Below are 57,486 nucleotides of genomic sequence, written 5' to 3' on the forward strand. Positions count from 1 at the left end.
CTTCCTATATCTACGCATTTCACCGCTACACAGGAAATTCCACCACCCTCTACCATACTCTAGCTCGACAGTTTTGAATGCAGTTCCCAGGTTGAGCCCGGGGATTTCACATCCAACTTAACGAACCACCTACGCGCGCTTTACGCCCAGTAATTCCGATTAACGCTTGCACCCTCTGTATTACCGCGGCTGCTGGCACAGAGTTAGCCGGTGCTTATTCTGTCGGTAACGTCAAAACACTAACGTATTAGGTTAATGCCCTTCCTCCCAACTTAAAGTGCTTTACAATCCGAAGACCTTCTTCACACACGCGGCATGGCTGGATCAGGCTTTCGCCCATTGTCCAATATTCCCCACTGCTGCCTCCCGTAGGAGTCTGGACCGTGTCTCAGTTCCAGTGTGACTGATCATCCTCTCAGACCAGTTACGGATCGTCGCCTTGGTGAGCCGTTACCTCACCAACTAGCTAATCCGACCTAGGCTCATCTGATAGCGCAAGGCCCGAAGGTCCCCTGCTTTCTCCCGTAGGACGTATGCGGTATTAGCGTCCGTTTCCGAGCGTTATCCCCCACTACCAGGCAGATTCCTAGGCATTACTCACCCGTCCGCCGCTCGCCACCAGGTACAAGTACCCGTGCTGCCGCTCGACTTGCATGTGTTAGGCCTGCCGCCAGCGTTCAATCTGAGCCATGATCAAACTCTTCAGTTCAAACATCTTTGGGTTTTTAAGAAACCCTAAACTTGGCTCAGCAATCGTTGGTTACATCTTTGATTTCTCGCGGAGTAACTTGTGATGCTGATAATCTTGTTGACTATCAGTCTGACTCCACAAGCACCCACACGAATTGCTTGATTCAGTTGTTAAAGAGCGGGTGGCTAAGATCTTTCGTCTCAACCGAGGCGCGCATTCTACAGCAGCCCCTGTTACTGTCAAGCGGTTATTTTAAGAAGTTTCAAAGTTTCTTCTGCAACTTCAACCACTTGCGCTTTCGATCTCTCGTTAGCGGGAGGCGAATTCTACAGCGTTACTCGCTGCTGTCAACACCTCTTTTTCTCCGCTTTCGATCGAGAAGATCGAATCGTTTATAAGGCTAAAACACACTGCCTTATCAACTCCTTCTGGGCTTCGATGATCTGAAGCAGCTCGCTGTCGAAACCTACATAACTCTTTGTTTACCAAGGAGTTTTCCGTTTCGACTGCGCCGGAAGTGGGGCGAATTATAGACTTCCAGAATCTGCCGTCAACACCTAATTACGCTTTTCTTGTAGAAGGTGCCTTTTTAGCCATTAAACGCGGAATACGGCGGGTTACCGGCGGTACGCGTAACACTAATAGCAGCGCACCTATAGAAGCATAAATAGCCCACTCCTTAAGGTCGGCGCGAACGATCCATAGCATATGCAGCAACCCAAGCCCAAGAATCACGTAAGCCATTCGATGCAACTTCTTCCAGCGCCCGCCCAAACGTCTCTGACTGTAGCGATTGGAGGTCACGGCCAACGCCAGCAAACAAAGAAAGCCCAACGTACCGACAATAATGTACGGCCTCTTACGTAGCTCAACCCCCAACTGCGACCAATCAAAACCGAGGATGAATGCCGCATAGCCACTCAGGTGCAGGACCACGTAAGCAAAACACCACAACCCCAGTTGCCGCCTGACAGCAATCCATCCCGGCCAACCCGTCATTTTTTGCAAAGGCGTCATGCTTAAAGTGATGAGCAACAGAATAAGCGTCCCTAGCCCCAACCTATCAACCAGAACCTTACCCGGATCAGGACCCAGCACATCCGCCCATGCCTGATACAACCACAGCAGCGGCCATGCCGCCGCCGCGACGAAGACACCCACACGCCAGAACGGATATCGCATCAATAGTTCTTCCGCAGATCGAGCCCTACATATAAAGAAGCAACCTCATCCGAGTAGCCATTGAACATTTGCGTGTCACGCACATTGGGCTTGAACAAACCACTGGGTAAGCGACGCTCGCGCGCCTGAGTCCAACGCGGGTGATCAACCGAAGGATTCACATTCGCAAAAAAACCATACTCGTCCGCCGCAATACTCTGCCAGGTGGTTTTAGGCTGCTCACTGACCAAACTAATCCGCACGATAGATTTGACGCTCTTAAAGCCATACTTCCAAGGCACAACCAGACGCAACGGCGCGCCGTTCTGGTTGGGCAGCTCACGCCCATACATACCTACGGCAAGAATCGCCAAAGGACTCATCGCCTCATCCAGCCTTAGCCCTTCGACATAAGGCCAGTTGATCAAAGCAAAATCAGAACGCTGCCCTGGCATGGTCTTAGGGTCTTGCAAGGTTTCAAAGCGAATATATTTAGCCTTGGACGTAGGCTCTACTTGCTTGAGCAAGGCGGAGATAGGAAAACCTATCCAGGGAATGACCATCGACCAGGCTTCCACACAGCGCAGGCGATAAATTCGCTCCTCCAACTGATAAGGCTTCATGAAGTCTTCCAGCGCATATCGCCCCGGCTTACCCACCTCCCCATCGACAACCACACTCCAAGGCTCAGTCTTTAGTGCGCCGGCATTGGCAGCCGGATCGCCCTTATCGGTGCCGAACTCATAGAAGTTGTTGTAGTGGGTCGCATCTTTGAAGGGGGTAATCGCCTCATCCTTGACGTTGATCGCTCCCCACTTAGTAGAAGGAAGCTTTTCAGAAAACCAGGCCGGCGCCTTGCCTGCTTCGACATCTGCATAGCGCCCAGCCTCTTCGGCATTCGCCCAGCGCGGTAGACCGCTCACGGCCAAACCAGCCAAAGCAGCACCAAGCACACTACGACGAGAGAGATAAAGGGATTCAGACGTGACATCCGACTCATGACAGTCAGACGCTTTGGGGACTTTGATCAGCATGGCAACTCCGCAGCATTGGAGGACAGATGCACCAATAGACTGCGGAGTATGGGGGAAATTACATTACTCGGTGTTTTTGTGCCGGCGAAGATGCAACAAATATTGCACCGGGCCAGAAGCCGCGTAGGCGAGGAAAACCAGCAGTAGTATGCGCGGCGGATCACTGAACACCACGGCAAACACCAGCACCACGGCGAGGATCGCAACAAAGGGAACGCGCCCCTTCAAGTCCAGCTCCTTGAAGCTGTTGTACTTGATGTTACTGACCATCAGCATACCGGCAGCCGCTACCATCAAGGCAACCAGGAAGGACATCTTCGAGCCCTGAATACCGTAATCACTGAACGCCCAGACAATACCCGCCACCACACCCGCGGCAGCAGGACTGGCCAGACCAATAAAGTAGCGTTTGTCCGCAGTGCCAACTTGAGTGTTGAACCGCGCCAAACGCAACGCAGCGCCGGCAACATAAATGAAGGCGACCATCCAGCCAACCTTGCCCATATCACCCAGCGCCCAACCGAACGCCAGCAGCGCCGGTGCGACGCCAAACGCGACCATGTCCGACAGAGAGTCGTACTCGGCACCAAATGCGCTCTGGGTATTGGTCATACGAGCAACCCGACCATCCAGGCCATCAAGCACCATGGCGACGAAAATCGCGATCGCCGCGAACGCAAAATACTTACTCGCACTGGCTGAGTCACCGGCGCTCAAGGCCGCCTGAGCACTCATCGAGTTGATGATGGAATAGAAACCTGCGAAGAGGTTCGCAGTGGTAAACAGATTCGGCAGAAGGTAGATACCACGATGCCGGACTTTACGACCTTCAGCGTCATGCCCTTCTTCGATGTGTTCATCGATAGGCAGCAGACTTTCGGCGTCAGGAGCCTGGTTTGGCTCTTCGGGACGTTCGCTCATGGACATTACCTTGCAACAGGGTGGAAAGTTTCGACAGGTGTCTGGGACGACGGTTCGGCCGCAAACGATGCAGCTTTATACCAGAACCAGCCTCCCAAACAAAAAAACGCGGCCTAGGCCGCGTTTTCCGTACAAGTGAGCGACTTAGTTTTTAGCTTTGTCGACGATCTTGTTGGCACCGATCCACGGCATCATGGAGCGCAGTTGCTCGCCGATGATCTCGATACCGTGAGCGGCGTTATTACGACGCTTGGCGGTCATCGAAGGGTAGCCGGTCGCGCCTTCGCTGATGAACATTTTGGCGTATTCGCCGTCCTGGATACGTTTCAGGGCATTGCGCATGGCCTGACGGGATTCGGCGTTGATCACTTCCGGGCCGGTCACGTACTCGCCGTACTCAGCGTTGTTGGAGATCGAGTAGTTCATGTTGGCGATGCCGCCTTCGTACATGAGGTCAACGATCAGCTTCAGCTCGTGCAGGCATTCGAAGTAGGCCATTTCCGGCGCGTAGCCAGCTTCAACCAGAGTTTCGAACCCGGCTTTAACCAGCTCAACGGTGCCGCCACACAGTACGGCTTGCTCGCCGAACAGGTCGGTTTCGGTCTCGTCCTTGAAGGTGGTTTCGATGATGCCGGTACGACCGCCACCCACGCCAGCAGCGTAGGACAGTGCAACGTTTTTGGCGTTGCCGGAAGCATCTTGATAGATAGCGATCAGGTCAGGGATACCGCCGCCCTTCACGAACTCGGAACGCACGGTGTGGCCAGGTGCTTTCGGCGCGATCATGATCACGTCGAGGTCAGCACGCGGAACGACCTGGTTGTAGTGGATCGCGAAACCGTGGGAAAAGGCTAGGGTGGCGCCTTTCTTGATGTTCGGCTCGATTTCGTTTTTGTACAGGGCAGACTGGAACTCATCCGGCGTCAGGATCATGACCACGTCGGCGGCAGCGACAGCGGACGCAACGTCAGTCACTTTCAGGCCATGAGCTTCGGCTTTGGCAACAGTCGCCGAGCCTTTACGCAGACCAACGGTAACGTCAACGCCGGAATCTTTCAGGTTGCACGCTTGAGCGTGACCCTGCGAACCGTAACCGATGATGGCAACTTTCTTACCCTGGATGATCGACAGGTCGCAGTCTTTTTCGTAATAAACTTTCATGAAATTCCCCTATATATCCAGGCCGTTAAGGCCATTCGCTAATTTGGTTTAAATGCTGAGAACTTTGTCGCCGCGCGCAATCCCGGTGACGCCACTGCGCACGGTCTCCAGAATCGAAGCGGTGCCGATCGATTGAATAAAGCTGTCGAGCTTGTCGCTGGTACCCGTCAATTGAACGGTATACACGCTGGCACTCACATCCACGATCTGCCCACGGTAAATATCGGTGGTGCGCTTGATCTCGGCGCGCTGGGCACCGGTAGCCTTGACCTTGACCAGCATCAGTTCGCGCTCGATATGAGCGCTCTCCGACAGGTCAACCAGTTTGACTACCTCGATCAACTTGTTCAGGTTCTTGGTGATCTGCTCGATGACTTCATCGTGGCCAACAGTAGTCAGCGTCAGACGCGACAGGGTCGGGTCTTCGGTAGGTGCCACCGTCAGGCTTTCGATGTTGTAGTTGCGCTGCGAAAACAGCCCTACCACACGAGAGAGCGCGCCCGGTTCGTTTTCCAGAAGCAAGGAAATAATGTGCCGCATGATTAAGTACGCTCCGTCTTGCTCAGCCACATATCGCGCATGGAGCCGTCTTTGATCTGCATCGGGTAGACGTGCTCGCTGGTGTCGACCGAAATATCGAGCACCACCAGGCGATCTGTCATGGCAAACGCCTCTTCCATCTTCGACTTCAAATCTTTCGATTCAGTGATGCGCATGCCGACGTGACCATATGCCTCTGCCAGCTTGACGAAATCAGGCAACGACTCCATGTACGAGTGCGAGTGACGGCTGCCATAACTCATGTCTTGCCACTGACGAACCATACCCAGAACACCGTTGTTCAGGATGACGATTTTCACAGGCAGACCATATTGCAGACAGGTGGACAGCTCCTGAATGTTCATCTGGATACTGCCCTCACCCGTCACACAGGCGACGTCGGCATCAGGGAAGCTCAATTTGACGCCCATGGCTGCCGGAAAACCGAAGCCCATGGTGCCCAAGCCACCGGAGTTGATCCAGCGATTGGGCTTATTGAAACGGTAATATTGCGCGGCAAACATCTGGTGCTGCCCCACATCCGACGTCACATAGGCATCGCCTTTGGTGACTTCGCACAGGGTTTCAATCACGGTCTGCGGCTTGATGATGCTGCCGTCACCCTTGTCATAAGGGAACAGGCCACGGTCACCGCGCCACTCATCGACTTGCTTCCACCAACTGGCAACGGACTCCTTGTTCGGGGTCTCGCCAATTTCCTTGAGGATCGCGACCATTTCGGTCAGGACACTCTCGACCGGACCAACGATAGGCACGTCGGCCTTGATGGTTTTGGAAATAGAAGCCGGATCGATGTCGATGTGAATGATCTTGGCATTCGGGCAAAACTTCGCCGGCCCATTGATCACACGATCATCGAACCGTGCGCCAACCGCCAGGATCACGTCAGCGTGGTGCATCGCCAAGTTAGCCGTGTAGCTGCCATGCATACCGAGCATGCCGATGAACTGACGATCGGTGCCAGGGTAGGCACCCAGTCCCATAAGGGTGTTAGTCACAGGCAGGTTGAGCATCTTCGCCAATTCGGTCAGCGGCGCGGAGCCACCACCGAGAATCACGCCGCCGCCGGCGTACATCACTGGACGCTTGGCCGCCAGAAGCATTTCAGCTGCCTTGCGGATTTGCCCCGAGTGACCGCGAACAGCCGGGCTGTAGGAACGCAGCTTGGCTTTTTTCGGGAAAACGTATTCAAACTTCTCGGCCGGGTTGGTCATGTCTTTCGGGATATCGACAACGACAGGGCCCGGACGACCGGATTGCGCCAGGTAGAACGCTTTTTTCATGACTTCCGGGATTTCCGAAGCGTGCTTGATCATGAAGCTGTGCTTCACGATCGGCCGGGAGATACCGATCATGTCGGTTTCCTGGAACGCGTCGGTGCCGACGAGGGTGCTGGGCACTTGGCCGGAAATGATCACCATCGGAATGGAGTCCATGTAGGCCGTGGCAATACCCGTGATAGCGTTGGTTGCGCCCGGACCGGACGTCACCAGCACTACGCCGGCTTTACCGGTGGCGCGAGCATAGCCATCAGCCATATGGGTAGCAGCCTGCTCATGGCGAACCAGAATATGGGTCACTTCCGGTTCTTTGAACAGGGCATCGTAGACATGAAGAAGAGCACCGCCAGGGTACCCGTAGATGTATTTGACGCCTTCGTCACGCAAAAAGCGGACGAGCATCTCACCGCCAGATAAAAGCTCCACGTTGTTCACCTCTAAAACGCCAGAATACCGTCCACTCCAAAGCGAACGGGTCTTAATAGGTTTACTTCTCGGCAGAGCATGAGCGACGGTGGTCGCCGACTACGTCAGCACTGACTGAGCAAGTATTGGGATCGTCCCAAGTGTTGCGGGGCTTTCCCACCCAGCGCGAGGTAACGCGTTGCGGGTGTAACAGGTCGGCGCGGGTATGCGCCTCATGATCTACCGAGTGGGCCTGCTTCTGGCAGTCCCTCTACAGCGGACTTTGGATTCTTCTGTTTCGTCCCCTGCAAGTCAAGTCGTCAATGTGCTTTATTCTAGTAAGCGCATGAGAACGCAAGAAAAAACCTGTAAAACGCAAGTGTGTTAGCTTCAATTGCGCAACCCATGACAAGGAAACGGCATGCGAACGTTCATCTTCACCGCCAGTCTGCTGATAGCCCTGAGCCCTGCGTGCATGGCGGCTCAGATCTATAAGTGGGTCGACGCCCAAGGCGTGACCCATTTCGATGCACAACCACCCCAAGGCCAGCAATCGACAGCACTGGCCACGCCCCCTCCTCCTGCCGTCAAACCGGCCACCCCCTTGCGCAGTAGCACGACAGGCGCTCAAGAGGCCGTCGACAAAACGGTCAAAAAGCAGGTTGCCGAGCAGCAAGCGCAGCTCAATGCATTCTGTGAGCAGGCTCGAACGAACCTGGCTCAGCTTAAGAACAATCCGCGACTACGTGAAGAGGTCGAAGGCGAAAAGCGCCGCCTGACAGACCAGCAACGTCAGGAGCGCATCACCGAAACGCAAAAACAAATTGCAGATAACTGCCAGTAAACACTGGCAGCTTTTGCCTCAGCGGGAGGCTGTGATCAGCAGGTCGAACTCTTTGAGCAGAACCTGAAGCTGCCGATCCTTGCCTCGAACCTGGCGAGCAGCAAAGACCATTTCCGCCATGTCCTGAATCCCCGAGGCATTGGGCAAGGGTAGATCCTGCTCCAGAATCGCCTTCATCCGCGGCAGGAAGATCCATTGCAGCCATTGCTCAAAGTCCAGGGTATCGACCGAAAACGGCTCGACACTGGACAGCGCCTCAGCACTCGGCGGCAACTCGTCCCACCAACCCTGCACCCGCAGCTCACGCTCGATCAACAGCAACTGCTCGGCGATCCTTGGAAAACGCACATCCATCACAGCGAAACCTTGGCCTTCTGACGGGCCATCGCAGCGCCAGATGCATCACCTTGTTTCTCACGCGCCTGAGCAATCAGTTGCCACAAGCTGGCTTGAAGGTCCGGACGACCATTGGCGAAGGTCAAACCGCGACGAGCGAATTGCTCGGCCTGCGGCGCATCCCCTTGGGCCATGCGCACCTGCGCCAGACGGTAAAGCACTTGCGGCTCACGCGGAGCCACGCGCTGGGCACGCTCCAGGCTAGAAGACGCACCGTTAAGATCGCCACCGGCCTGTTGCTGCTGAGCGGTCGTTAACAGTGCGAGCACCGGACCGTCCAGTTGTTCATCGGCAGACAGGCCACCACCAGCGCTCGCCGAAGGAATACCGCTGGGCGTCGACGGCATGCTGTAGCTGCCCTGATTGATCGGCGCCGACTGGATCGGCGAGGTATCAATCGGCCCAGGGGTAATCGGCCCGGGAGTGATGGGCGAGGTGCTGATCGGAGTCGACGTGACCGCGCCACCTCCTGGCACCATCACCACTACCCCGCTATCCCCCTGCGCAACGGCCTGACTTTGAGCTTGCGGCGCACGTTTCACCGTCGTCTTGCGAAAACCGCCATTCGACGAAATACGCTCGCTATTGGACACCGCGGTACCGGAGTCCTCCACTGGAATTGAACCGCGTTGTACGGTGGAGCAGCCACTGAGCAAAGCCACGGCGGTAATCGCTGGAATCAACCACTTGTTCACTTGAAACCCTCTTTGCTTAATTCATCCAGCCCTTGACCCAATCCATCACCGTTTCACCGGAAGCAGGGCTTTGGCCACCACAAGCAGCGCCGGGAGGCGGTTCGCTGCCGCGAATATACGGCATCTGCACGGCACCTGGGCAGTTGGCATCGGAGCCTTGCCCGGTGCGCGAATCAATCCAGGCCTGAACAATGTTGTCCGGCTTTGGCATGTCCAGGGGCAACGGGTCGGCCTTGCGCATGAAGCTGGTCCAGACCTGCAACGCGCCCGTGGCCCCCGTAAACGGGGTCTTGCCGTTGTCATCACGCCCCAGCCAAACCACCGCCAACAAGTCCTGACTGAAACCGGCGAACCAACTGTCGCGTGAATCGTTACTGGTCCCGGTCTTGCCCGCCAACGTCAGGGTTTTCGGTAACACGTTGTAAACCGAGCTGCCTGTACCCTCACGCATCACACGCTGCATGGCGCTCTGGATCAAATAAATAGAGGCCGGATCGAAGCGTTGCTGGATCTGGAATGGATAACGCTTGAGCGGCTCGCCCTCGGCAGTCAATACGCTGCGAATCCCGCGCATCGGCGTATTGAAACCGCCGTTGGCCAAGGTCTGGTACATGGTCGCGACTTCCATCGGCGTCAAGCCACCCGCCCCCAACAGCATCGACGGGAACGCCGGAAACTCGCGAGTCACCCCAAGACGCGCCAATGTCTTGAGGACATTAGGCACGCCTAGCTCCAGTCCCAGACGCGAGGTCGACAAGTTGTAGGAATGCGCCAGCCCCTGGTACAGGAACACCGTGCCATGCGAACGACGGTCGTAGTTCTGCGGCTTCCAGATCTGTCCGTCCGCACCTTTTACGGTCACTGGGTCGTCCGACAGCCAACTGGTCAAGGTGTACTGGCTGGGTTTCTCAAGCGCTGTCAGATAAACCGCTGGCTTGATCAACGAGCCAATAGGTCGCACCGCATCCAGTGCGCGGTTGAAACCGGCAAAGCTGGCCTGACGGCTACCGATCATGGCCTGAACTTCTCCCGTTTCCGGGTTGGTCACGACCATGGCGGCTTCGACGTCCTCTGAGCCTTTGCGCCCAGCCAGGCGTTTAAAGGTGTCATTGACCGACGCTTCGGCTTTCATCTGCAGAATCGGATCGAAACTGGTGAAAATACGCAGGCCTTCTTCGGTCAAGTCTTCGTCGCGATAGTCTTCACGAAGTTGACGCTTAACCAGATCGATAAAGCCCGGGAAAGAGCTGTCTGCCAGCTTGCCCCGCGTGGTCACACCCAACGGCATTTTCTTCGCAGCAGCAATCTGCTCAGCGCTGGCGACGCCCTGTTGCTCAAGGACATCAAGGACCAGATTGCGCCGCTCCAGCGCCCGCTCAGGGTTACGACGCGGATTGTAATAGGACGGCCCCTTGACCATACCCACCAGCAACGCGACTTGATGCAGTTTCAGTTCAGACAAGGGCTGCGCGAAGAAGAACTGGCTGGCCAAGCCGAAACCATGCACGGCCCGCTGACCATCCTGGCCGACGAACACTTCATTGAGATAAGCCTCAAGAATTTCGCGCTTGTCGTAATGTAACTCAAGCAGCATCGCCATCATGGCTTCGGTAAGTTTGCGAGTCAGGCTGCGTTCGCTGGTCAGGTAGAAGTTCTTGACCAACTGTTGCGTCAGCGTACTGCCTCCCTGGGTCATCTTGCCCCCAGAGGTGTTGACGTAAATGGCTCGGGCAATCGACTTTGGCGACACGCCCCAATGGCTATAAAAATCCCGGTCTTCCACGGCGACCAGGGTTTCCAGCAAATACGGGGGCACCTGATCAATTTTGATCAAAATGCGATCTTCGAGATTTTTCGGGTAAATACCGCCGATCATTAACGGCTCAAGCCGCACCACCGACAACTTCGAACCGTTGGTCGCCGAGAGTTCAGCCACATAGTCGCCGGAGAACCGGACACGCACGGGCTGAGCCTTCTCCATGCCTTCATAGAACTGGAAGCCACGGGTATTCAAGTCGACGGTGTTGCCGTTGACCGCGGCCGCACCCGGGCCGTTGCTCACGCTTTCACGTCGATAGCCCAAGGCATCGAGTTCGGTCAGGAAGTCATCCTTGCTCAGCTTTTGGCCGGTAAACAGCTCAAGCGGGCGGGCATAAACCTTGGCCGGAATGGTCCAGCGCTTGCCGGAGAACTTCTCCTGAACCACGGCATCGAGGTAAACCGCAAACCCGGCCAGCACAACGAGGCCGACCAGACTGAGTTTAAGGGCCCAGCCCAGCCAAGGGCGCAGGCCCCTGGAAGGTGGTTTTTTTTGGGTGCGGGGGGATCGGGTACGAGTCATGGCGGCGGATTATACGCACTTTATTCAGACTCAACAGACGCCTGCCAAGGTTTGCGTCAGGCGGACTTACAGCCATAATGGCGACCAAGAATTTTCCCAGACTCTGAAGGATCGCCCGTGAGCCAGTCCCTGATCGCCGCCCTGCAAAACCCGGCCCTCTACCCGCATCCCGTTGACGGGTTCCACGTTATCGAGACTCACATTTCCTGGGTGCTGCTCACCGGCCCCTACGCTTATAAAGTGAAGAAACCTGTCAACTTCGGCTTCCTCGACTTCACCAGCCTCGACGCTCGCGAGCATTTCTGTGGTGAGGAGCTACGCCTGAACCAACGCCTGACCAATGATCTGTATCTGGAAGTGTTACCGATCACTGGCAGCACCGAGGCACCACAACTGGGCGGCGACGGACCAATCGTCGAGTTCGCTCTGAAAATGCGCCAATTCCCACAAAGCCAACTGCTCAGCACATTACAAGCCAATGGCGAATTGACCACTGCGCACATTGACGAGATGGCCGCACAAATCGCCCAGTTCCACCTCTCCACGCCCAAAGTCCCCGCCGAACACGAGGCTGGCACCCCGGACAGCGTCATGGCGCCAGTACGCCAGAACTTCGAACAGATCCTGCCTTTCCTCAGCGAGAAAGCCGATCTTTTGCAACTCGATGCCTTGCAAGCCTGGGCTGAAAGCAGTTTCGAACGCCTCAAGCCGCTGTTCGCCCAGCGTAAGGCCGCAGGTTTTGTCCGCGAATGCCACGGTGACATCCATCTGGGTAACGCCACCGTGATCGAGGGCAAAGTCGTGATCTTCGATTGCATCGAATTCAACGAGCCGTTCCGCTTCACCGACGTCTACGCCGACACTGGCTTTCTGGCGATGGACCTTGAAGACCGTGGCCTGAAGAGCCTGGCACGGCGTTTTATCAGCCAGTACCTAGAGCTGACCGGCGACTACCAAGGCCTTGAACTGTTGAACTTCTACAAAGCCTACCGCGCATTGGTTCGTGCCAAGGTTGCCCTGTTCAGCATGCCTGCCGAAGCCGATCCGGTGCAACGCGCTACCACCCTGCGCCAGTACCGCAACTACGCCAACCTGGCGGAAAGCTACAGCACCATTCCTTCGCGCTTCATGGCCATCACCCACGGCGTCTCCGCTGTCGGCAAGAGCCACGTGGCGATGCGCCTGGTTGAAGCGCTGGGTGCGGTTCGCCTGCGCTCCGATATCGAACGCAAGCGCCTATTCGGCGAGCAGGCCGTTGCGAACGATCTACAAGCCGGCATCTATAGTGCTGATGCCAGCGCGGCGACCTACGCCCGCCTGCATGAGATTGCCGCCGTGATTCTGCGTGCCGGTTTCCCGGTGGTAATCGATGCCACCTACCTCAAGCGCGATCAACGTGACGCTGCGGCAAAAATTGCCGAGGCCACCGGTGCTCCGTTCCTGATCCTGGACTGCAACGCACCGCAAGCCGTGATTGAAAGCTGGCTGGGCCTGCGCCAGGCCGATAAAAAAGATCCTTCCGACGCAAACCTGGCGGTTATCGCAGCGCAACAAGCAACCCGAGAGGCGCTGACGCCCGCCGAGATCCTTTGCAGCAAACGCGTCCAGACTAATGAAAGTGGAACCCTGGATACCGTTGTGGCGCAGATTCGTCAGCGTCTGCCCGGCCTCTAAGAAACTATTTCAACCGTGAAGCCTTCGCTGGCTTCACGGCTGCCGAATAGTGGCACTATACTGGCGCCATAAAACCAACAGGTGATGCGACATGAGCCAGCCAAAACTTCTCGACACCCCGCTTTATGCCTTATTGCACAAAGACGACATTGCAGGCTTCAACAAACAACGCCCTCACGACGGCCCTATCGACATGACCGGCGGAGATTTCCGTGGGCTTGATCTGCGTGAACTGCACGCCGACGGCGTTGACTTTACCGATGCCTATTTCCGCTCAGCCGACCTGCGCGGCATCGACTTTCGCAATGCGTCCCTGGAAGGCGCAAGCCTCGCTCATGCGCAAATCTCCGGCGCCTACTTCCCGCCAGAGCTGAGTGCTGACGAGATTCTGATGTCAATGAATTTCGGTACGCGCCTGCGTTACCGCACTCGCTAAAAGCAGCAGTCACCGACCAAACCAGCGCTTCCCACTTAGCGCTGGATGCTGCATGCGCCAGCTAAAAATCTCACCCTGAGCCCATCTCCTGCCCCGCGAGCGGGCGTTCATGCGCCTCAATGAGTTTGTCGCTTAGAAGCTTTTGCGTCGAAAACGACCAAACAAACGCGCTTTTCCTACTGATGTCTACACTCCTCAGAAGCTCGCCCACGCACCGTTCGGCCGTCGCAAGGAGGCTTGATGAATGATGAACTGCAGCACCTGAAGAATCTTGGCAAGACGTCGGCGCAGTGGCTACACGCCGTGGGCATCCACAGCGCATCGGACCTCCGTCGCCTGGGGGCGGTGGATGCTTATCGGGCCGTGCGCACCCGCGGGTTCCGGGCCTCCAAGGTGTTGTTGTATGCAATCGAAGGCGCGCTAATGGATGTGCATTGGAACGACATTCCCGCTGAGCGCAAAGACGCCTTGAATAAACAGCTTGAGGCCATCTCTTCACGTCATAAGAATTGAACAGGCACTGCTGTCATGTACCTACTCGGGGAACGGCCGGCTTACGCCGACACACTGATCCATCAACTGCAAAACATTCCAGCCCTGTTGCTCAAGGGCTTATCACCCTGTGGCCCGGCGTTGGCGCTTGAGGCGACCGATGACTTGGCGGCAGCGCTGCCCGAAGATCAACTGTTCTTGCTCGACACTGGCGTGATCCATGGCTGCGTGGACGAGCGAGCACTGTTCTATCTGCACGAAGGGGATCTGGTCGGTCTGCGCCAAGGCATGGAGTTGCCGCGTTGCCGTTTACGCAGTGATAGCCCTCTCTCATTGACACCTTACTGGCGAACCGAATGCTTTCAGCATATCTATGCCGACTCGCAGCGGGCGGAGCTGTTCGTGAAGTACCTGGTGGGCCAGACCGCCCTGCTCTCCGATGCGATAGCCCGCCTGAAACAACCAGAATTTCGCAGCACCAATGGCTTTCAGCGCGTAACCAACGGCGCAGTGCTGATTCAGCAAGGTGATGAGGCAGATCACGTGTTCGTCATTATTGAAGGGCACGCAGAGGCCTTTGTCGACGGGCATAAGGTGGGCGACGTACCAAAGGACGAGATTTTCGGCGCGATGGCGGTGTTCACCGGAGAGAAACGTAACGCAAGTGTGATCGCCAGTGAGCCAAGCACCGTGATGTTGATCCCCAAGGATCAATTCCTGAGCCTGACTCAAAGCAATCCAAGGATTGCCCACAGCCTGATTGAAAGCATGGCTCGACGCATAGACCTACTGAACAAACAGATCATTCAACTGAGTTCCCGCGAAACGAGAGACTGAAGCCCAGGCAACACCGGGCCTTGCGCTAGTTTTTAAAGAAATGAAAAATCAACGGTTGACATGGTAATGAGAATCGCTATGATTACCACCACTGGTCGCGAGACCAGTCGATATTCTGAAAAGCCCTTGGTTCGGACTCTCAGATTATCTCCTCATCAGGCTAATCACGGTTATTTGACCCGGCTCTTGCCGGGTCTTTTTTTGCCGGTAGAAAAGACACAGGGCCTAGTTTCTTAGCGGCTTGCCCATTTGCTCGCGCATCTGCGCACAGTAATCCGGTGTCGGCGTGGAGGGTGTGTACCAGACGTAATCCGCCATGGCCGGCGTGACGGTACTGCCCTGCTGCGCCAGCATCAATACGGTTGGCACTTCGGACTGCCGCAGATCAAGCACATGAATCGGTACGCCGACATCCTTGCGCGCGTGATAAGCACCGGCAAACAACAGTGCCGGTGTTGGCGACGCCAGTAATCGCTCGGCCATTCGCCGATCACGCTGCTGCTGCACGGCCAGCATCGCCGGCACCTGTGATTCAGGCAGCAAGCCGCAATGAGAACGGCTGATTTGCTCACGTAACTCATCCTGGACCGACGCAGCATTGACGCGTGAACCGCTCAAAGTCGGCGGCTGAGCGTAAAAGGCACGCACCTCGGCGTTGTCCAGATTGGCCGCCAGCAGCGGATAAGGCTGAGTCAGGGCGAAACGCACAATCGGCCCGTACAAACGCCAGTCCCAACCCTCTTGCCACGCCAACGCAGCGGGCAGATTGCGCGGTGGCCTGGATGCGTGTCTGACATCGTCGACCCGCCGTTGTTGATCAGGCGTCAGCATCTCCAACAACAGACTGCCTTGAGGCCGTTGTGCGCCCAATGCCTTTAGCAACCACAGTTGCAGTTCATGATGATCGCGGTTGTCGTGCTGTTCACCGACGATCAGCAGTGAAGCCTGGGCCAAACGCACCACCAGCTCCTCGGCGGTCAATGTTTGGCCGCTGCGCAAGTCGCGGATCTGGCTCGTGACCGGCGGCGCTGATCCTAGCTGGCAGGCACTCAGCAACAGCACCGCCAGCAGTAAAATCCCACGCATAGTTCTCACCTCGATGAATGACTCAGCGGGCGATGATTAATGGATGCCCGCGCTCCGGATGCGGCTGTACCAGCACTTCCAGGCCGAACACTGCTTTGAGCGGCCCCGGACGCAGCACTTGCTCCGGCGTATCCAGCGCCACCGGACGCCCTCTTTGCAGCAGTAATATGCGGTCACAGTAACGCGCCGCCAAATTCAGATCATGCAGAATCACCAACACAGAGGCCCCCTGATCGGCAAACTCGCGCACGGCTTGCAGGGTGGTGTGCTGATGCAGCGGATCAAGCATGGACGTTGGCTCATCCAGCAGCAACGTCTGCCCAGCCGCACCGGGCCAAAGTTGCGCCAGTACGCGTGCCAGATGTACCCGTTGACGCTCACCGCCGGACAGGGCCAGATAGCTGCGCCCTTGTAAATGCCCAACATCCGCCGCGAGCATTGCCGCCGCGACTATCTCGTCATCGCGCACTCGGCCACTTTGGTGGGGCAAACGGCCCATGCCCACCACCTCCTCAACGCGAAAAGCGAAGTCCAGGGTCGAAACCTGCGGCAATACCGCCAGACGCCTGGCTCGTTGCGCCCCGGCCCAGTGGATCAGCTCATGGTCATCAAGCCAGACGTGCCCTTCATCGGGCTGTAACTCACCACACAGGGCCGCGAGCAAGGTGCTCTTGCCGGCACCGTTCGGACCCAGCACGCCAAGGACCTGGCCCGGTTCAAGTTGCAGATCAATGTCCGCGAGGACCATCTTGTCGCCCCGACGGATGTTCAAACGTTGCGTTCGCAGCATCAGGTACGCCCTCGCAGCAACAAATACAGGAAGAAAGGCGCACCAATAAACGCAGTGACAATCCCGATGGGCAACTCGGCCGGCGCCAACACCATTCGGGCCACAAGGTCGGCGAACAACAACAGACTCGCGCCCGCCAGCACCGAGCCCGGCAACAACACTCGATGATCGGGGCCGGCCAGCAATCGCACCAGATGCGGTACAACCAACCCCACAAACCCGATCATCCCGGCAGCCGCGACCGCCGCCCCCACCCCCAGCGCCGTGCAGAACACCAATTCACGCTTGAGTTTCTCAACGTCAATGCCCAAGTGACCGGCCTCTGACTCTCCCAGCAGCAGCGCATTCAATGCCTTGGCCCGACGCGGCAGCCACAGCGCGACACTGACGCTGATCAGCAGCAACGGCCAGAGCCGCGAGTAACTGGCACCATTGAGGCTGCCCAGGTTCCAGAACGCCAGCGTGCGGAGCGTCGCGTCATCCGCCAGGTAGGTGAACAAACCTACCGCCGAGCCGGCCAGAGCCGTCAACGCGATGCCCGCCAACAACATGGTCGCGACATTGGTTTGCCCGTTGCGTCGACCCAATCGATACACCAGCGCCGTCACACCAAGCCCGCCGAGAAACGCACACAACGATAAAAGATACGGACCAAAAGCCTCAGGTAACCCGCCAAACGCCGAGCCGCCGACAATCGCAATCGCTGCCCCCAAGGCCGCGCCACTGGAGACACCGACCAATCCAGGGTCGGCAAGGGGATTACGAAACAAACCCTGCATTGCCACGCCGGACAGCGCCAGCACGCCGCCCACCGCCAGGCCGAGCAAAGTGCGTGGAAGGCGAATCTGTCCAACAATAAGTTCGGCCTGCTCCAGCCCCTCGGGAGCAATCGGCATGCCCATCAGCCGCAAGGCTGCGCGCAAGGTATCCAGCAGCGGCAAGCTCACCGGCCCCAGCGCCAACGACAACCAAATCGCTAACAAACACAGCAGGCTCAGGCCAACAAACAAAGTACGGGGTTTAACCAAAGTATTCATTGGCCTGAAATGCCTGGGTAGAAACCGTCAGACAGCTTTTGCAACGCCTCGGGCAAACGTGGCCCAAGTCCACCCACCAACAACGTGGGGTCGAGTTCCATGACGCGGCCTTCCTTGGCGGCGCGGGTCGAAGACAGAATTGGATTCTCCTTGAACAACGCGGCATGTGCCGCATCGCCGGTCAATGCACGGTCGGAAAAAACCAGTACATCTGGATTCAGGCTGGCCAGGGATTCGACAGAAAACGGCTTATAACCGGAGTGAGTTGCCAGATTGTGCCCCCCGGCCTGCTCCAGCAACCAATCGCCAGCGGTGTCCTTCCCGGCGATCAGCGGCTTGCCGCCCGCATTCCCAATGAGCAACAACACCCCTGGCGCTTTGTGTTTGAGCTGCACCAGCGTAACGCTAGCCTTTTGCTGCTCAAGTTGCTGTCGATAGCGCTGGAAGATTTGCGTCGCCTGCCCCTCCACACCCAGCAACAGGCCCAGGCGCTGCAAGTTGCCTTGCAACGTCGCCAAGTCCGGATGGGCCGAGAAAACCTCGACTTGAACACCCGCAGTACGAATCTGCGAAAGCACGGGTGGCGGCCCCATTTCCTCAGTGCCGACCAAAATCTGCGGGCGCAAACTCAAGAGCCCCTCTGCCGATAACTGACGCTGATAGCCGATGCTTGGCAATGCCTTTAACGTGTCGGGATGCTGACTGGTGGTATCAACCCCGACCAGCTTCGACTCGCCACCCAACAGGGTCACCCATTCAGATAAGGCGCCCCCGGCACTCACCCAACGCTGCGGCAACTCGGTCGCAGCCACTGCGTGACCGGCGAAAAATCCGACAAACAGCGCAACTACTCGGGTACTCAGATGGGTACACAGGCGCATAAACAGCTTCCTTAAAGAGGTTTTCCAGGCATCAGGCAGACAGGCCAAGTATCCTCGACATCCGCCAAACACCCGTTGGGCGAAGCAGTATTTGATAATTGTTTGCATTTGAACGTCAAGCTCGGACACATTCAGTCACGAGCATGGCGCCTGAGGATACCCATGAAGTTTCTTTGCCACGGCCTCGAATTGGCCGACGCCAGCAGTCGCGGTTTCGACGTCGACGGCCAAAAGCTCTTCGCCGTGCGCCGAGAGGGTCACGTGTATGTCTACCTCAACCGCTGCCCGCACCGTGGCGTCGCGCTTGAATGGAAGCCCGACCAGTTTCTGGACCCCAGCAAAAGCCTGATCCAATGCGCCACCCACGGAGCCTTGTTTCTGATCGAGGACGGAGAATGCGTCTCCGGCCCTTGTGCCGGGCAATCCCTGACCGTTATCCCCTGCCGTGAAGACGCACAGGGGATCTGGATCGGCGTTTAACCATTGAGCAAAACCTCCAGACGCCGATCAACCACGATCACTTCATGGGTGATGCTCACGCCGTAGGCCAGCACCTCGACCCCGCTGGACACCGCTTCACGCAACGCAGCGGCGTAGGCCGAATCGATTTCTTCTGCAGGACGCACGGCGTCGATGCCGCTGAGATTGACGCAATACAACTGCACGGCGCGAACTCCGTCCCGTGCCAGATGCGCCAACTCACGCAAATGCTTGGCCCCGCGCTGGGTCACCGCATCCGGAAATGCCGCCACCGACGTACCGTCAAAACCCAGGGTGACGCTTTTGACTTCCACATAAGCGGGCCCAGCCGGGTAATCGAGGCGGAAATCGATGCGGCTGTTTTCCTGGCCGTAGGCAACTTCGCGCCTGAGCGCGGTAAAACCCTTCAACGGCTCGATGACGCCTGACCGTAGCGCTTCTTCGATCAAACCGTTGGCTCGCCCGGTGTTCACACAAAACAAACGGCCTTGCGGGGTTTCGCCGATTTCCCAGGTGCCGGGCAATTTGCGCTTGGGATCGTTGGAACGGCTGAACCAGACCTGACCGCCCTCAACCTGACAATTAAGCATCGAGCCTGTGTTGGGGCAATGAATCGTCAGCAACTCGCCGTCAACGGTTTCGATATCGGCGAGAAAGCGCTTATAACGACGGATTAAGCGACCTTCTTCCAGGGGCGGATGAAAGCGCATCAGCCTTGCCAGCTTTTCAGGCCGCGTGCGATTCGCTCCACCGCTTCCTGCAACCGGGGCAGGCTTTGGGTGTAGGCAAAACGCACATGATGCCCGGCTTGATAACGTCCAAAATCCAGTCCCGGTGTAATCGCAACGTGCTCGGTTTCAAGGAAATGGCGACAGAAAGAGAATGCATCTCCGCCGAACTGGCTGATATCGGCATACAAATAGAACGCGCCCTCGGGCTCTACGGCGATGCCGAAACCCAGTTCTCGCAAGGCCGGCAGCAAGAAATCTCGCCGACGACCGAACTCGGCACGACGCTCTTCCAGAATGCTGATAGTTGCCGGTTCGAAGCAGGCCAATGCCGCGTACTGGGCCATGCTCGGGGCACTGATGTAGAGGTTTTGGGCCAGTTTTTCCAGTTCGCCGACCGCTGCTTCAGGGGCCACCAGCCACCCGAGGCGCCAACCGGTCATCCCGAAATATTTGGAAAAGCTATTGAGCACAAAGGCGCTGTCATCCACCTCCAGCACGCTCGCTGCCTCGGTGCCGTAGGTCAGGCCGTGATAGATCTCATCCACCACCAGATGGCCGTGACGCTGCTTGATCGCGGCCGATAACCCGGCCAGCTCACCACGCGTCAGGATCGTCCCGGTGGGGTTAGCCGGCGAAGCCACCAGCGCACCGACGCTGTCATGGTCCCAATGGCGCGCCACCAGGTCAGGGGTCAATTGATAACGCACATCCGGGCCCACCGGAACCAACTGTGCAGCGCCTTCCACCAGCCGCAGGAAGTGCCGGTTGCACGGGTAACCAGGGTCAGCCAGCAGCCAATGTTTGCCAGGGTCTACCAGCAAGGCACTGGCCAGCAGCAACGCGCCAGAGCCGCCGGGGGTGATGAGGATGCGCCGTGGGTCAATGTTCAACCCGTAACGCTGCTGGTAAAAACCAGAAATCGCCTCGCGCAACTCAGGAATGCCACGGGCGGCGGTGTAACGGGTCTTCCCAGCTGTCAGCGCAGCATGACCGGCCTGAATAATCGGCTCGGCAGTGGTGAAGTCCGGCTCACCGATTTCCAGGTGGATCACGTCGTGACCGGCCGCTTGCAGTTCATTGGCCCGCGCCAGCAACGCCATGACATGGAACGGTTCGATCGCACGACTGCGCGCACTGTAGGGCTGAGCCATTAGCCTTCCTCAACGGGGGAAAAGAATCGATTCTACCCAAGCGCTGGAACGAGCGAGAACCTAAAGCGGTCAGAGTCGTTATACCCCTGCTCGCAAACGACTCAAGCGTGTGCGGAAGGTTTAGCTAAAATCAATAATTGATCAGGCCTCCAAAGCCGCCAGACAAGGCTTTGCAATCATTTGTAAGCACAACGGGCCGCGGGCTCGACATCCGGGAGTAGCGCGGTCCGATTTGATCTGGTAAGTTCGCCCGCTTGCAGCCGCAGGGCCGGCAGGTGTCGGTGATGGAGCAATCCTGCGCAATGGATTACAAGAGTAGAGGCGGTCCATTTCATGCCCACCCAAGCAAAGCAGCAGCAAAGCCAGTCGATCAGCGGCTTCGAACCCTACGTAGCAGTGAAGGGCGAAGAGTACATGGGCAAGCCCATGCGTGCGCACTTCACCAAGATCCTGAACAAGTGGAAACAGGACTTGATGCAGGAAGTCGACCGTACTGTTGATCACATGAAAGACGAAGCGGCCAACTTCCCCGACCCGGCAGATCGTGCCAGCCAGGAAGAAGAATTCAGCCTTGAATTGCGTGCCCGTGACCGTGAGCGCAAGTTGATCAAGAAGATCGACAAAACGCTGCAATTGATCGAAGACGAAGAGTACGGCTGGTGCGAGTCCTGCGGCGTCGAAATTGGCGTCAAGCGACTGGAAGCCCGCCCTACCGCTGACATGTGCGTTGACTGCAAGACCCTGGCGGAAATCAAGGAAAAGCAAGTCGGTAAGTAATCTCGACTTGAACGAAAAACGGAGCGTGCGAACGCTCCGTTTTTGTTTCTGAAATTCACCACCGCATAAAACCTGTAGGAGCGAGCCTGCTCGCGACGTACCACCAGACGACGTAAGATCGCCCTCATGACTGCTACTGCCTCTCCTACCTACATCGGGCGCTTCGCCCCCACGCCCAGTGGGCATCTGCATTTCGGTTCACTGGTCGCCGCCCTGGCCTCGTACCTCGACGCCCGCTCAGTGGGCGGCCGCTGGCTGGTGCGCATGGAAGACCTCGACCCACCACGCGAAGAGCCCGGCGCACAGGCCGCCATCCTCAAGGCGCTGGAAAGCTACGGCTTTGAATGGGATGGCGACCTGGTCCGCCAGAGTGATCGCCATGATGCCTACGCCCAAGTGCTTGATCGCTTGTTCAATCAGGGCCTGGCCTATGCCTGCACCTGTTCGCGCAAGCAATTGGAGTCTTATCACGGCATCTATCCAGGCCTGTGCCGCAATGCCGGGCATGGCACCGAAGACGCGGCGATCCGCCTGCGCGTGCCGGAATTGGACTATCACTTCATCGACCGGGTGCAAGGCGAATTCCGCCAGCACCTGGGCCGAGACGTCGGGGACTTCGTGATCCGCCGCCGGGACGGGCTCTATGCCTATCAACTGGCGGTGGTACTCGATGACGCCTGGCAAGGCATCACCGACATCGTGCGCGGCGCCGACTTGCTGGACTCCACCCCGCGCCAGCTCTACCTGCAAGAACTGCTGGGCCTGCGCCAACCGCGCTATCTGCACGTACCGCTGATTACGCAGCCGGACGGCCACAAACTCGGTAAATCCTACCGTTCACCACCGCTGGCCGAAGATCAGGCCACGTCGCTGCTGCTGCGGGCATTGCGGGCACTGGGGCAACATCCGGGCACCGAGCTGGCGCAGGCCACGCCACAGGAAGTGCTGAACTGGGGCATCGCGCACTGGGCTGCGTCGCAGATCCCGCGCACACTGACGCTGCCCGAAGCGCAACTGCAGTAATCGCACTTGCAGTGGCGCGCCCATCCGTTACCATCGCCGCACGTTTTCGGGCACGCGCATAAAAAGAGAGGCCGGGATGTACATCTATCGCTTGGTCCTGCTTCTGGTAGTGGGGATTTATCTGTTCTCACCGGCCATCATGGATTGGTGGATCGACGCCACTGGCGCCTGGTATCGCCCTTATCTGCTCTGGCTGATTCTGATCGTCGTGACCTTTATCCTGCAGAGCCAAAAAGATGCCGATGAGCTTTAGCCTGACCCAGATGATCCTGATCAGCGCCGCGTACCTGGCGGTGCTGTTCGGCGTCGCCTGGATCAGCGAACGGGGCATGATCCCCCGGGCGATCATTCGCCACCCGTTGACCTACACCTTGTCGCTGGGGGTTTACGCCAGCGCCTGGGCGTTCTATGGCACGGTGGGCCTGGCCTATCAGTATGGCTACGGTTTTCTGTCGAGCTATTTAGGCGTGTCCGGCGCCTTTCTACTGGCACCGGTGCTGCTGTATCCGATCCTGAAGATCACCCGCACTTATCAACTGTCGTCGCTGGCGGATTTGTTCGCGTTCCGCTTCCGTAGTACCTGGGCCGGCGCGCTGACCACGATTTTCATGCTGATCGGCGTGCTACCGCTGCTGGCGTTGCAGATCCAGGCAGTCGCCGACTCCATCGGCATTCTGACCCGCGAACCGGTCCAGCACCGCGTGGCGCTAAGTTTCTGCGCGTTGATCACGCTGTTCACGATTTTCTTTGGTTCGCGCCACATTGCGACGCGGGAAAAACACGAAGGCCTGGTGTTCGCGATTGCGTTTGAGTCCGTGGTCAAACTGATCGCCATCGGTGGCGTAGGTCTGTATGCGTTATACGGCGTATTCGATGGCCCGCAACAGTTGGAAGTGTGGTTGCTGCAAAACCAGACCGCCCTCGCCGCCCTGCACACCCCGCTGCAGGAAGGCCCATGGCGCACGCTGCTGTTGGTATTCTTCGCCTCGGCCATCGTGATGCCGCACATGTATCACATGACCTTTACCGAAAACCTTAACCCCCGCTCACTGGTAAGCGCGAGCTGGGGTTTGCCACTGTTTCTATTGCTGATGAGCTTGGCGGTGCCGTTGATTCTCTGGGCTGGACTGAAACTCGGCGCCACCACTAACCCGGAATACTTCACCCTCGGCGTCGGCATTGCCGCCAACAACAGGGCGTTGGCCTTGCTGGCCTATGTCGGCGGATTGTCGGCGGCCAGTGGGCTGATCATCGTCACCACGCTGGCGCTCTCGGGGATGGCGCTCAACCACTTGGTACTGCCGCTCTATCAGCCGCCAGCCGAGGGCAATATCTACCGCTGGCTGAAGTGGACGCGACGGGCTCTGATCGTCGCGATCATCATGGCCGGTTACGGTTTCTACCTGTTGCTGGGCGCCGATCAGGACCTGGCCAACCTCGGCATTGTCGCGTTTGTAGCAACCCTGCAGTTTCTGCCCGGCGTGTTGTCTGTCCTGTACTGGCCGACCGCCAACCGGCGTGGCTTCATCGCCGGTTTGCTGGCGGGGATTGTGGTGTGGATCGTGACCATGCTGTTGCCGCTGGTCAGCAACCTGCAAGGCTTCTACATTCCGCTGCTAAACATGATCTACGTGCTGGACGACACCAGCTGGCACATGGCCGCGATTGCATCGCTGGCCGCCAACGTATTGATGTTCACCCTCATTTCTCTGTTCACCAACGCCAGCCCCGAAGAGGCCAGCGCCGCTGAAGCCTGCGCCGTGGACAATGTGCGCCGCCCGCAACGGCGCGAGCTGCATGCAGCCTCGCCACAGGAGTTCGCCACGCAACTGGCCAAACCCCTGGGCGCCAAAGCCGCACAAAAAGAAGTCGAGCAGGCCTTGCGTGACTTGTATCTACCCTTCGACGAACGCCGCCCTTATGCGCTGCGCCGCTTACGTGACCGTATCGAGGCCAATCTTTCGGGCCTGATGGGACCAAGCGTTGCCCAGGACATGGTCGAAACCTTCTTGCCTTATAAGGCAGGCGGTGAAAACTATGTCACCGAGGATATTCACTTCATCGAAAGCCGCCTCGAGGACTACCATTCCCGCCTCACGGGCCTTGCCGCTGAACTCGATGCCCTGCGCCGCTATCACCGCCAGACCTTGCAGGAACTGCCGATGGGCGTCTGCTCCCTGGCCAAGGATCAAGAGATCCTGATGTGGAACAAAGCCATGGAAGAGCTTACCGGGATTGCTGCGCAACGCGTGGTCGGTTCGCGATTGAGCACTATTGGCGATCCGTGGAAGGAATTGCTCCAAGGCTTCATCAATTTGCCGGACGAACACTTGCACAAACAGCACTTGGCCCTGGACGGCCAGACACGCTGGCTGAACCTGCACAAAGCGGCGATCGACGAGCCGCTGGCGCCGGGCAACAGCGGTCTGGTGCTGCTGGTCGAGGACCTGACCGAAACGCAGATGCTCGAAGACAAACTGGTGCATTCCGAGCGCCTGGCCAGCATTGGCCGGCTGGCGGCCGGGGTTGCTCATGAAATCGGTAACCCGATAACCGGCATCGCCTGCCTGGCGCAGAACCTGCGCGAAGAGCGCGAGGACGACAACGAGCTCACGGAAATCAGCGGTCAAATTTTGGAGCAGACCAAACGCGTTTCACGCATCGTGCAGTCGCTGATGAGCTTCGCCCACGCCGGCAGCCATCAGCACAGCGACGAGCCCGTCTGTCTGGCGGAAGTGGCTCAGGATGCTATCGGTCTGCTGGCCCTTAATCGACGCAATTTCGAAGTCCAGTTCTACAACCTGTGCGATCCAGATCACTGGGTCGAAGGCGATCCCCAACGACTCGCCCAGGTACTCATCAACCTGCTCTCCAACGCACGCGACGCCTCAAAGGCAGGCAGTGCAGTGCGGGTCAAAAGCGAAGCCAGCGAACACACGGTCGATCTGATTGTGGAAGACGAAGGCAGCGGTATTCCGAAGAACATCATGGACAGATTGTTCGAACCTTTCTTCACCACCAAGGATCCTGGCGAAGGCACCGGTCTGGGCCTTGCACTGGTCTATTCAATCGTTGAAGAGCATTATGGACAAATCACCATCGACAGCCCGGCTGATGTAGAAAGCCAACGCGGCACCCGTATCCGGGTGACTTTGCCGCGTCATGTCGAAGCGACGTCCGCTGTGAACTGAGACCGTCGAGAGTATCGAATCAATGCCGCACATTTTGATCGTCGAAGACGAAACAATTATCCGCTCCGCCTTGCGCCGTCTGCTGGAACGTAATCAGTACCAAGTCAGCGAAGCCGGATCCGTGCAGGAAGCACAAGAGCGTTTCAGCATTCCCACGTTCGACCTGATCGTCAGTGACCTGCGCCTGCCTGGCGCACCAGGCACTGAACTGATCAAACTCGGTCAAGGCACGCCCGTGCTGATCATGACCAGCTATGCCAGCCTGCGCTCAGCGGTCGACTCGATGAAGATGGGCGCGGTGGATTATATCGCCAAGCCTTTCGACCACGATGAAATGCTCCAGGCAGTGGCGCGCATCCTGCGTGACCGGCCTTCGGTGCCAGCCGGCGCTGAACAGGCGGTCGGCAAAGCCGCCAACGGTGCAGCGAAGCCCAGTGTCGACAACAGCAACGGAGAGATCGGCATCATCGGTTCTTGCCCGCCGATGCAGGACCTGTACAGCAAGATTCGCAAGGTCGCCCCCACCGACTCCAATGTACTGATCCAGGGTGAGTCTGGTACCGGTAAAGAACTGGTGGCCCGTGCCCTGCACAACCTATCCAAACGCGCCAAGGCACCGATGATCTCGGTGAACTGCGCGGCGATCCCGGAAAGCCTGATCGAATCCGAACTATTCGGCCATGAGAAAGGCGCCTTTACTGGCGCCAGTGCCGGGCGTGCCGGTCTGGTTGAAGCGGCTGACGGCGGCACCTTGTTCCTCGACGAAATCGGCGAACTGCCGCTGGAAGCCCAGGCGCGACTGCTGCGTGTGTTGCAGGAGGGTGAAATACGCAGGGTTGGCTCGGTACAGTCGCAGAAGGTCGATGTACGTCTGATCGCCGCGACCCACCGCGACCTCAAGAGCCTGGCGAAAATCGGCCAGTTCCGCGAAGACTTGTATTACCGCCTCCACGTCATCGCCCTGAAACTGCCCGCACTGCGCGAGCGCGGCGCGGACGTCAACGAAATCGCGCATGCCTTCCTTGCAAGGCAAAGTGCGCGAGTCAACCGTACCGATCTAAAGTTTGCTCCGGACGCCGAGCAGGCGATTCGTCACTACACCTGGCCGGGCAACGTCCGTGAGTTGGAGAATGCAGTCGAGCGAGCGGTGATTCTGTGTGAAAGCCCAGAGATTTCCGCCGAACTACTGGGCATCGACATCGAGCTGAGTGATCTGGACGACGACGATTTCATTGGCCTGCCGTCGCAGCAAGGCAGCAGCACCGGCAACACCAGCCACGAGCCGACCGAAGATTTGTCGCTGGAAGACTACTTCCAGCACTTCGTGCTTGAGCATCAGGACCACATGACCGAGACCGAGCTGGCCCGCAAACTGGGGGTCAGCCGCAAATGCCTGTGGGAGCGTCGTCAACGCCTGGGCATTCCAAGGCGCAAGACCGGGGTGGCCAGCGAGAGCTGAACGTCACCTCCCGCGTTTGCAGGTAACAGATGCTAATGTGAAAAAACTGTTACCTCATCCGTTTCACGTAACAAAAGCCGGGGTTTACGGTAACGAAGCCCCGGTTTTTTTTGGCCTTCAAAAAGGCCATCGACCGGTCTAACCCCTTGTTTTGCTGGGCCTCACAAAAGTTGGCACGCACCCTGCTATATGTTTATTACAAGAACAATAACAAGCAATGCAAAAGACAATAAAAATAAGACGAATCGACTCACGCACAATAAAAACAAGACGGCGAGAGGCGCAGCTAACTGATTCTTTTGGAGAGGCGTTGTATTTGGGGCTTGCCCCACGACCAGGCCGAGAACAACAAAAACTGTCCTAAGACAGAGCCTGAACTGGTTGGATCGCAAGATCACTGCAACACAGCGACCAAAGCAATCCGTTTGCTCTTGGCTCCCGATTGGGAGGGCCATGAAGGAAAAGCTTCATGGCATGGGCATTTAACAAAAACAAAAAGCCCGAAACCTATAATAAAAATAGAGCATGCAACTACTTCTTGGGGAGCTTCGGCTCCCCTTGTAGTTTCTGCGATTCCTGAAAGCACCTGCCAGAGGCTTCTTTGCACGGTGTCGCCACTATCCTCATCAGGCTGGCGCAGCTTCCTACACCATCCCCCGACTAAATGCTAGAATCCCGGCCCATCATGCGGTCATTCTTTGTTATGGCCGAACATTCCTTCAAACAGTGCATCCCATGCTGAAGAAGTTGTTCCAGTCATTCCGTTCTCCCAAGCGTCATACGCAACACATCCGCAGCACGCCTGAAGTGCTCAATAGCGGCCAACATTCGCTGCAAAAGGCGCAATTCAGCCGTTACGCGGTCAATATCGTCGAGCGCCTGCAGAACGCCGGTTACCAGGCCTACCTGGTCGGCGGTTGTGTGCGTGACATGCTGCTCGGTATCACACCGAAAGATTTCGACGTTGCCACCAGTGCCACGCCGGAACAGATACGCGCCGAATTCCGCAATGCGCGGATCATCGGTCGTCGCTTCAAACTGGTACACATCCACTTCGGGCGTGAAATCATTGAAGTCGCGACCTTTCGCGCCAATCACCCGCAAAACGACGAAGAGGAAGACAGCAACCAGTCCTCGCGCAACGAAAGCGGGCGCATTCTGCGCGATAACGTCTATGGCTCCCTGGAAGAAGACGCGCAACGTCGCGACTTCACCATCAATGCACTCTATTACGACCCGGTCAGCGAACGCATTCTCGATTACGCCAACGGCGTACACGACATCCGTAATCACCTGATCCGCTTGATCGGCGACCCGAAGCAACGCTACCAGGAAGACCCGGTACGGATGCTGCGGGCGGTGCGTTTCGCGGCGAAGCTCAATTTCGGTATTGAAAAACACAGTGCGGCTCCGATCCGCGAGCTGGCACCGATGCTGCGCGAGATTCCATCGGCCCGCCTGTTTGAAGAGGTGCTCAAGCTGTTCCTCTCCGGCCATGCCGCCGATACGTTCGAGATGCTGGTCGACTTGCAGTTGTTCGATCCGTTGTTCCCGGCCAGTGCAGAGGCCCTGGAATACAACCCGACCTACACCCATACGCTGATCAGCGAAGCACTGGTCAACACCGACCTGCGGATCAAGCAGAACAAACCGGTGACCCCGGCGTTCCTGTTTGCCGCATTGCTCTGGCCTGCGCTCCCCGGCCGTGTACTGCGCCTGCAAGAACGCGGCATGCCGCCGATTCCGGCGATGCAGGAAGCGGCGCACGAGTTGATTGCCGAACAATGCCAGCGGATCGCGATTCCGAAACGCTTCACCCTGCCGATCCGCGAGATCTGGGACATGCAGGAGCGCCTGCCACGTCGCAGCGGCAAGCGCGCAGACCTGTTGCTGGACAATCCACGCTTCCGTGCCGGTTACGATTTTCTACTGCTGCGCGAAAGCGCCGGCGAGCAGACCGATGACTTGGGCGAATGGTGGACGGATTATCAGGACGCCAACGACAGTGAGCGTCGGGACATGATCCGCGACCTTAGCGGCAAGGAAGAAGGGGGCAGCGGTGCTCCACGTAAACGTCGCCGCAGCGGCGGTGCCAAGCGCAAACGCGCCGCCGGGGCGCCGAGCACCACAGGCGAGTAATCCATGGAACGCATCTACATCGGCATGGGCAGCAATCTGGCTGACCCTGCCGAACAATTGCGCAGCGCCGTCGAGGCGCTGGCGCAGTTGCCGCAGACCACGCTGTCCGGGGTCTCTGCGTTCTATCAGAGCGACTCATTGCTGCCAGGGCAACCGCGTTATACCAACGCGGTCGCCGCCCTCGACAGCCACCTAACACCGCTGGACCTACTGGATGCGCTGCAAGCTATCGAGAACGAGCAGGGCCGCGAACGCCTTGAACGCTGGGGCCCACGCACGCTGGACCTGGATATTGTGCTGTTCGGTGACCGCCTGATCGACGAGCCTCGCCTCAAAGTTCCGCACTACCACTTGCAGGAACGCGCCTTTGTGCTCTATCCACTGGCCGAACTGGCGCCTGCGGATCTGCGTCTGGCCGATGGCCGCACACTGTGTGAATTGCTGGCGGCCTGCCCGTTTGTCGGACTGGAGCGCCTCCCGCTGAATTGACACAAATCCCTTGCTCGCTCCCACGCTGGTTTATATAGCGCCACAAAAACCTGCTGAATCGCATCAGTTACCCCGGTAACACCTTCCCCGTAACAATGCGGTAACACACACAATTGACTTCCCGAGGTCTCCTCACGACTATAGGCGTCCCGCTGCCGCCAACGCGGCGCTAAAGGGCGCAATCCAGGCCTTATAAGCACGACAAAAGACCGTGCGCCTGAGTACATGACGAATCACGCGCGTTACTCGCAGTAGTTTCCATAGCGCCTGAACGAGGATTTTTTTACATGCCAGCCATCACCCTGACCACGCTCCAGAGCCTCAAGCAAAAAGGTGAAAAAATCACCATGCTGACCTGCTATGACGCGACCTTCGCCAACGCCTGCAACACTGCCGGCGTCGAAGTGCTGCTGGTGGGCGACTCCCTCGGCATGGTCTTGCAAGGTCACGACAGCACCCTGCCCGTTACTACCGCTGAAATGGCCTACCACGTGGCCGCCGTCAAGCGCGGTAATACCGAGGCCTTGATCCTCGCCGACCTGCCCTTCATGGCCAACGCAACCCTTGAGCAAACCATGATCAACAGCGCCACGCTGATGCAGGCTGGCGCACACATGATCAAAGTCGAGGGCGCCCTTTGGCTGGCGGAGTCCATTCGCCTGCTCGCCGAGCGCGGTGTACCGGTTTGCGCGCACATGGGGCTGACCCCTCAAGCCGTGAACATTCTTGGCGGTTATAAAGTCCAGGGTCGCAACGAGAACCAGGCGCGGCAGATGCGTGCCGATGCCATCGCCCTGGAGCAGGCCGGCGCCTCAATGTTGCTGCTGGAGTGCGTACCGAGTGAACTGGCCCTGGAAATCACTCAAGCGGTGAAGATTCCAGTGATCGGTATCGGCGCCGGCAGCGCCACCGACGGCCAGGTACTGGTTCTTCACGACATGCTCGGCCTGTCCATCACGGGCCGCGTGCCGAAGTTCGTAAAAAACTTCATGACCGGACAAGAGAGCATTCAGGCAGCCCTGAGTGCCTATGTCGCCGAAGTCAAAGCGGTTACGTTCCCTGGTATCGAACACGGATTCTCTGCATGAACACCGTAAAAACCGTCCGCGAACTGCGGGCCGCCGTAGCCCGCGCCCGCAGTGAAGGCAAACGCATCGGCTTCGTACCGACCATGGGCAATCTGCACAGCGGTCATGTCGCGCTGGTGACCAAAGCCACCCAACGGGTGGACTTCGTGGTCGCGAGTATCTTCGTCAATCCGCTGCAATTCGGCGCAGGCGAAGACCTCGATAAATACCCGCGTACCCTGGCAACAGATCAGGAAAAACTACTCCAGGCCGGCTGCCAACTGTTGTTCGCGCCGACTGTGAGCGAAATGTACCCCGATGGCCTGGCAGGCCAGACCCGTGTCAGTGTTCCGCAACTGTCCGAAGGCCTGTGCGGTGCCAGCCGCCCAGGGCATTTCGAAGGCGTGGCGACGGTGGTCAGCAAGCTGTTCAACATGGTCCAACCGGACCTCGCCATCTTCGGTCAGAAAGATTTCCAGCAACTGGCCGTGATTCGCGCGCTGGTGCATGACCTGAACATGCCCATCCAGATCATCGGCGAACCGACTGTACGGGCCGCCGACGGCTTGGCGCTGTCGTCGCGTAATGGTTTCCTCAGTGAAGAACAACGCGCGACCGCACCCGTGGTGTATCGCACGCTGTCGTCGATTGCCGAAGCCATTAAACAAGGTCATCGCGACTATCCGACGCTGATTGACACGCAGATCAAACAGCTCGAAGCGGCTGGTTTGCGTGCTGATTACCTGGAAATTCGCCACGCCCTGACCTTGCGTCCGGCGACCGTGGAAGATAGGGACTTGGTGATTCTAGTGGCCGCATTTTTGGGCACAACACGGTTGATCGACAACGTGCATCTGAACCTCGACACCTAAACAGCGCAGTCCCACCCTATGGGCGCGTGCTCGCGATGACGGCTTAACATTCAACGCACCTGTTGACTGACAGTCCGCTGTCGCGAGCAAGCTCGCTACCATTGGTTTGTGCCAGCGTCCATAGCGTATTGCTGCCCACAAAACGTTCGGGCAAACTGCCCGCCGTTCGATTCCGACCTGGAAACACACACATGCACGCCATCATGCTCAAGGCCAAGCTGCACCGCGCCGAAGTCACCCACGCCGTACTTGATTACGAAGGTTCCTGCGCCATTGATGGCGAATGGCTGGACCTGTCCGGCATCCGTGAATACGAACAGATCCAGATCTATAACGTCGACAACGGCGAACGCTTCACCACCTACGCGATTCGCGGCGAAGAAGGTTCACGCATGATCTCGGTCAACGGCGCAGCGGCCCATAAAGCCAAGGTTGGCGATCGAGTGATCATTTGCGCTTACGCCCACTACAGCGAAGCCGAATTGCTCAACTTCAAGCCACGCATGCTTTACATGGCGCCGGGCAATGAACTGAGCCACACCAGCAATGCCATTCCAGTCCAGGTTGCCTGAGCGCACCCACAATTCTGCGCACTGAACGCACTCGCCTGTTGTCTGAGCTGACGGCGCTGGTATAAAAAAGTACCGGTCGCAGGATAGACAAAGCCAAGACAGATCAACACGCGAGGTTTACTGTTACCGCCCTGCGCTATTTAATCGTCTCCAGGCAAATTGACCGGGCATTACCTAACCAATGGTCGGGACATTCCGGGATCTTCAGTGTCTTAAAGGCAGTTCAAGTAAAAAGGAAAATCGCAGCGATGGCGTACTACCGCACTCCTCACGACGTTACCGCTCTGCCCGCCTGGCAAGCGTTGAAAGATCACCGCCAAGCCATGCAGGATTTCAGCATGCGCGAAGCCTTTAATGCCGATCCGCAGCGCTTCACGCAATTCACCCTCAGCAGCTGTGGCCTGTTTCTCGATTACTCGAAGAACCTGATCAACACCCAGACCCGCAATCTGCTGGTGGGCCTGGCCAACGAAGTCGATCTCAAGGGCGCAATCAAAGCGCTGTTTGACGGCGAAATCGTCAACTCCTCCGAAGGTCGTCCGGCGCTGCACACTGCGCTGCGTCGTCCAGTGGGCGATAAGCTGTCGGTCAACGGCGTCAATGTGATGCCGGACGTGCATAAAGTGCTGAACCAGATCACCGACCTCGTGGGCCGCATTCACGACGGTCTGTGGCGCGGTTACACCGAGAAACCGATCACTGACGTGGTGAACATCGGTATCGGTGGCTCGTTCCTCGGCCCTGAGCTGGTTTCCGAAGCGCTGCTGTCCTACGCTCAAAAAGGCGTGCGCTGCCACTACCTGGCGAACATCGACGGCAGTGAGTTCCACGAACTGACCATGAAGCTGCGCGCCGAGACCACGTTGTTCATCGTCTCGTCGAAATCGTTCAATACCCTCGAAACCCTGAAAAACGCTCAGGCCGCACGCGCCTGGTACTTGGCTCAGGGGGGCTCGGAAGCCGAGTTGTATCGCCACTTCATCGCGGTATCGAGCAACAACGCTGCGGCCGTGGCGTTCGGTATCCGTGAAGAAAACATCTTCCCGATGTGGGACTGGGTCGGCGGACGTTATTCGCTGTGGTCGGCTATTGGTCTGCCGATTGCCCTGGCCATCGGCATGTCGAACTTCAAGGAACTGCTGTCCGGTGCCTACACCATGGACCAGCATTTCCAGAGCGCACCGTTCGAACAGAACATGCCGGTACTGCTGGCGTTGCTCGGTGTCTGGTACGGCAACTTCTGGGGCGCGCAAAGCCACGCGATCCTGCCGTATGACCACTACCTGCGCAACATCACCAAGCACTTGCAACAGTTGGACATGGAATCCAACGGCAAGAGCGTGCGCCAGGACGGGACTCCCGTGTCGACCGATACCGGACCGGTGATCTGGGGAGGGGTGGGCTGCAACGGCCAGCATGCCTACCACCAGTTGCTGCACCAAGGGACCCAACTGATCCCGGCCGATTTCATCGTACCGATCGTCAGCTTTAATCCGGTGTCCGACCACCATCAGTGGCTGTACGCCAACTGCTTGTCCCAGAGCCAAGCACTGATGCTCGGCAAGACCCGCGCCGAGGCCGAGGCCGAGCTGCGTGACAAGGGCATGAGCGAAGACGACGTACAAAAACTCGCGCCGCACAAAGTGATCCCGGGCAACCGTCCAAGTAACACGTTGGTGGTAGAACGCATCAGCCCGCGTCGTCTCGGCGCTCTGGTGGCGCTGTACGAACACAAAGTGTTTGTGCAAAGCGTGGTCTGGGGCATCAATGCCTTCGATCAGTGGGGCGTGGAACTGGGCAAAGAACTGGGCAAAGGCGTTTACAACCGCTTGGTCGGCAGCGAAGAAGCACCCGCTGACGATGCATCCACTCAAGGCCTGATCAACTACTTCCGCGGTCGTCACCGCGGTTGATCTAACGCCTCATGGCCCCACCCGGTGGGAGCGAGTTTGCTCGCTCTCACCGTTGTTTTGTGCATGACTTGAACCCGCTTGGCACACGGCGCATCTTTACCTTGTCGTAAAACAAGAATAAGGAACCGTCATGTTCGATATCAGTACGTTCCCCAACGCCGATGCCGTCCGCCGGTCAGCGCATTTGAGCCAAGACGACTACCACCGTCTATACCGCCAATCCGTCGAACACCCAAGTACCTTCTGGGCCGAACAGGCCACGCGTTTTCTTGACTGGAGTGCGCCCTGGCAGACCGTCCAGCGCTATGACCTGAAAACCGGTGAAGCCAGCTGGTTTGCCGGCGGCCAATTGAACGTCAGTTACAACTGCATCGACCGCCACCTGGAAAAGCGTGGCGATCAGATCGCAATCATCTGGGAAGGCGACAGTCCGGTCGAATCGGCCCAGATCACCTACAAAAAGCTCCATCACAACGTGTGTCGTCTGGCCAACGTGCTGAAAAGCCGTGGCGTAAAGAAAGGCGATCGGGTGTGTATTTACATGCCAATGATTCCCGAAGCAGCCTACGCGATGCTCGCCTGCGCCCGGATTGGCGCCGTGCATTCAGTGGTGTTCGGCGGTTTCTCTCCGGATTCCCTGCGAGACCGCATTCTCGACGCTGATTGCCGAACCGTCATCACCGCCGATGAAGGCGTGCGCGGCGGCAAATTCGTGCCGCTCAAGCACAACGTCGACCAAGCGCTGCAAAGCTGTCCGGCCGTCAGCACCGTGATCATCGTCGAGCGAACCCAGGGCGACGTGAAGTGGGTCGAGGGCCGTGACCTCTGGTATCACCAGGCCTTGCGCGATGTCGAAGACGATTGCCCGCCCGAGCCAATGAACGCCGAAGACCCGCTGTTTATCCTCTACACCTCCGGCAGCACGGGCAAACCCAAAGGCGTGCTGCACACCACCGGCGGCTATCTGCTGCAAGCGGCGATGACCTTCAAGTACGTACTCGATTACCGCGACGGCGAAGTCTTCTGGTGTACCGCCGACGTAGGCTGGGTCACCGGCCACAGCTACATCGTCTATGGCCCGCTGGCCAACGGCGCGACCACACTAATATTCGAAGGCGTGCCGAGTTATCCGAATAGCTCGCGCTTCTGGCAAGTGATCGACAAACACCACGTCAACATTTTCTACACCGCACCCACCGCACTGCGCGCCCTGATGCGTGAAGGCCCCGAACCGTTGAAGGCAACTTCCCGCGAAAGCCTGCGACTACTCGGCAGCGTCGGTGAGCCGATTAACCCAGAGGCGTGGGACTGGTACTTCAATGTCGTGGGCAAACAGCGTTGCCCCATCGTTGATACCTGGTGGCAGACCGAAACTGGCGCCATCATGCTCAGCCCGTTGGTGAGCGCGCAACGGATCAAACCCGGTTGTGCGGCGCAGCCGATGTTCGGCGTGCAACCGGTGCTGCTCGACGAACACGGCAAGGAAATCAGAGGCGCCGGCAGCGGTGTATTGGCCATCAAGTCCAGTTGGCCTGCGCAAATTCGCAGTATCTACGGCGACCCGCAGCGGATGGTCGACACCTATTTCAAACCCTACCCCGGCTACTACTTCACCGGCGACGGCGCACGGCGTGACGAGGATGGCGATTACTGGATCACCGGACGCATCGACGACGTGATCAATGTGTCCGGGCACCGCATCGGCACCGCTGAAGTGGAAAGCGCACTGGTGCTGCACGACAGCATCGCCGAGGCGGCGATGGTCGGTTATCCCCACGACGTCAAAGGCCAAGGCATCTATGCCTTCGTCACGCCCATGAACGGCACCGAACCCAACGACGAACTGAAAAAACAACTGCTGGCCTGCGTCAGCAAGGAAATCGGCAGCTTCGCTAAACCGGACCTGATTCAATGGGCGCCGGCCTTGCCGAAAACGCGTTCGGGCAAGATCATGCGGCGCATTCTGCGCAAGATTGCCTGCAACGAACTGGACAGCCTGGGTGACACCTCGACGCTCGCTGATCCGAGCGTGGTCCAGGGCTTGATCGACAAGCGCCTGAACCTGTGACCGTGTGCTTTACAATCCCCGCGCGGCGCTTGATTGCCGCGCAGCCCTTTCGCCACTGAGTCGCCATGGAATTTATCCGTACCCGCATCGAAACCCAAGTCATGAGCCTGACGGGCCTGTCCCTCGGCACCCTGGACCTGGAAAACCCCAAGGGCGACCCCGGGCTATTCGGGCCTGACTCCGTGAGCTGGCAAGTCCATGGGGATTTCACCAGCATGCTGATCGGTGGTATCAGCGCCTTGATGCTGCAAGCCCTGCACCCCTTGGCCCTGGCAGGAGTCTGGGATCACTCGAATTTCCGTGAAGACATGCTCGGTCGATTGCGCCGCACCGGGCAGTTCATTTCTGGCACCACCTTTGGTTCGACCAAAGACGCCGACTGGCTGATCGAGAAAGTGCGCACCATTCACCTGCAAGTGGTCGGCACTGCGCCGGACGGTAGGCCCTATGCCGCCAGCGACCCGGAACTGCTGACCTGGGTGCATGTGGCAGAGGTCAGCAACTTCCTCGCCGCGCATTTGCGCTACCGCAATCCGCAGCTGTCGCTGGCAGACCAGGATCGCTACTACCGGGAAATAGCGCAGGTCGCCGAGCGGCTGGGCGCTCGGAACGTTCCGCGCTCACGCGAGGAAGTTGCCGGCTACCTTGAACGCATTCGCCCACAACTGTTGTGCGACGAACGCAGTCGCGAAGTGTTGCGACTGCTATTGAACGCTCCCTCCCCCAGCCGCCTCGCCAAACCATTTGGCAGTTTGATGATGCGGGCCGGCATCGACTTGCTGCCGCATTGGGCCGCAGATCTGCTCGGCGTCAGTCAAAGTCCGCTGCAACGCACGCTGATCCGCGCCAGCGTCAACCGCAGCGCGCCGATGCTGCGCTGGGCCGTGCGTAACGGTTCGGTGCAGCGGGCCAAACGACGGATGGGATTGCCCTGCTGAAAACTTAAACGCTTCGCGAGCAGCCTAGTCCTCACCGTCGATGTATGTCGCTCATCAAGCCGCGTGGAAGCGAGTCTGCGCGCGAAGGGAGCACCTCGGTCCCGCGCCAAGCTGTTAAACTCTCGCGCCAAATTCCCTCCTGCAAGGCGCCCAGCATGTCTTCCTTGAATCAGGCGCTGCGCGCCGCCCTCGATCATCGCCAGGACCTGCTTGCCGAACTGCATCAGCAAGGCACCGATTGTTATCGTTTGTTTCACGGCAGCCAGGAGGGCGCCAGTGGCCTGACCATCGACCGCTATGGCCCGCAACTGCTGGTGCAAAGTTTTCACCAGTCGCTGGAACGCGACGCCCTGCTGCAACTGCACCAGAGCATCAACCAACACCTGGGGCTCGAAACCCTACTGGTCTACAACGACCGCTCACGGGGTAACTCGCGGATTGATCGCGAAGACACCGTCTACCCCGCCGACGACGCCGCGCTGCAAGACCTGATCGGCCACGAATGGGGCCTGAACTACCGGGTACGCGGACGTCACGCGGGGCAAGACCCGCTGCTGTTCCTCGACCTGCGCAACACCCGGGGCTGGGTCAAGGATCACAGCAAAAACAAGAGCGTGCTGAACCTGTTCGCCTACACCTGTGGTGTCGGCCTGAGCGCGGCGGCAGGGGGCGCCAGCGAGGTCTGTAACCTCGACTTCGCCGAAGGCAACCTCGCCGTAGGTCGCGAGAATGGCCTGCTCAACGCGCAGTTGCCGACCATGGAATTTATTCAGTCTGATTATTTCCCGGCCATTCGCCAACTGGCCGGCCTGCCGATCAGTCAGCGTCGCGGGCAAAAGCTGCCCAGCTATCAGCGCCTGGAACCGCGTCAGTACGACGTGGTGCTGCTGGACCCGCCAGCCTGGGCCAAGAGCGCGTTTGGCACCGTCGACCTGCTGCGAGACTACCAGAGCCTGCTGAAACCGGCACTGCTGGCCACCGCCGAGAATGGTGTGCTGATCTGCTGCAACAACCTGGCAAAAGTCAGCATGGACGACTGGCGCGAACAGGTGCTGCGTTGTGCCGAAAAGACCGGGCGCCCGGTGCGTGAATGGACAGTGATGACCCCGGGTCGAGACTTCCCATCGATGGATCAGCAGCCGCCCCTGAAAACCCTGATCCTTCAGCTCTGAATTCGGAAGTAAAAATTCCTACAGAAGAATCTGAAAAATCCCAGCCCGCGCTGACTACTTCGGAACCGGAAACGCGTGCCATACTCCAACGCACTCCGATTTAGACAGATGAAGCCACACATGCCCAAAGGATTGATTCGCGCTATTGGCGCTTTGTTGACAGCGCTGGCCCTCTACAGCCTGCTGGGGTTTCTGATTTTGCCGGGCATCGCGCTGCGGGTTGCCAACCAGCAACTGGCCAGCTACGCGACGATGCCCGCCCATATTCAGCGGATCGAACTCAACCCGTTCAGCCTGGAGGTGACCCTTTGGGGCCTGACCATCGGCGAGCCGGGCAAGGAACAAGTGGGCTTCGAACGCTTGTACGCCAACCTGCAGATCGACAGCCTGTGGACCAAGGCGCTGCACCTGACCGATATCGAGCTGGATAAACCCAAGACTGAAATCCTCTTCGGCAAAGACGGCACACTCAACCTGCTCGGGCTGTTCAAGTTGCCGCAGAGCGAGCCAACGCCTGCCGAGCCAAACGCAAAACCGTTTCCGCTGCGTGTAGACCGGATCAAACTGGCCGGCGGCTATGTGCATTTCCAGGACGCACGGCCCAACGAACCCATCGAATTCCTCTACGACAAACTCGATTTCGAGCTAAAGAACCTCAGCACCCTGCCCGACGACAACGCCGACATGACCCTGGTCGCTGCCGGCCCGGAAGGTGGGCAGATCGACTGGACCGGCAACTTCAGCCTGATCCCGATAGCCTCCGAAGGTAAGTTGAAAGTCACCAACGGTCAGATGAAAGTCTGGTGGCCCTACGTGCGTGATGCGCTGCCACTGGTGCTGGAAAACGGCGTACTGAACCTCAGCACCGATTACAAGCTCAACCTGGCCAAAGACACTCAATTGCTACTGAGCAATGTCGCGGTCAGCGTCGCACCGTTCGCCGTCAATGCCCCGGACGGTCGGCCGCTGGCAAAGCTTGCACGCCTGGACATCAGCGAAACCACCGTGGACCTGGCCAACCAGCAGGTGGTAGTCGGCAAAATTCGCAGTCAAAAACTGGAAACCTGGGCCGCCCGCGAAGCCGATGGGCAACTCGACTGGCAGAAACTGTTCGCCAGCCAACCCGCCAAGCCGGCGGCAAAAGCCGAGCCGGCCAGTACGCCAGCGGCAGCTGACTCACCGAAACCTGCGCCTGCCGCCCCCAGCAAACCCTGGCAAGTCCTGATCAAGGACGTGCAACTGCGCGATTACCAAGTCCATCTGGCGGACCGTCAGGCGCAACCCGCCGTCGCCCTGGAACTCGGCCCACTGAACCTGGACCTGCAAAACTTCGACAGCCTCAACGGCTCGCCTTTCACCGTCAAGCTCGACACGGGCCTGGGCAAGCAAGGCAAGATCATGATGGACGGCCAGGTCAACCTGGCGCCGATCAGCGCCAGGTTGAAGGTGCAGACCAAGGACATCGACCTGCGCGTCGCCCAATCCTATATCAGCCCGTTCATTCGTCTGGAACTGCGCAGCGGCATGCTCGGCAGCGATCTGGCGGTCAACCTCAAGAGCACTGAACCACTGGCCTTCAACGTCACGGGGCGCGCTCAAGTCGATCAACTGCATACGCTCGACACCCTCAAAACCCGCGACTTCCTCAAGTGGCAACAGTTGGTGCTCGAAGGCCTGAATTATCAACACGGCGACAGCTTGTCGATCGACAAGGTCAGCCTGTTTCAACCTTATGCACGCTTCATGATCAACGATGACCGCACCACCAACATCGATGACCTGTTGATCCCGCAACCGGCGGGTTCCGGCGCCAAACCCGCCGCCAAACCTGCGGCGAGTAAAGACAAAACGCTGGGTATTCACATCGGTGGCATTGCCATCAATGACGGCTCGGCAAACTTTGCCGACTTTAGCCTGACGCCCAACTTCGCCACCGCCGTTCAACAGCTCAACGGGCAAATCGGCACCATCGACAGCCGACAGGCGAAGCCGGCCAGCGTTGACATTAACGGCAAGGTTGATCGCTATGCACCGGTGACCATCAAGGGCGCGGTCAACCCCTTCGACCCCATGGCCAGTCTCGACATTTCCACCAGTTTCAAACGGGTGGAACTGACAACCCTGACCCCTTACTCCGGCAAGTTCGCCGGTTACCGCATCCGCAAAGGCCGGCTCAACCTTGATGTGCATTACCTGATCACCAAGGGCCAACTCAAGGCGGAAAACAAAGTGGTGATCGAACAACTGCAACTGGGTGAGAAAGTCGACAGCCCGGACGCCGTCAGCCTGCCGCTGAAACTGGCGATTGCCTTGCTCAAAGACGTCGATGGCAAGATTTCCATCGAACTGCCAGTGACCGGCGACCTGAACAACCCGCAATTCAGCGTCATGCCAATTGTCTGGCAAACCTTGCGTAACCTGATCGTCAAAGCCGCCGCCGCGCCGTTTAAACTCATTGGCGGATTGATCAGTGGCGGGAGTTCGCAGGACCTGGGCAGCGTCTCGTTCGCCCCTGGCTCCAGTGATCTGAGCACAGACGCCGAAGCGGCGCTGGTCAAACTGGCCGGCGCGCTCCAGGAACGGCCGGCCCTGCGCCTGGAAATCGAAGGCACCGCCGCGCAAAGCAGTGACGGCCCATTGATTGCCCAGCAACGCCTGGAACGCGAATACCAGTACAACTACTACAAAATGCTCCAGCGTCGCGGCGACAAAGTCCCAGCGCAGGCGTCCTTACTGCAAGTGCCGGACAACGAGAAAGGCCCGCTGCTGGAAGGGATTTACCGCACACGCCTGAAGACTCAGCCGCCCGCCGAATGGAAGGATTTGAGCAAGGACCAACGCACGGCAAAAATGCGCGAAGGGGTGATCAACTTCTGGAGCGCCAGTGACGTGCTGTTGCGCCAACTGGGTCAGGACCGCGCCAGCAGCATCAAGGACTTCTTGGTGGACAAGGGGCAACTGGCGGATGACCGCGTTTACTTCATCGATGCCAACCTCGGTGAAGCGCAAAGTGACGGTCGAGTGGTAACCCCCATGCATCTGGACGCTGAATAATGGGCAGGCGCTGGCTACTCGGCTTGGGCCTTGCCCTGGCGGCCACTCACGCTTCAGCCGCCGATACGCTGCGTTGCGGCAGTCAACTGATCAGTGTCGGCGACAGGTCTGGCGAAGTGTTGCAGAAGTGCGGAGACCCGGTCAGCCGCGACCTGTTGGGCTACAAACGCAGCGCCAACCGCCGGGAAGAGTTCCAGGTTGAGGAATGGACCTACGGCCCCAATAGCGGGATGTATCAGTACCTGCGGTTCGAAGGCAATCGACTGGTACAAATCACCAGCAAACGCGGAAGCTAGATCCAGCAAACCATAAACATTCAACGCTCTTGGTGAGCAAGCTCGTTTCCACTGTTGATTGACCGCGCCCCAAATAGAACAGGCCCCGGCACGAGTGCCGGGGCCTGTAATGGCCACTTCCTTGTGGCCGTTCGCATGAACTCTAAAGAGGCAGCAGACGTATAACTCGGCCCGCCCGCTGCTCCTTCTCCCAGTCCAGGCGAGAAGCCTTGCCTTACTCGGCTTTCAGGCCGTCAGCGGAAACCGCTTTAACGCCTTTGATTTTCTTGGTGATCGCCACAGCGGTGGTCTTCTGAGCTTCGGTGATTGCAACAGTCGACGACAGCGATACAACGCCTTTGTTGGTTTCTACTTTGATGTCGGTGCCTGGAATGCCTTTTTCGGTGACCAGGTCGCTTTTGACTTTGGTAGTGATCCAGGTATCAGAAGTGGTTTCTTTTGCCTTGGTCATTTCACCGGCCGCCAGCGTCATCGGGGCTTGGGTGGTAGTGGTCTGTGCAAACGCAGCGTTGGCCATGGTCAGGGTCAGCGCGGTTGCAGTAGCGGCAGCGATAGCGAACTTCTTCATACGAGTAACTCCTGTTTTTCTAGAAAGTCTGCTGCATGTCTTGTCAGCAGGGTTACTGGGTATAGTGCGAACGTTGTGCCAACTTTCAAATATGAAATAAAACCTTATAAATCAACAAGTTAAAAAAACAGCAAAATCTCAAAATCATGCAAATTGCATGACGGCGATATTCTCTGCATGCAACTTGCCAGTTTTTCCGCAGGCCTAAGGCCATGAACTATCGAGCATTTAACCGTTCACTAGGTCGACGCAAAAAAATTGAACGCATTGCGCTCTTCCTGACGGATTCGCCGATCAACAGATAAAAAAAATACCCCGCCGATGAGGGCAGGGTATTGATCGCGCTAGAGGAAAATCATGTGCCTGGGCAGTTCAAGCTTGTGTAGTCTTTCGAAGCGGTAGTGGCACAACTCCAGGTGCCCGTCTGAGTACGAGTCAGAGTGACAACTTGACCCACTACTGCCGAAGGGGCGTTGATCAGCTTACAGGTAATGGTCCCGGTGCCTGCGGCGGCAGTCCCGGTAACACCCAGTGTGCAGTTCTGAGTTGTAGCACCGGCAGGCGAAATGAGGGCCACTGTCGGGTCCGTAGTACCTGAGTTCATAAGGTCTTCGAAAGGTACTTTAAGCGCCGACGTTTCCGCGATCCCGGCAGTCACCTTGGCCTTCGCCTGGTATTTGCTGTATGCCGGCAACGCAAACGTCGCCAGAATCCCGATGATCGCGATCACGATCAACAACTCGATCAGGGTAAAACCTTTTTGATTGTTCATAGACAGTCTCCATGCATGAGTGGAAATCTCATGCTCTGAATATCCCACAGCACAGCCCATGCCAAGTTGCTCCGGCCCTGCTGGCGGGGCACTCGCTTCAGATAGAGCCTTTTGCCACCCCCGGAAAACGCACTATCTGACATTTTTTGTCACTTGAGCACAGCTGGTTTGGCTCCGTCCTTTGACTAGGCTATAAGTCATGCATTGTTTGCGTCCGGTATCCCCATGAATGACATCGCCCTAAGTGGTCTGGCCAAGCAATTGGTCCTGGCCGAACTGCTCACCGAGAAAAGCGCTCAGCAGGCTTATCAGCAAGCCCAACGCAGTCGCATCTCCCTGGTCAGCTACCTGGTACAAAACAAACTGGTAAAAAGCCGGCAAGTGGCGGAGATCGCCTCGGAACATTTCGGCATGGCCTTCCTGGATCTGAATTGCCTGGACAAGGAAGCCCAGCCCAGAGGACTGGTCAGTGAAAAGCTGATACGCCAGCACCATGCACTGCCCCTCTGGCGACGCGGTAACAAACTGTTCGTTGGCATTTGCGACCCCTCCAACCAACAGGCTATCAATGACATCCAGTTCAGCACCGGGCTGACCACCGAAGCGATCTTGGTGGAGGACGACAAACTCAGCGATGCCATCGAAAAGTTCTTCGACAACCACGCGACCGGTCTGGAAGAGATGGTTGACCTTGAGCTGGAAGGTCTGGACATCGAGTCAGTCGACGACAAACAGCAGGACGCGGGCGCGGGTCAGGATTCCGATGACGCACCCGTCGTGCGTTTCGTCCACAAAATGCTGCTCGACGCCATCAAAAGCGGCTCTTCCGACCTGCACTTCGAGCCCTACGAAAAGACCTACCGGGTGCGCATGCGTACCGACGGTATTTTGCGCGAAGTGGCCAAGCCGCCGATTCAACTGGCCGGCCGCATCGCTGCCAGGCTGAAAGTCATGGCCAGCCTCGACATATCTGAACGCCGACGCCCTCAGGACGGACGAATCAAAATGCGCTTGTCCAAGACCAAGTCCATCGACTTCCGGGTTAACACCCTGCCGACGCTATGGGGCGAAAAAGTGGTGATCCGGATCCTCGATCCGTCGAGCGCCCAGATGGGCATTGACGCCCTTGGCTATGAGCCTGACCAGAAAGAACTGTTCATGGCCGCCCTCAAGCAGCCACAGGGAATGATCCTGGTAACCGGCCCCACGGGCTCGGGTAAAACCGTATCGCTGTATACCGGGCTGAATATTCTCAACACCGTGGACATCAACATCTCTACTGCCGAAGACCCGGTGGAGATCAACATGGAAGGCATCAACCAGGTCAACGTCAATCCGAAGCAAGGACTCGATTTCGCCCAAGCCCTGCGCTCGTTTCTGCGTCAGGACCCGGACGTGATCATGGTCGGTGAGATCCGCGACCTCGAAACGGCGGAAATCGCCATCAAGGCCGCCCAGACCGGGCATTTGGTGCTGTCCACCCTGCACACTAACAGCGCCGCACAAACCTTGACCCGCCTGCAAAACATGGGCATCCAGGGTTTCAATATCGCGACCTCCATCAGCCTGATCATCGCCCAGCGCTTGGCGCGAAAGCTGTGCAGCCATTGCAAGAGGCCAATCGAGATTCCTCGGGCAACGCTGCTCAAGGAAGGCTTCCCCGAGGACCGCATCGGCTCGTTTACGATCTATGAGCCGGTCGGTTGCGACCAGTGCAACGGCGGTTATAAAGGGCGAACCGGGATTTATGAGGTGGTGAAAAACACACCCGATTTGCAACGGCTGATCATGGCTGAGGGCAATTCGCTGGAAATCGATATCCAGATGCGCAAGGACGGCTTTAACGATCTGCGAACCTCGGGCTTGCTCAAGGCCATGCAAGGCATCACCAGCCTGGAAGAAATCAACCGGGTCACCAAGGACTGAACATGGCCGCCAAGGCAGCAAAAATCAGCGTGTACGCGTGGGAAGGCACGGACAAAAAAGGCGTGAAGGTGACCGGCGAATTGAGCGGTCTGAGCCCTGCGCTGATCAAGGCGCAACTGCGCAAGCAAGGCATTAACCCAGGCAAGGTGCGCAAAAAATCCATGTCGATTTTCAGCCTGGGCAAACGCATCAAAGCCCAGGAGATCGCCCTGTTCACCCGGCAAATGGCGACCATGATGAAAGCCGGCGTGCCGTTATTGCAGTCGTTCGAAATCATCGGCGAAGGCTTCGATAACCCGGCCATGCGCAAACTGGTGGACGAGGTGAAACAAGAAGTCGCCGCAGGGAACAGCTTCGCTACGGCCCTGCGCAAGAAGCCGCAGTATTTCGACGAGTTGTACTGCAACCTGGTGGACGCCGGGGAGCAGGCTGGCGCGTTGGATACGCTGCTGGAACGGGTAGCTACCTATAAGGAAAAAAGCGAACGCCTGAAGGCCAAGGTCAAGAAAGCCATGACCTACCCATTGGCAGTGGTGTTCGTCGCGCTCATCGTGACGGGCATTCTGTTGATCAAAGTGGTGCCACAGTTCCAGTCGGTGTTCGCCGGATTTGGCGCCTCACTGCCCGCGTTCACGGTGATGGTCATCGGTATCTCGGAGTTCATGCAGCAATGGTGGTGGCTGATGCTCGGCGCTCTGATCGCGGCGATTTTCGGGGTACGCCGTGCGTTCAAAAAGTCGCAGGCTTTTCGCGACTGGACGGACACCTGGCTGTTGAAACTGCCCTTGGTCGGCACGTTGATGTACAAGTCTGCCGTGGCGCGTTACGCACGCACGTTATCGACGACATTTGCGGCCGGTGTCCCGCTGGTAGAAGCCTTGGAGTCGGTGGCCGGCGCAACGGGCAACATCGTGTTCAAGCGTGCAGTGCTGCGCATCAAACAGGACGTCTCGACCGGCATGCAACTGAACTTCTCTATGCGCACCTCCGGGGTCTTTCCGAACATGGCGATCCAGATGACTGCGATTGGCGAGGAGTCCGGCGCCCTGGACGACATGCTCGATAAGGTCGCCAGTTTCTATGAGGACGAAGTGGACAACATGGTCGACAACCTGACCAGCCTGATGGAGCCGTTCATCATGGTGGTACTGGGTGTTATTGTCGGCGGCCTGGTGGTTGCCATGTACCTGCCTATCTTCCAACTTGGCTCTGCGATCTGACATGCCTTTGAACGACTATCTGACCTTCTACCCGTTGGCCTTTGTCATCACCGCGCTGCTGCTTGGCCTGGTCGTCGGCAGCTTCCTCAACGTGGTGGTCTGGCGCCTGCCCAAAATGCTTGAACGCGAATGGCGAGCCCAGGCCAATGATGTGCTGGGGCTGCCCGGCGAGACACCCCTGCCAACGTACAACCTGCTGCTGCCGCACTCCCACTGTCCGCACTGCGCCCACAGGATTCGCGCCTGGGAAAATATTCCGCTATTCAGTTATGTGTTTTTGCGCGGTCGCTGTTCCAACTGCGCGGCGCCGATCAGCAAACGCTACCCGCTCACAGAACTGGCGTGCGGCCTGATTTCGGCGTTCATCGCCTGGCATTTCGGTTTCGGCTGGCAGGCCGCCATGATGCTGGTCCTGAGTTGGGGCTTGTTGACCATGAGCCTGATCGATGCCGAGCATCAAGTGCTGCCGGATGTGCTGGTACTGCCATTGTTGTGGCTGGGCCTGATCGTCAACAGCTTCGGCCTGTTCGTGCCCTTGCACGAGGCGCTTTGGGGCGCCGTGGCCGGTTACCTGGCGTTGTGGTCGGTGTTCTGGCTGTTCAAGCTACTCACCGGCAAGGACGGCATCGGCTACGGCGATTTCAAATTATTGGCAATGCTCGGGGCATGGGGCGGCTGGCAGATTCTGCCACTGACGATCCTGCTGTCATCCCTGGTGGGGGCCATCATCGGCGTGATGTTACTGCGCCTGCGCGACACCAAAACCTCGACGCCGATTCCCTTCGGGCCTTATCTGGCGATTGCCGGCTGGATTGCGTTGCTCTGGGGTGGTCAAATAACCGACTTCTATTGGCAGTTTGTCGGTTTGAAATGAATACCCCTGTGGAAAAACCCTGGATTCTCGGCCTCACCGGCGGCATCGGCAGCGGCAAAAGTGCAGCCGCCCAGCACTTCATCGACCTGGGCGTCCATGTGGTAGATGCCGATCATGCGGCGCGCTGGGTGGTGGAGCCCGGTCGTCCGGCGCTGGCGAAGATAGCCGAGCACTTCGGCCCTGGCGTCCTTCAGGCCAATGGCCAATTGGATCGCGCAGCGTTGCGCAAACTGATCTTCGAAATACCCGAACAACGGCACTGGCTTGAGGCGCTGCTGCACCCGCTGATCACCGAAGAAATCGTCGATCATCTGGCCAAGGCACAATCACCCTACGCGATCCTGGTTTCGCCGCTGCTGATCGAGTCTGGGCAGAACGCAATGACCCAACGGGTGTTGGTGATCGACGCCCCCGAACAACTACAGATCGAACGCACCCTGCAGCGTGACCAGACCAGCGAGCAACAGGTCCAGGCGATCCTCAAGGCCCAGTCCGGCCGGCAGGATCGCGTGAGCCATGCCGACGACGTGGTGGTCAATGACCGCGACCTCGCCTGGCTGCACCGCGAGGTCGAACGCCTGCATCACTTTTACCTTACTTTGCGTGGAGGCCAATCATGAGCCAACCCCCTGTCGTCGATTGCCCAACCTGTGGCGCCCCAGTCGAGTGGAGCGCCGCCAGCACGTTCCGGCCGTTTTGCTCTGATCGCTGCAAGCTGATCGACCTGGGTGCCTGGGCGTCGGAAGAACACAAAATCCCGGTCAGCCCGGATGCCGAGGACGAGCTGTTTTCCGAAGACTTCGCTCCCCGTCACTGATCGCTGGCATCAGGGCCGCATAAAGCCATAGTCCTGTCCTTCATCGAGGTTTTCGGCGAGAAATTGCAACTCATCCGCCAGATCCTCGACACTGCGCACCGCCTTGCTCTGCTGCACCACCGCACTGAGCAAGGCGCGCAAGCTCAACCCCGGATCGAACCCCACTTCCTGCGCCGCGTCCAGACTGTGACGCAACTCCTGCCTTGCCCACTCGTAAACACTCATAACGATGCTCCTGAAGGTTTTGCCGAGCATGAGATGAGCAGCGATTTCAGGATTTGATGTGGATCAAGACTTGGGGTCCTGGTCTTTCCAGGGCGCCGAAAGGTAACGCGTGCGGTTGAAAGTCTCCAGCCACTCAGGGCAGAACACCACCAATGCACTGATCACGATACCGTTGATAAACGCCTCGGGAAAAACAATCAGCCACAGATAACCGACAAAATCCTCCAACCACTCTGGCATCGCGAAACGTCCGTCGAACCACAGCAGGGCTAGCCCCACCAAAAGACACAACAGCGCCGACAGCGCCGCGGCAAAAAAGCCGGAGCAAAAGATATACACAAACGGATTACGCGGCTGTGCGCGCTCTACGAGGATCGCACAGCACTCGGTGACGAGTACCGGCAGCAAAATCAGCAGCGTGCCATTAACCCCGACAGCCATCAGGTCCTGACGCCCGAGCAGTACCAGCCCGAGTTGCGCAATCAACCCACCGATAATTGCCAGCGGCCAGTCCAGCAGCAGTGTCACCGCGGTCATGCCGATGAAGTGGTAGGACACGCCCGTATCGAAATCCCGCCGCACCAACCACAGGATGAACAACGCGAACACGGTGCCAAACAGCAAATGCTGACGGCGAGTGTCGCTGAACAACTCAACCCAGGGCGCCCGCCAGATCGCCCAGATCAGCACCGGCAGATCAATCAGCCAACCGACCGTCAGACTCTGCGGTGACAGCAGTCCGGCGGCGATCATGACCACATCCTCTTGAGTTCCACTACACGCTCCTAGCCAGGTTTAAGCGCAATGCCCAGCAGTCTACACCGGAGCCAAAGTTGCTCCAGCTCACGCAAAGCTTTCAGCTTGTCGCAATTGAACGCTAAGCTTGGGCCTATGGATGACTCAGATTATTTACGCCTGCTGACCATCGCGGCCGAGCAAGCCAACGCGTTCCTGTCCAATGCCCGCAAATGGGAGCGTGAGCGTTGGGTCTGCCAGCGCCTGCTGCAAGGCCTGAACATTGCCTATCGCGCCGACGAGTTCGCCCCCGCCGGGGAGCCGCCGGACGTGCTATTTCGTGACGCCAGTTTCGAGGTGTTCTTCGTCCTCGACGAAGGCCGGCGCCTCAACGACGAATGGCGCGACGAATTGCAGCGACGTCGCAGTGCGTTTTCCCTGAGCCAACTGGTGCGCCGCGAGGCCAAGCCAAAACGCATACCCGCCAACGAATTCCTACTGAGACTGGCCCCGACTTTGCGCAAGAAAGCTCATAACTACAAAGAACGCGGCATGGACTTGGGGGAGTTGGATATCATTGCCTTCGCCAGTCTCAAACGTGAAGTGCTGGACCTCAACAGCCATTTCCCGCCCCCCACCGAATACCTGCGCCAAGGCTGGCGTTCGTTGTCGCTGGTGGGCCCGACCTTCGCCCGTGTGCTGTTCGCTCAGCCGGGAGCCCCGGATTTCCTGCGCAATAACTTGGGACGCAGCATCGTTTTCGACGTCGGGATCAGCCTGTGAGCCCGTTACAGGCATTGATCGGCGAAGTGCCGCAGACAGGTGTCGTTCGCTGGATTGGCGTGCGCCCGCAATCACGCTCGCCGATGGTTGAACTAGACGCCGTCGAGGCGCGACTTGAGACGGGCTTGACCGGCGACCACGCCCGTCCCGGGGTGAGAAATGCACGGCAGGTGACGTTGATCCAGTGGGAACACCTGGCGGTGATCAATTCACTGATGGGCCGTGCGCAAGATCAGCCGGTCTTGCCCCATGACTTGCGACGAAACCTGGTCATCAGTGGCATCAACCTGTTCAGTCTGAAGGGCCGGCGCTTTCGAATCGGCCAGGCCATTTTCGAAACCACCGGTTGGTGCCAGCCTTGCGCACGCCTGCAAAACAACCTGGGGCCGGGCACCTTTCAAGCGGTTCGCGGCCATGGCGGAATCACCGCCCGAGTGTTAAAAAGTGGAATCATTCGCCTGGACGACACGGTTAGCGTCGAGCCTGTTCCCGACAGCGGCTATGCTCCATTCAATACGAGATAAAACTCGCTGTAGCTTCTACACATTCAGCAACGTCTACCTGACGAGGCCTTTATGACCAGCCGCCTGAACCCCGATGATCAGAAGCATGTCGAAGAGTACCTGCACCTGTCCCAGCACCGAGTCGAGCGCCGGCCTTTCCGGCCGTGGATGCTCCTCGTAGTGGTGTTGGCAGTGACCATTGGTTTAGGCCTGTTGAGCCGATTTATCAGTTACCTGACGCTATGAGCTGCCTTGCGCTCGCTCGGGTAACCGCACCGATTTCTTTTAGCCTTGCGAGATATCCCTATGACTCATCGTATTGTCATCGTTGGCGGCGGCGCCGGCGGCCTGGAGTTGGCTACCCGTCTGGGTAAGACTCTGGGCAAGCGTGGCACCGCCAGTGTGATGCTGGTCGACGCAAACCTGACTCACATCTGGAAACCGCTGTTACACGAAGTGGCCGCCGGATCCCTGAACTCCTCCGAAGACGAACTCAATTACGTGGCCCAAGCCAAATGGAACCATTTCGAGTTCCAGCTGGGGCGCATGAGCGGGCTCGATCGCGAGCAGAAAAAAATCCAGCTCGCCGCCACCTACGACGACGCGGGCGTGGAATTGCTTCCGGCCCGTGAGCTGGGTTACGACTCACTGGTCATAGCCGTCGGCAGCACCACCAACGATTTTGGCACTCAAGGCGCAGCGCAACATTGCCTGTTCCTCGACACCCGCAAGCAGGCCGAACGCTTCCACCAGCAACTGCTCAATCACTACCTGCGCGCTCACGCCGGGCAAACCGACACCGTCGAGCAGATCAGCGTGGCCATCGTCGGTGCAGGCGCCACTGGTGTCGAGTTGGCAGCCGAGTTGCACAACGCCGCGCATGAGCTGGCGGCTTATGGGCTGGACCGGATCAAGCCGGAAAACATGCACATCACCCTCATCGAAGCCGGGCCACGCGTATTGCCTGCGCTGCCAGAACGGATCGGCGGGCCTGTGCATAAAACCCTGGAAAAACTCGGGGTCAACGTGATGACCAATGCAGCGGTCAGCGAAGTCACGGCCGACAGCCTGATCACCGCCGACGGCAAAGTGATCAATGCCAGCCTGAAAGTCTGGGCGGCAGGGATTCGCGCACCGGGTTTCCTCAAGGACATCGATGGCCTGGAAACCAATCGCATCAATCAACTGAACGTGCTCCCGACCCTGCAGACCACCCGTGACGAGAATATCTTCGCCTTCGGTGACTGCGCAGCCTGCCCGCAACCGGGGACTGATCGCAACGTGCCGCCACGCGCCCAGGCGGCGCATCAACAAGCATCGTTGCTGGCCAAATCCCTGAAGCTGCGAATAGAAGGCAAGCCTCTGCCTTCGTACAAGTACACGGATTACGGCTCGCTGATTTCGCTGTCGCGTTTTTCGGCTGTGGGTAACTTGATGGGCAACCTGACCGGCAGTGTGATGCTCGAAGGCTGGTTGGCGCGGATGTTTTACGTGTCGCTGTATCGCATGCACCAGGTGGCGCTTTACGGCGTATTCCGCACGGCGATGCTGATGCTGGGCAGCAAGATCGGGCGCGGGACTGAGCCGCGGCTCAAGCTGCACTGATACCCAACTACCCGCAGACGCTGGCTGAACGTAACCCGCCCCGCTCTAAATGAGCGGGGCTTTTTTTCGCCTGAAGGATTTACACCCGAAAGCGTTGCACCATGCTTTGCAGTGCGTTGGCCAGTGTCGACAACTGATGGCTGGAGGCGTTGGTCTGGTCAGCGCCCGCGGCGGAACGTACCGACAGGTCTCGAATGTTCACCAGATTGCGATCGACTTCCCGCGCCACTTGAGCTTGTTCTTCGGCAGCACTGGCGATCACCAGATTACGTTCATGAATCTCATGCACCGAGGCGGTGATGGTCTGGAGCGCCTCGCCTGCTCGCTCGGCCAGTACCAAGGTGCTGGCCGTCCGCGAAGCGCTCGCCTGCATGGAGTCCAACGCCAGGCTCGAACCATTACGCATGCCAAGCACCATCTGTTCGATTTCCTGGGTCGACTGCTGCGTGCGATGCGCCAGTGCGCGCACTTCATCGGCCACCACCGCGAAACCTCGCCCACTCTCTCCGGCACGCGCCGCTTCTATCGCCGCATTAAGCGCCAGCAAGTTGGTTTGCTCGGCGATGGCTCGAATCACATCCAACACCTTGCCGATGTCTTGAGACTGATTGGCCAGGGACTGCACCAACTCGCCAGTGTGCTGCACGTCATTGGCCAAGGCACTGATGGCGCTCGCAGTTTCGCTGACCCGCTGCTGCCCCAATTGCGCTGACTCGCTGGACTGGCGAGTGGCATCGGAGGTGGACACCGCATTGCGGGCGACCTCTTCCACGGCAGCGGTCATTTCGTTGACCGCCGTGGCGGCCTGTTCGATTTCGTTATTTTGCTGCTGCAAGCCTTGAGTACTGTCGAGGGTCACAGCGTTCAGCTCATCTGCCGCCTTGGTCAGTTGAGTCGCCGAACCACTGATGCCTTGCAGGGTTTCACGCAGGTTTTGCTGCATGGTCGCCAAGGCCTTGAGCAAACGGCTCACTTCATCGTTACCGTGGGTTTCGATAGGCTTGGTTAGATCGCCCTGTGCCACGCTTTCTGCGGCCTGCAGGGCTTCATTCAACGGGCGCACGATACTGCGAGTCAGCAGCATCGCCAACGCAACCGTCGCCAGTGCCGCCAACGCAATGAACAGGCTGACAATCATTCGCGACGTTTCGTAGTGCGCCAGGGAGGTCTGGCTTTCCGTCGCCACCTGTTTGGCGAACAACTCAGCCAGGTCGTTGAGTTGTTTACCAGAACCATCGACGACGGTTTTCATATCCAGCAATAACAATTTGGTCAGCTCGTCACGCCGCCCTTGCTCGGCCAAGGCGAACGACTGGGCGATGCCAGCACGATAAGCATTGAAGGTGGTTTTAAACTGGTCATACAGCGCTTTACCTTCGGCGGTGGTGACCAATTTGTCGTAAGCGGTGATTTTATCGCTCAGTTCCTTGTCCCGCGTGTCCATCTGAGTGCGGTACTGCGCGATGTTCTTTGGGTCCTGATCCAGGGCCATCCGTAAGGAAATGGTACGAATGCGCAGCATAATTTCGCGGATTTCGTCACCGCCACGAATACTCGGCAGCCATTGGGTCTCTACCGCCACCTCGTTATCACGGATGCTCGACATCTGCCTCAGGGCAAAAACCCCGAGCAAGGCAACCAGCACAGCGATCAGGGCAAACCCAAGCGCAGCACGCGGGGCAATATTCAGCTGACGAAGAAACATAACGAGCGCCTTTTCTTTGTTATTGGCTGGAGAAAGAGGCGCTGTCTGTGCCTCGCTAGCTCGTTATCGGCCGGTTGTATGACGACTGAAGTGTTCTTTTCGCCAGACCAAAAAAAATCCCCGTATCTTTCGATACGAGGATTTTTAATATGGTCGGGGTAAGGGGATTCGAACTCCTGACATCCTGCTCCCAAAGCAGGCGCGCTACCAGACTGCGCTATACCCCGGTAAAAAGATGACCTTTACAAGTCACCTTCTTCGATCAGCGCTTTTGGCGTCTGATCTTAAGATCTGATTCCAGCGTTAACTGGTTTCAAAAATGGTGGGTCGTGTGGGATTCGAACCTACGACCAATTGGTTAAAAGCCAACTGCTCTACCAACTGAGCTAACGACCCAAAAATGGTCGGGGTAAGGGGATTCGAACTCCTGACATCCTGCTCCCAAAGCAGGCGCGCTACCGGACTGCGCTATACCCCGGCTTGAAATTGGCTCCGTGACCAGGACTCGAACCTGGGACCCAATGATTAACAGTCATTTGCTCTACCGACTGAGCTATCACGGAACTGCATATTTCAATTACAACAGTGAAACTTTTCCACCTCTTCAACGCGTTCGCATCGCTGCGTTCGTGTGTCTGAGGCGCGCTATTCTACAATTTTAAGCACCTCTGTCAACCCCCTAAATTGCTTTCAAGACAATGATTTGCAACTTATTTCAGATTCCTGCTTGGGGAGCAGAAACCCTTCGGGGTGACTTACTGCGGGGCGCACTTTACAAGCCTTTTCCTTTGAGTTCAACAGCCTGGAGAAAAAAGGCTTCGCATTGAGACTGAATACCCTAACGGCACATAGTTTTGTGAGCGGGCACTGGAGATCTAGCCGCAGTCGGTGCTCGACCTCAGTGAGGATGAGGCCACTCCAAGCGATCCTTTCAACAGCGTTGTCCCGGCAGGCAGTCGGCTGTTTGGCGTGTAAAGCAGGTAAAAAAGCCCGGTGGACGATGGTCACTTGCCCATGAACGACTGGAGCTCACCCTCCAATTTCCAGATAATGGCCATATGCTGCTAATCCGCGCAGCCCACTGATAAGGACATCCTGTTCGATGAAGTTGCCGTCCACTGCCCTGCTCCTCGCTTGCGCCCTATTCCTGCCCACCGCCGCCCAAGCCAGCGATGCCGCGTTGACCGAAACGCTCAAAGCCTTCACTCGCTGCGATGCCAGTTTCTTCGCCAGCCTGAACACCCACCGCGACGCGTGGGGGGCGTTTGCGCCGCTTAAGCAGGAAAAAAATGCGGCGTGGATAACCGTCAAAAATCGCGGCAGCAGCCCGGAAAATTCGATGCCTCTGCTCGGTACGCCGGTCGTTGCCGGTATGAAACTGTTGTCCTATGTCGACGAGAGCAGCGACCTCGGCCAACTGGGTCACTACTATTACTGGGGCTTCATTGTTGAAGGCAGCGTAAACGAAGTGGCCAAGCGCCTCGCGCCGTTGATGGAGCAGCCCAAGCAATTGCAGAATGTAGGCTCGTCCTATGTGCGCAGTGAAATCAAGGTCGGTGACCAATGGCGAGTCATCCAGCCGCAGCCAGGCACGGCGCCGGGTAGCAAACGTGTAGAACGCGTCTTGATCGTTGAGGCGGAAGGCAAGCAGGGCAATCAATCACGGGTCAATTGTTCCGTGCAGGGCGCCGTTGACGGTGCGATGCTCGCCCAACTGCGCCCGGACATCGCGCCGGCTGATTATCCTCAGCCACAACCGGATACAAGCATTACCGGGGTCGCCGTACCGGAAGAAGTGCTCAAGCGCCTCGACTCGCCTCTGCTCATACCGAAATTCAAAACACTGAGCTACACCTACGCCACCAAGACCGGCGATAAGGTCAATGATCGTCCGGTGACGATTGAGTACACCGCAGACGGCGGCTTGCTGAAGAAGAATGAGATCTACAGCGAAGCCTTCCACGTCGAGCGTCTCACCCAGGCGGGCCTGATTCAGTTGAAGTCGAAAATGAACGGCATAGGCGATGGACGCGTGTTGCTCACCCGCGAACTTGAGGTTAAGACCCCGACGAGCTGGAGCCCCGGCCAAACGTTGAGCGCTCGCCTGGTCATGGAAGAAGTGCCTGCCCGGCCAACCGACAAACCCATAAAACTGTCGACGACTTGCACCGTGGGTCAGCGCTTCCCTGCCCGGCAAGTATTCGCCTCGCTGACCGGCGATGCCATCGCGCTTGAGTGCGAACATGACAACAGTAAAACCTCCAACGCGTTTATCGAGGACTTGGGGGTTTCCCTGATTCTGGAGTCGACGTCGAACAAAACAAGTAGCGTGTACACGCTCACAGCCTTGGATGTTGTGCGTTAAGCAGTCATCAAGACTGAGGCCAAGACACGCTTGCAGATGCAGCGCCTGCAGGGGCGGCCGCCAGCACCCAGAGCGCGTTGCCGAGCGCGTCTGAATCAAATGCATGGCATCCCCTGCCGATTGACGGCACAGCTTTTATTTTTCCCCGGTCAAAAAAAACCCTCAGAGAGGGATTTTGAAGTAAGTCCACACTGAAAAGCCCTAACTGTGTATTCCCACGTGGGGAAATACACAGTGCAAGGCCTTCTTTTTGCCACTGGCATTACGCCTCAGGCAAAGACGATTTCGTCGTTTTCCACAGTGCCGACAGCTGTATCGCCAGGCATGAAACGACCCGACAGAATCAGCTGCGCCAGCGGGTTTTCGATCCAACGCTGAATCGCTCGTTTGAGCGGTCGTGCGCCATAGACCGGGTCATAACCCACAGCGATCAATTTATCCATCGCCTCAGGGCTAAGTTCCAACTTTAGCTCTCGTTCGGTCAGACGGCTGCGCAGACGACCCAACTGAATCTCGGTGATTCCCGCGATCTGATCCCGCGCCAACGGTTCGAAGATCACGACTTCGTCGACCCGGTTGATGAACTCCGGCCGAAAGTGCGTGGTCAGCGCATCCATAACTGCCGCGCGTTGCGCTTCACGATCACCCACCAGCTCCTGGATCTGCACCGAACCCAGGTTGGAGGTCATGACGATCACGGTATTACGGAAATCCACCGTGCGACCATGACTGTCGGTCAAACGGCCATCTTCCAGGACTTGCAGCAAGATGTTGAACACATCCGGGTGCGCCTTCTCGACCTCGTCCAGAAGGATTACCGAGTAAGGCTTGCGACGCACCGCCTCAGTCAGGTAGCCGCCCTCCTCATAGCCCACATAGCCCGGCGGCGCGCCGATCAATCGAGCCACGGAATGTTTCTCCATGAACTCGGACATATCGATACGCACCATCGCCTCTTCGGTATCGAAGAGGAATTCGGCCAGCGCCTTGCACAACTCGGTTTTACCGACACCGGTCGGGCCGAGGAACATGAACGAGCCACTCGGGCGATTCGGGTCAGACAAACCGGCACGGGAGCGACGCACGGCATTGGAAACCGCGATCACCGCTTCGTCCTGGCCAATCACGCGCTGGTGCAACAGGCTTTCCATCTTCATCAGTTTGTCGCGCTCGCCCTCGAGCATTTTCGACACGGGAATACCGGTCCACTTCGACACAACTTCAGCGATCTCTTCTTCAGTCACCTTGCTGCGCAGCAACTGGTTTTCGCTCT

53 protein-coding genes, 4 tRNA genes and 1 rRNA gene (2 of these 58 cut by a window edge) are annotated in these 57,486 nt (G+C 57.9%); 32 read left to right on the forward strand and 26 right to left on the reverse strand.

The window, feature by feature from the left end:
* The 7 genes from RHM68_RS21155 to RHM68_RS21185 all read right to left on the reverse strand — a co-directional run.
* Positions 1-709: ribosomal RNA gene (locus tag RHM68_RS21155) — 16S ribosomal RNA — on the reverse strand (it extends 830 nt beyond the left edge of the window).
* A gap of 543 nt (positions 710-1,252) precedes the next feature.
* A complete protein-coding gene (gene msrQ, locus RHM68_RS21160) occupies positions 1,253-1,873 on the reverse strand; it encodes a protein-methionine-sulfoxide reductase heme-binding subunit MsrQ (RefSeq protein WP_322218809.1) in 621 nt (206 codons plus the stop codon).
* Positions 1,873-2,886: a protein-methionine-sulfoxide reductase catalytic subunit MsrP gene (msrP, locus tag RHM68_RS21165; RefSeq protein WP_322218812.1), complete on the reverse strand. Its 1,014-nt coding sequence runs from the start codon at positions 2,884-2,886 to the stop codon at positions 1,873-1,875. The genes msrQ and msrP overlap by 1 nt, the downstream gene beginning before the upstream one ends.
* 63 nt (positions 2,887-2,949) lie before the next feature.
* Positions 2,950-3,807, reverse strand: coding sequence for a CDP-diacylglycerol--serine O-phosphatidyltransferase (gene pssA / locus RHM68_RS21170; RefSeq protein WP_322218815.1), 858 nt, complete (start codon positions 3,805-3,807; stop codon positions 2,950-2,952).
* A gap of 144 nt (positions 3,808-3,951) precedes the next feature.
* A complete protein-coding gene (gene ilvC / locus RHM68_RS21175) occupies positions 3,952-4,968 on the reverse strand; it encodes a ketol-acid reductoisomerase (protein ID WP_048724408.1) in 1,017 nt (338 codons plus the stop codon).
* 48 nt (positions 4,969-5,016) lie between these two features.
* Positions 5,017-5,508: an acetolactate synthase small subunit gene (gene ilvN / locus RHM68_RS21180; protein WP_003176102.1), complete on the reverse strand. Its 492-nt coding sequence runs from the start codon at positions 5,506-5,508 to the stop codon at positions 5,017-5,019.
* Positions 5,509-5,510: 2 nt separating this feature from the next.
* Complete coding sequence (locus tag RHM68_RS21185) at positions 5,511-7,235, reverse strand: acetolactate synthase 3 large subunit (RefSeq protein ID WP_322218818.1); 1,725 nt, start codon at positions 7,233-7,235, stop codon at positions 5,511-5,513.
* A 400-nt stretch (positions 7,236-7,635) separates the two neighbouring features.
* On the opposite strand from RHM68_RS21185, the gene RHM68_RS21190 reads away from it, so the two are divergent.
* The gene (locus RHM68_RS21190) at positions 7,636-8,058 is read left to right on the forward strand and encodes a DUF4124 domain-containing protein (RefSeq protein WP_322218821.1); all 423 of its coding nucleotides are present in this window, start codon (positions 7,636-7,638) and stop codon (positions 8,056-8,058) included.
* A gap of 18 nt (positions 8,059-8,076) precedes the next feature.
* Here RHM68_RS21190 and RHM68_RS21195 read toward each other — a convergent pair whose 3' ends face one another.
* Genes RHM68_RS21195 through mrcB form a run of 3 tightly spaced genes read right to left on the reverse strand, consistent with a single transcriptional unit; the run spans position 8,077 to position 11,490 of the window.
* Positions 8,077-8,412, reverse strand: a complete 336-nt coding sequence (locus tag RHM68_RS21195) for a YqcC family protein (protein ID WP_322218824.1) — start codon at positions 8,410-8,412, stop codon at positions 8,077-8,079.
* Positions 8,412-9,149 (reverse strand): tetratricopeptide repeat protein, encoded by a 738-nt coding sequence (locus RHM68_RS21200; protein WP_322218827.1) that lies wholly within the window; start codon positions 9,147-9,149, stop codon positions 8,412-8,414. The genes RHM68_RS21195 and RHM68_RS21200 overlap by 1 nt, the downstream gene beginning before the upstream one ends.
* A 16-nt stretch (positions 9,150-9,165) precedes the next feature.
* Positions 9,166-11,490, reverse strand: coding sequence for a penicillin-binding protein 1B (gene mrcB / locus RHM68_RS21205; protein WP_322218830.1), 2,325 nt, complete (start codon positions 11,488-11,490; stop codon positions 9,166-9,168).
* 117 nt (positions 11,491-11,607) lie between these two features.
* On the opposite strand from mrcB, the gene RHM68_RS21210 reads away from it, so the two are divergent.
* From RHM68_RS21210 to RHM68_RS21225, 4 genes are all read left to right on the forward strand, one after another.
* Entirely contained in the window at positions 11,608-13,164 is a 1,557-nt protein-coding gene (locus tag RHM68_RS21210) for an AAA family ATPase (RefSeq protein ID WP_322218833.1), read from the forward strand.
* Positions 13,165-13,255: 91 nt separating this feature from the next.
* On the forward strand, positions 13,256-13,600 hold the full coding sequence (locus tag RHM68_RS21215; protein ID WP_322218837.1) for a pentapeptide repeat-containing protein: 345 nt from the start codon (positions 13,256-13,258) through the stop codon (positions 13,598-13,600).
* 240 nt (positions 13,601-13,840) lie between these two features.
* Complete coding sequence (locus RHM68_RS21220; protein ID WP_003228231.1) at positions 13,841-14,113, forward strand: TfoX/Sxy family protein; 273 nt, start codon at positions 13,841-13,843, stop codon at positions 14,111-14,113.
* Between the two features lie 15 nt (positions 14,114-14,128).
* Positions 14,129-14,929, forward strand: coding sequence for a Crp/Fnr family transcriptional regulator (locus RHM68_RS21225; protein ID WP_322218843.1), 801 nt, complete (start codon positions 14,129-14,131; stop codon positions 14,927-14,929).
* A 225-nt stretch (positions 14,930-15,154) separates the two neighbouring features.
* On the opposite strand, the gene RHM68_RS21230 is transcribed toward RHM68_RS21225, so the two are convergent.
* From RHM68_RS21230 to RHM68_RS21245, 4 genes are read right to left on the reverse strand one after another with little or no spacing between them, the layout of a single operon-like run.
* Entirely contained in the window at positions 15,155-16,015 is an 861-nt protein-coding gene (locus tag RHM68_RS21230) for a ChaN family lipoprotein (protein WP_322218846.1), read from the reverse strand.
* Positions 16,016-16,037: 22 nt separating this feature from the next.
* Positions 16,038-16,805: a heme ABC transporter ATP-binding protein gene (locus tag RHM68_RS21235; RefSeq protein ID WP_322218848.1), complete on the reverse strand. Its 768-nt coding sequence runs from the start codon at positions 16,803-16,805 to the stop codon at positions 16,038-16,040.
* Entirely contained in the window at positions 16,805-17,788 is a 984-nt protein-coding gene (locus tag RHM68_RS21240) for an iron ABC transporter permease (protein WP_322223901.1), read from the reverse strand. Before RHM68_RS21240 ends, RHM68_RS21235 begins: the two co-directional genes overlap by 1 nt.
* A gap of 50 nt (positions 17,789-17,838) precedes the next feature.
* Positions 17,839-18,723 (reverse strand): heme/hemin ABC transporter substrate-binding protein, encoded by an 885-nt coding sequence (locus RHM68_RS21245; RefSeq protein ID WP_322218851.1) that lies wholly within the window; start codon positions 18,721-18,723, stop codon positions 17,839-17,841.
* A gap of 162 nt (positions 18,724-18,885) precedes the next feature.
* On the opposite strand from RHM68_RS21245, the gene RHM68_RS21250 reads away from it, so the two are divergent.
* Positions 18,886-19,203 (forward strand): Rieske (2Fe-2S) protein, encoded by a 318-nt coding sequence (locus RHM68_RS21250; protein WP_322218853.1) that lies wholly within the window; start codon positions 18,886-18,888, stop codon positions 19,201-19,203.
* On the opposite strand, the gene sfsA is transcribed toward RHM68_RS21250, so the two are convergent.
* Together sfsA and RHM68_RS21260 are read right to left on the reverse strand one after the other, a co-directional pair.
* A complete protein-coding gene (sfsA, locus tag RHM68_RS21255) occupies positions 19,200-19,913 on the reverse strand; it encodes a DNA/RNA nuclease SfsA (RefSeq protein WP_322218856.1) in 714 nt (237 codons plus the stop codon). The genes RHM68_RS21250 and sfsA overlap by 4 nt on opposite strands.
* Positions 19,913-21,085 carry a pyridoxal phosphate-dependent aminotransferase gene (locus RHM68_RS21260; RefSeq protein ID WP_322218857.1) on the reverse strand — a complete coding sequence of 391 codons (1,173 nt, stop codon included), beginning with the start codon at positions 21,083-21,085 and terminating at the stop codon, positions 19,913-19,915. The genes sfsA and RHM68_RS21260 overlap by 1 nt, the downstream gene beginning before the upstream one ends.
* Positions 21,086-21,418: 333 nt before the next feature.
* Here RHM68_RS21260 and dksA point away from each other — a divergent pair, with 333 nt between their 5' ends.
* The 16 genes from dksA to RHM68_RS21340 all read left to right on the forward strand — a co-directional run bounded on the left by dksA (position 21,419) and on the right by RHM68_RS21340 (position 42,115).
* Positions 21,419-21,862 (forward strand): RNA polymerase-binding protein DksA, encoded by a 444-nt coding sequence (gene dksA / locus RHM68_RS21265; protein WP_322218860.1) that lies wholly within the window; start codon positions 21,419-21,421, stop codon positions 21,860-21,862.
* Positions 21,863-21,988: 126 nt separating this feature from the next.
* Positions 21,989-22,885 (forward strand): tRNA glutamyl-Q(34) synthetase GluQRS, encoded by an 897-nt coding sequence (gene gluQRS, locus RHM68_RS21270; RefSeq protein ID WP_322218862.1) that lies wholly within the window; start codon positions 21,989-21,991, stop codon positions 22,883-22,885.
* 76 nt (positions 22,886-22,961) lie between these two features.
* On the forward strand, positions 22,962-23,138 hold the full coding sequence (locus tag RHM68_RS21275; RefSeq protein WP_003176118.1) for a hypothetical protein: 177 nt from the start codon (positions 22,962-22,964) through the stop codon (positions 23,136-23,138).
* Complete coding sequence (locus RHM68_RS21280) at positions 23,122-26,076, forward strand: sensor histidine kinase (protein WP_322218864.1); 2,955 nt, start codon at positions 23,122-23,124, stop codon at positions 26,074-26,076. The genes RHM68_RS21275 and RHM68_RS21280 overlap by 17 nt, the downstream gene beginning before the upstream one ends.
* Before the next feature lie 22 nt (positions 26,077-26,098).
* Positions 26,099-27,535, forward strand: a complete 1,437-nt coding sequence (locus RHM68_RS21285; protein ID WP_322218866.1) for a sigma-54 dependent transcriptional regulator — start codon at positions 26,099-26,101, stop codon at positions 27,533-27,535.
* Positions 27,536-28,270: 735 nt separating this feature from the next.
* Complete coding sequence (locus RHM68_RS21290) at positions 28,271-29,674, forward strand: polynucleotide adenylyltransferase PcnB (protein ID WP_322218869.1); 1,404 nt, start codon at positions 28,271-28,273, stop codon at positions 29,672-29,674.
* Positions 29,675-29,677: 3 nt separating this feature from the next.
* Entirely contained in the window at positions 29,678-30,163 is a 486-nt protein-coding gene (gene folK, locus RHM68_RS21295) for a 2-amino-4-hydroxy-6-hydroxymethyldihydropteridine diphosphokinase (protein ID WP_322218871.1), read from the forward strand.
* Between the two features lie 287 nt (positions 30,164-30,450).
* The gene (panB, locus tag RHM68_RS21300; RefSeq protein WP_322218874.1) at positions 30,451-31,251 is read left to right on the forward strand and encodes a 3-methyl-2-oxobutanoate hydroxymethyltransferase; all 801 of its coding nucleotides are present in this window, start codon (positions 30,451-30,453) and stop codon (positions 31,249-31,251) included.
* Positions 31,248-32,102 carry a pantoate--beta-alanine ligase gene (gene panC, locus RHM68_RS21305; protein ID WP_322218876.1) on the forward strand — a complete coding sequence of 285 codons (855 nt, stop codon included), beginning with the start codon at positions 31,248-31,250 and terminating at the stop codon, positions 32,100-32,102. The genes panB and panC overlap by 4 nt, the downstream gene beginning before the upstream one ends.
* 191 nt (positions 32,103-32,293) lie before the next feature.
* Positions 32,294-32,674 carry an aspartate 1-decarboxylase gene (gene panD, locus RHM68_RS21310; protein ID WP_003228271.1) on the forward strand — a complete coding sequence of 127 codons (381 nt, stop codon included), beginning with the start codon at positions 32,294-32,296 and terminating at the stop codon, positions 32,672-32,674.
* Between the two features lie 248 nt (positions 32,675-32,922).
* Positions 32,923-34,587 carry a glucose-6-phosphate isomerase gene (gene pgi, locus RHM68_RS21315; protein ID WP_322218884.1) on the forward strand — a complete coding sequence of 555 codons (1,665 nt, stop codon included), beginning with the start codon at positions 32,923-32,925 and terminating at the stop codon, positions 34,585-34,587.
* 130 nt (positions 34,588-34,717) lie between these two features.
* Complete coding sequence (gene acs, locus RHM68_RS21320; protein ID WP_322218888.1) at positions 34,718-36,655, forward strand: acetate--CoA ligase; 1,938 nt, start codon at positions 34,718-34,720, stop codon at positions 36,653-36,655.
* A gap of 65 nt (positions 36,656-36,720) precedes the next feature.
* A complete protein-coding gene (locus RHM68_RS21325; RefSeq protein WP_322218891.1) occupies positions 36,721-37,593 on the forward strand; it encodes an oxygenase MpaB family protein in 873 nt (290 codons plus the stop codon).
* A 155-nt stretch (positions 37,594-37,748) separates the two neighbouring features.
* The gene (locus RHM68_RS21330) at positions 37,749-38,765 is read left to right on the forward strand and encodes a class I SAM-dependent rRNA methyltransferase (RefSeq protein WP_322218894.1); all 1,017 of its coding nucleotides are present in this window, start codon (positions 37,749-37,751) and stop codon (positions 38,763-38,765) included.
* A gap of 120 nt (positions 38,766-38,885) precedes the next feature.
* The gene (locus RHM68_RS21335) at positions 38,886-41,819 is read left to right on the forward strand and encodes a DUF748 domain-containing protein (protein WP_322218897.1); all 2,934 of its coding nucleotides are present in this window, start codon (positions 38,886-38,888) and stop codon (positions 41,817-41,819) included.
* Positions 41,819-42,115: a DUF2845 domain-containing protein gene (locus tag RHM68_RS21340; RefSeq protein WP_322218902.1), complete on the forward strand. Its 297-nt coding sequence runs from the start codon at positions 41,819-41,821 to the stop codon at positions 42,113-42,115. Before RHM68_RS21335 ends, RHM68_RS21340 begins: the two co-directional genes overlap by 1 nt.
* 214 nt (positions 42,116-42,329) lie before the next feature.
* Here RHM68_RS21340 and RHM68_RS21345 read toward each other — a convergent pair whose 3' ends face one another.
* Together RHM68_RS21345 and RHM68_RS21350 are read right to left on the reverse strand one after the other, a co-directional pair.
* Entirely contained in the window at positions 42,330-42,683 is a 354-nt protein-coding gene (locus tag RHM68_RS21345; protein ID WP_322218905.1) for a BON domain-containing protein, read from the reverse strand.
* 355 nt (positions 42,684-43,038) lie between these two features.
* The gene (locus RHM68_RS21350) at positions 43,039-43,455 is read right to left on the reverse strand and encodes a pilin (RefSeq protein WP_322218909.1); all 417 of its coding nucleotides are present in this window, start codon (positions 43,453-43,455) and stop codon (positions 43,039-43,041) included.
* A 225-nt stretch (positions 43,456-43,680) separates the two neighbouring features.
* Here RHM68_RS21350 and pilB point away from each other — a divergent pair, with 225 nt between their 5' ends.
* From pilB to yacG, 5 genes are read left to right on the forward strand one after another with little or no spacing between them, the layout of a single operon-like run.
* Entirely contained in the window at positions 43,681-45,381 is a 1,701-nt protein-coding gene (pilB, locus tag RHM68_RS21355; RefSeq protein ID WP_322218912.1) for a type IV-A pilus assembly ATPase PilB, read from the forward strand.
* Positions 45,382-45,383: 2 nt separating this feature from the next.
* Positions 45,384-46,601, forward strand: coding sequence for a type II secretion system F family protein (locus tag RHM68_RS21360; RefSeq protein WP_322218914.1), 1,218 nt, complete (start codon positions 45,384-45,386; stop codon positions 46,599-46,601).
* Between the two features lies 1 nt (position 46,602).
* Entirely contained in the window at positions 46,603-47,475 is an 873-nt protein-coding gene (locus tag RHM68_RS21365) for an A24 family peptidase (RefSeq protein WP_322218916.1), read from the forward strand.
* Positions 47,472-48,095, forward strand: coding sequence for a dephospho-CoA kinase (gene coaE / locus RHM68_RS21370; RefSeq protein ID WP_322218919.1), 624 nt, complete (start codon positions 47,472-47,474; stop codon positions 48,093-48,095). Before RHM68_RS21365 ends, coaE begins: the two co-directional genes overlap by 4 nt.
* Positions 48,092-48,292 carry a DNA gyrase inhibitor YacG gene (gene yacG, locus RHM68_RS21375; protein WP_322218922.1) on the forward strand — a complete coding sequence of 67 codons (201 nt, stop codon included), beginning with the start codon at positions 48,092-48,094 and terminating at the stop codon, positions 48,290-48,292. Before coaE ends, yacG begins: the two co-directional genes overlap by 4 nt.
* A 9-nt stretch (positions 48,293-48,301) precedes the next feature.
* Here yacG and RHM68_RS21380 read toward each other — a convergent pair whose 3' ends face one another.
* Together RHM68_RS21380 and RHM68_RS21385 are read right to left on the reverse strand one after the other, a co-directional pair.
* Complete coding sequence (locus RHM68_RS21380) at positions 48,302-48,517, reverse strand: hypothetical protein (RefSeq protein WP_201198044.1); 216 nt, start codon at positions 48,515-48,517, stop codon at positions 48,302-48,304.
* 63 nt (positions 48,518-48,580) lie between these two features.
* Entirely contained in the window at positions 48,581-49,270 is a 690-nt protein-coding gene (locus RHM68_RS21385) for an energy-coupling factor ABC transporter permease (RefSeq protein ID WP_322218924.1), read from the reverse strand.
* Between the two features lie 138 nt (positions 49,271-49,408).
* On the opposite strand from RHM68_RS21385, the gene RHM68_RS21390 reads away from it, so the two are divergent.
* Genes RHM68_RS21390 through RHM68_RS21405 form a run of 4 tightly spaced genes read left to right on the forward strand, consistent with a single transcriptional unit; the run spans position 49,409 to position 52,143 of the window.
* Positions 49,409-50,035 (forward strand): DUF1780 domain-containing protein, encoded by a 627-nt coding sequence (locus RHM68_RS21390; protein WP_322218926.1) that lies wholly within the window; start codon positions 49,409-49,411, stop codon positions 50,033-50,035.
* Complete coding sequence (locus RHM68_RS21395) at positions 50,032-50,559, forward strand: MOSC domain-containing protein (RefSeq protein WP_322218928.1); 528 nt, start codon at positions 50,032-50,034, stop codon at positions 50,557-50,559. The genes RHM68_RS21390 and RHM68_RS21395 overlap by 4 nt, the downstream gene beginning before the upstream one ends.
* Before the next feature lie 51 nt (positions 50,560-50,610).
* Positions 50,611-50,784 carry a DUF3094 domain-containing protein gene (locus RHM68_RS21400; RefSeq protein WP_008028730.1) on the forward strand — a complete coding sequence of 58 codons (174 nt, stop codon included), beginning with the start codon at positions 50,611-50,613 and terminating at the stop codon, positions 50,782-50,784.
* Positions 50,785-50,844: 60 nt separating this feature from the next.
* A complete protein-coding gene (locus RHM68_RS21405) occupies positions 50,845-52,143 on the forward strand; it encodes an NAD(P)/FAD-dependent oxidoreductase (protein ID WP_322218932.1) in 1,299 nt (432 codons plus the stop codon).
* A 79-nt stretch (positions 52,144-52,222) separates the two neighbouring features.
* Here RHM68_RS21405 and RHM68_RS21410 read toward each other — a convergent pair whose 3' ends face one another.
* The 5 genes from RHM68_RS21410 to RHM68_RS21430 all read right to left on the reverse strand — a co-directional run bounded on the left by RHM68_RS21410 (position 52,223) and on the right by RHM68_RS21430 (position 54,411).
* Positions 52,223-53,848: a methyl-accepting chemotaxis protein gene (locus tag RHM68_RS21410; protein WP_322218934.1), complete on the reverse strand. Its 1,626-nt coding sequence runs from the start codon at positions 53,846-53,848 to the stop codon at positions 52,223-52,225.
* A 150-nt stretch (positions 53,849-53,998) separates the two neighbouring features.
* Positions 53,999-54,075: transfer RNA gene (locus RHM68_RS21415), tRNA-Pro, on the reverse strand.
* A 93-nt stretch (positions 54,076-54,168) separates the two neighbouring features.
* Positions 54,169-54,244 (reverse strand) — tRNA-Lys (locus RHM68_RS21420).
* A 5-nt stretch (positions 54,245-54,249) separates the two neighbouring features.
* Positions 54,250-54,326: transfer RNA gene (locus RHM68_RS21425), tRNA-Pro, on the reverse strand.
* Between the two features lie 9 nt (positions 54,327-54,335).
* A tRNA-Asn gene (locus RHM68_RS21430) sits at positions 54,336-54,411 on the reverse strand.
* Positions 54,412-54,950: 539 nt separating this feature from the next.
* Between RHM68_RS21430 and RHM68_RS21435 the strand changes: the two genes are divergently transcribed.
* Positions 54,951-56,213 (forward strand): hypothetical protein, encoded by a 1,263-nt coding sequence (locus RHM68_RS21435; protein ID WP_322218936.1) that lies wholly within the window; start codon positions 54,951-54,953, stop codon positions 56,211-56,213.
* A 269-nt stretch (positions 56,214-56,482) separates the two neighbouring features.
* Here RHM68_RS21435 and clpB read toward each other — a convergent pair whose 3' ends face one another.
* Positions 56,483-57,486: the 3' portion of an ATP-dependent chaperone ClpB gene (gene clpB, locus RHM68_RS21440; RefSeq protein ID WP_322218938.1), read on the reverse strand. Its footprint extends 1,561 nt past the window's final position; only the last 1,004 of its 2,565 coding nucleotides appear in the window; its start codon lies beyond the right edge, outside the window; its stop codon occupies positions 56,483-56,485.

It is taken from the genome of Pseudomonas sp. DC1.2, from assembly GCF_034351645.1.
Taxonomy (GTDB): Bacteria; Pseudomonadota; Gammaproteobacteria; order Pseudomonadales; family Pseudomonadaceae; genus Aquipseudomonas.

Bases quoted from the DNA above. Each gene is read 5' to 3' on its own strand.
- coaE (WP_322218919.1), top strand. From the start codon at position 47,472: ATGAATACCCCTGTGGAAAAACCCTGGATTCTCGGCCTCACCGGCGGC.
- RHM68_RS21230 (WP_322218846.1), bottom strand. From the start codon at position 16,015: ATGCGTGGGATTTTACTGCTGGCGGTGCTGTTGCTGAGTGCCTGCCAG.
- RHM68_RS21290 (WP_322218869.1), top strand. From the start codon at position 28,271: ATGCTGAAGAAGTTGTTCCAGTCATTCCGTTCTCCCAAGCGTCATACG.
- RHM68_RS21275 (WP_003176118.1), top strand. From the start codon at position 22,962: ATGTACATCTATCGCTTGGTCCTGCTTCTGGTAGTGGGGATTTATCTG.
- RHM68_RS21250 (WP_322218853.1), top strand. From the start codon at position 18,886: ATGAAGTTTCTTTGCCACGGCCTCGAATTGGCCGACGCCAGCAGTCGC.
- acs (WP_322218888.1), top strand. From the start codon at position 34,718: ATGTTCGATATCAGTACGTTCCCCAACGCCGATGCCGTCCGCCGGTCA.
- RHM68_RS21340 (WP_322218902.1), top strand. From the start codon at position 41,819: ATGGGCAGGCGCTGGCTACTCGGCTTGGGCCTTGCCCTGGCGGCCACT.
- ilvC (WP_048724408.1), bottom strand. From the start codon at position 4,968: ATGAAAGTTTATTACGAAAAAGACTGCGACCTGTCGATCATCCAGGGT.
- RHM68_RS21330 (WP_322218894.1), top strand. From the start codon at position 37,749: ATGTCTTCCTTGAATCAGGCGCTGCGCGCCGCCCTCGATCATCGCCAG.
- dksA (WP_322218860.1), top strand. From the start codon at position 21,419: ATGCCCACCCAAGCAAAGCAGCAGCAAAGCCAGTCGATCAGCGGCTTC.
- sfsA (WP_322218856.1), bottom strand. From the start codon at position 19,913: ATGCGCTTTCATCCGCCCCTGGAAGAAGGTCGCTTAATCCGTCGTTAT.
- RHM68_RS21435 (WP_322218936.1), top strand. From the start codon at position 54,951: ATGAAGTTGCCGTCCACTGCCCTGCTCCTCGCTTGCGCCCTATTCCTG.
- RHM68_RS21365 (WP_322218916.1), top strand. From the start codon at position 46,603: ATGCCTTTGAACGACTATCTGACCTTCTACCCGTTGGCCTTTGTCATC.
- msrQ (WP_322218809.1), bottom strand. From the start codon at position 1,873: ATGCGATATCCGTTCTGGCGTGTGGGTGTCTTCGTCGCGGCGGCGGCA.
- panC (WP_322218876.1), top strand. From the start codon at position 31,248: ATGAACACCGTAAAAACCGTCCGCGAACTGCGGGCCGCCGTAGCCCGC.
- panB (WP_322218874.1), top strand. From the start codon at position 30,451: ATGCCAGCCATCACCCTGACCACGCTCCAGAGCCTCAAGCAAAAAGGT.
- RHM68_RS21325 (WP_322218891.1), top strand. From the start codon at position 36,721: ATGGAATTTATCCGTACCCGCATCGAAACCCAAGTCATGAGCCTGACG.
- RHM68_RS21190 (WP_322218821.1), top strand. From the start codon at position 7,636: ATGCGAACGTTCATCTTCACCGCCAGTCTGCTGATAGCCCTGAGCCCT.
- RHM68_RS21390 (WP_322218926.1), top strand. From the start codon at position 49,409: ATGGATGACTCAGATTATTTACGCCTGCTGACCATCGCGGCCGAGCAA.
- gluQRS (WP_322218862.1), top strand. From the start codon at position 21,989: ATGACTGCTACTGCCTCTCCTACCTACATCGGGCGCTTCGCCCCCACG.
- RHM68_RS21215 (WP_322218837.1), top strand. From the start codon at position 13,256: ATGAGCCAGCCAAAACTTCTCGACACCCCGCTTTATGCCTTATTGCAC.
- RHM68_RS21400 (WP_008028730.1), top strand. From the start codon at position 50,611: ATGACCAGCCGCCTGAACCCCGATGATCAGAAGCATGTCGAAGAGTAC.
- pssA (WP_322218815.1), bottom strand. From the start codon at position 3,807: ATGAGCGAACGTCCCGAAGAGCCAAACCAGGCTCCTGACGCCGAAAGT.
- RHM68_RS21260 (WP_322218857.1), bottom strand. From the start codon at position 21,085: ATGGCTCAGCCCTACAGTGCGCGCAGTCGTGCGATCGAACCGTTCCAT.
- RHM68_RS21195 (WP_322218824.1), bottom strand. From the start codon at position 8,412: ATGGATGTGCGTTTTCCAAGGATCGCCGAGCAGTTGCTGTTGATCGAG.
- RHM68_RS21220 (WP_003228231.1), top strand. From the start codon at position 13,841: ATGAATGATGAACTGCAGCACCTGAAGAATCTTGGCAAGACGTCGGCG.
- RHM68_RS21360 (WP_322218914.1), top strand. From the start codon at position 45,384: ATGGCCGCCAAGGCAGCAAAAATCAGCGTGTACGCGTGGGAAGGCACG.
- RHM68_RS21380 (WP_201198044.1), bottom strand. From the start codon at position 48,517: ATGAGTGTTTACGAGTGGGCAAGGCAGGAGTTGCGTCACAGTCTGGAC.
- folK (WP_322218871.1), top strand. From the start codon at position 29,678: ATGGAACGCATCTACATCGGCATGGGCAGCAATCTGGCTGACCCTGCC.
- ilvN (WP_003176102.1), bottom strand. From the start codon at position 5,508: ATGCGGCACATTATTTCCTTGCTTCTGGAAAACGAACCGGGCGCGCTC.
- RHM68_RS21225 (WP_322218843.1), top strand. From the start codon at position 14,129: ATGTACCTACTCGGGGAACGGCCGGCTTACGCCGACACACTGATCCAT.
- pgi (WP_322218884.1), top strand. From the start codon at position 32,923: ATGGCGTACTACCGCACTCCTCACGACGTTACCGCTCTGCCCGCCTGG.
- RHM68_RS21235 (WP_322218848.1), bottom strand. From the start codon at position 16,805: ATGCTGCGAACGCAACGTTTGAACATCCGTCGGGGCGACAAGATGGTC.
- yacG (WP_322218922.1), top strand. From the start codon at position 48,092: ATGAGCCAACCCCCTGTCGTCGATTGCCCAACCTGTGGCGCCCCAGTC.
- RHM68_RS21405 (WP_322218932.1), top strand. From the start codon at position 50,845: ATGACTCATCGTATTGTCATCGTTGGCGGCGGCGCCGGCGGCCTGGAG.
- RHM68_RS21410 (WP_322218934.1), bottom strand. From the start codon at position 53,848: ATGTTTCTTCGTCAGCTGAATATTGCCCCGCGTGCTGCGCTTGGGTTT.
- mrcB (WP_322218830.1), bottom strand. From the start codon at position 11,490: ATGACTCGTACCCGATCCCCCCGCACCCAAAAAAAACCACCTTCCAGG.
- pilB (WP_322218912.1), top strand. From the start codon at position 43,681: ATGAATGACATCGCCCTAAGTGGTCTGGCCAAGCAATTGGTCCTGGCC.
- RHM68_RS21350 (WP_322218909.1), bottom strand. From the start codon at position 43,455: ATGAACAATCAAAAAGGTTTTACCCTGATCGAGTTGTTGATCGTGATC.
- panD (WP_003228271.1), top strand. From the start codon at position 32,294: ATGCACGCCATCATGCTCAAGGCCAAGCTGCACCGCGCCGAAGTCACC.
- RHM68_RS21285 (WP_322218866.1), top strand. From the start codon at position 26,099: ATGCCGCACATTTTGATCGTCGAAGACGAAACAATTATCCGCTCCGCC.
- RHM68_RS21245 (WP_322218851.1), bottom strand. From the start codon at position 18,723: ATGCGCCTGTGTACCCATCTGAGTACCCGAGTAGTTGCGCTGTTTGTC.
- RHM68_RS21280 (WP_322218864.1), top strand. From the start codon at position 23,122: ATGCCGATGAGCTTTAGCCTGACCCAGATGATCCTGATCAGCGCCGCG.
- msrP (WP_322218812.1), bottom strand. From the start codon at position 2,886: ATGCTGATCAAAGTCCCCAAAGCGTCTGACTGTCATGAGTCGGATGTC.
- RHM68_RS21335 (WP_322218897.1), top strand. From the start codon at position 38,886: ATGCCCAAAGGATTGATTCGCGCTATTGGCGCTTTGTTGACAGCGCTG.
- RHM68_RS21345 (WP_322218905.1), bottom strand. From the start codon at position 42,683: ATGAAGAAGTTCGCTATCGCTGCCGCTACTGCAACCGCGCTGACCCTG.
- RHM68_RS21385 (WP_322218924.1), bottom strand. From the start codon at position 49,270: ATGATCGCCGCCGGACTGCTGTCACCGCAGAGTCTGACGGTCGGTTGG.